Origin of the sequence: Fictibacillus sp. 7GRE50 (assembly GCF_015903875.1) — a bacterium.
GTDB classification, from domain to species: Bacteria; Bacillota; Bacilli; order Bacillales; family Fictibacillaceae; genus Fictibacillus; species Fictibacillus phosphorivorans.
Genome location: NZ_JACZDW010000003.1, coordinates 576,469 through 633,254 on the forward strand (window position 1 = coordinate 576,469; position 56,786 = coordinate 633,254).

66 protein-coding genes and 1 tRNA gene (2 of these 67 only partly in view) are annotated in these 56,786 nt (G+C 37.3%); 22 read left to right on the forward strand and 45 right to left on the reverse strand.

Features of this window, described 5'->3' with window-relative positions; translation table 11 throughout:
* The 14 genes from IHV12_RS14120 to IHV12_RS14185 form a co-directional block, all read right to left on the reverse strand.
* Positions 1–57, reverse strand: partial view of an SDR family NAD(P)-dependent oxidoreductase gene (locus IHV12_RS14120; protein WP_197191227.1) — the beginning only. The gene continues 690 nt to the left of window position 1, outside the view; the window shows 57 of its 747 coding nt (coding positions 1–57); it begins with the start codon at positions 55–57; its stop codon lies off the left edge, out of view.
* Between the two features lie 136 nt (positions 58–193).
* Positions 194–1,405, reverse strand: coding sequence for an L-2-hydroxyglutarate oxidase (gene lhgO, locus IHV12_RS14125; protein WP_197191228.1), 1,212 nt, complete (start codon positions 1,403–1,405; stop codon positions 194–196).
* Positions 1,406–1,432: 27 nt separating this feature from the next.
* On the reverse strand, positions 1,433–2,368 hold the full coding sequence (gene glaH, locus IHV12_RS14130; RefSeq protein ID WP_197191229.1) for a glutarate dioxygenase GlaH: 936 nt from the start codon (positions 2,366–2,368) through the stop codon (positions 1,433–1,435).
* Positions 2,369–2,628: 260 nt separating this feature from the next.
* Entirely contained in the window at positions 2,629–2,955 is a 327-nt protein-coding gene (locus IHV12_RS14135; protein WP_197191230.1) for a DUF3870 domain-containing protein, read from the reverse strand.
* Positions 2,956–3,005: 50 nt separating this feature from the next.
* Positions 3,006–3,407, reverse strand: a complete 402-nt coding sequence (locus IHV12_RS14140) for a PaaI family thioesterase (protein WP_197127584.1) — start codon at positions 3,405–3,407, stop codon at positions 3,006–3,008.
* A 26-nt stretch (positions 3,408–3,433) separates the two neighbouring features.
* Positions 3,434–4,216 (reverse strand): enoyl-CoA hydratase/isomerase family protein, encoded by a 783-nt coding sequence (locus tag IHV12_RS14145; protein ID WP_197127583.1) that lies wholly within the window; start codon positions 4,214–4,216, stop codon positions 3,434–3,436.
* 2 nt (positions 4,217–4,218) lie between these two features.
* The gene (locus IHV12_RS14150) at positions 4,219–5,394 is read right to left on the reverse strand and encodes a thiolase family protein (protein WP_197191231.1); all 1,176 of its coding nucleotides are present in this window, start codon (positions 5,392–5,394) and stop codon (positions 4,219–4,221) included.
* A gap of 1 nt (position 5,395) precedes the next feature.
* On the reverse strand, positions 5,396–5,803 hold the full coding sequence (locus IHV12_RS14155) for a PaaI family thioesterase (RefSeq protein WP_197191232.1): 408 nt from the start codon (positions 5,801–5,803) through the stop codon (positions 5,396–5,398).
* Positions 5,804–5,887: 84 nt separating this feature from the next.
* Positions 5,888–6,781, reverse strand: coding sequence for a 3-hydroxyacyl-CoA dehydrogenase family protein (locus tag IHV12_RS14160; RefSeq protein ID WP_197191233.1), 894 nt, complete (start codon positions 6,779–6,781; stop codon positions 5,888–5,890).
* On the reverse strand, positions 6,774–8,396 hold the full coding sequence (locus IHV12_RS14165) for a long-chain-fatty-acid--CoA ligase (RefSeq protein WP_197191234.1): 1,623 nt from the start codon (positions 8,394–8,396) through the stop codon (positions 6,774–6,776). Before IHV12_RS14165 ends, IHV12_RS14160 begins: the two co-directional genes overlap by 8 nt.
* A gap of 40 nt (positions 8,397–8,436) precedes the next feature.
* Positions 8,437–9,714: an MFS transporter gene (locus IHV12_RS14170; protein WP_197191235.1), complete on the reverse strand. Its 1,278-nt coding sequence runs from the start codon at positions 9,712–9,714 to the stop codon at positions 8,437–8,439.
* A gap of 34 nt (positions 9,715–9,748) precedes the next feature.
* A complete protein-coding gene (locus IHV12_RS14175) occupies positions 9,749–10,897 on the reverse strand; it encodes an acyl-CoA dehydrogenase family protein (RefSeq protein ID WP_197191236.1) in 1,149 nt (382 codons plus the stop codon).
* 382 nt (positions 10,898–11,279) lie between these two features.
* Positions 11,280–12,956: a sigma-54 interaction domain-containing protein gene (locus IHV12_RS14180; RefSeq protein ID WP_197191237.1), complete on the reverse strand. Its 1,677-nt coding sequence runs from the start codon at positions 12,954–12,956 to the stop codon at positions 11,280–11,282.
* Between the two features lie 193 nt (positions 12,957–13,149).
* The gene (locus tag IHV12_RS14185) at positions 13,150–13,599 is read right to left on the reverse strand and encodes a CotD family spore coat protein (protein WP_231618128.1); all 450 of its coding nucleotides are present in this window, start codon (positions 13,597–13,599) and stop codon (positions 13,150–13,152) included.
* A 175-nt stretch (positions 13,600–13,774) separates the two neighbouring features.
* Between IHV12_RS14185 and IHV12_RS14190 the strand changes: the two genes are divergently transcribed.
* Complete coding sequence (locus IHV12_RS14190; RefSeq protein ID WP_197191238.1) at positions 13,775–15,100, forward strand: short-chain fatty acid transporter; 1,326 nt, start codon at positions 13,775–13,777, stop codon at positions 15,098–15,100.
* 70 nt (positions 15,101–15,170) lie between these two features.
* On the opposite strand, the gene IHV12_RS14195 is transcribed toward IHV12_RS14190, so the two are convergent.
* A tRNA-Val gene (locus IHV12_RS14195) sits at positions 15,171–15,246 on the reverse strand.
* A 138-nt stretch (positions 15,247–15,384) separates the two neighbouring features.
* On the reverse strand, positions 15,385–15,750 hold the full coding sequence (locus IHV12_RS14200; RefSeq protein ID WP_197127574.1) for a hypothetical protein: 366 nt from the start codon (positions 15,748–15,750) through the stop codon (positions 15,385–15,387).
* Positions 15,751–15,995: 245 nt separating this feature from the next.
* On the opposite strand from IHV12_RS14200, the gene IHV12_RS14205 reads away from it, so the two are divergent.
* Positions 15,996–16,652 carry a hypothetical protein gene (locus IHV12_RS14205; protein WP_197191239.1) on the forward strand — a complete coding sequence of 219 codons (657 nt, stop codon included), beginning with the start codon at positions 15,996–15,998 and terminating at the stop codon, positions 16,650–16,652.
* 52 nt (positions 16,653–16,704) lie between these two features.
* Here the strand turns inward: IHV12_RS14205 and IHV12_RS14210 are convergent, their stop codons facing one another.
* A complete protein-coding gene (locus IHV12_RS14210; protein ID WP_066393218.1) occupies positions 16,705–17,262 on the reverse strand; it encodes a phosphatidylglycerophosphatase A family protein in 558 nt (185 codons plus the stop codon).
* Positions 17,263–17,403: 141 nt separating this feature from the next.
* Here IHV12_RS14210 and IHV12_RS14215 point away from each other — a divergent pair, with 141 nt between their 5' ends.
* The 4 genes from IHV12_RS14215 to IHV12_RS14230 all read left to right on the forward strand — a co-directional run bounded on the left by IHV12_RS14215 (position 17,404) and on the right by IHV12_RS14230 (position 19,928).
* Positions 17,404–18,135: an alpha/beta hydrolase gene (locus tag IHV12_RS14215; RefSeq protein WP_197191240.1), complete on the forward strand. Its 732-nt coding sequence runs from the start codon at positions 17,404–17,406 to the stop codon at positions 18,133–18,135.
* A gap of 59 nt (positions 18,136–18,194) precedes the next feature.
* A complete protein-coding gene (locus IHV12_RS14220) occupies positions 18,195–18,710 on the forward strand; it encodes a YjcG family protein (protein ID WP_197127570.1) in 516 nt (171 codons plus the stop codon).
* A 5-nt stretch (positions 18,711–18,715) separates the two neighbouring features.
* Positions 18,716–19,150, forward strand: a complete 435-nt coding sequence (locus tag IHV12_RS14225) for a GNAT family N-acetyltransferase (protein ID WP_197191241.1) — start codon at positions 18,716–18,718, stop codon at positions 19,148–19,150.
* 82 nt (positions 19,151–19,232) lie between these two features.
* Complete coding sequence (locus IHV12_RS14230) at positions 19,233–19,928, forward strand: YetF domain-containing protein (protein WP_197127568.1); 696 nt, start codon at positions 19,233–19,235, stop codon at positions 19,926–19,928.
* Here the strand turns inward: IHV12_RS14230 and IHV12_RS14235 are convergent.
* The 5 genes from IHV12_RS14235 to IHV12_RS14255 all read right to left on the reverse strand — a co-directional run bounded on the left by IHV12_RS14235 (position 19,900) and on the right by IHV12_RS14255 (position 23,764).
* On the reverse strand, positions 19,900–20,814 hold the full coding sequence (locus IHV12_RS14235) for an MBL fold metallo-hydrolase (protein WP_197191242.1): 915 nt from the start codon (positions 20,812–20,814) through the stop codon (positions 19,900–19,902). The genes IHV12_RS14230 and IHV12_RS14235 overlap by 29 nt on opposite strands.
* Positions 20,815–20,858: 44 nt before the next feature.
* Positions 20,859–21,086: a hypothetical protein gene (locus IHV12_RS14240; protein WP_197127566.1), complete on the reverse strand. Its 228-nt coding sequence runs from the start codon at positions 21,084–21,086 to the stop codon at positions 20,859–20,861.
* A 128-nt stretch (positions 21,087–21,214) separates the two neighbouring features.
* Complete coding sequence (locus IHV12_RS14245) at positions 21,215–21,556, reverse strand: hypothetical protein (RefSeq protein WP_197191243.1); 342 nt, start codon at positions 21,554–21,556, stop codon at positions 21,215–21,217.
* Between the two features lie 63 nt (positions 21,557–21,619).
* Positions 21,620–22,510, reverse strand: a complete 891-nt coding sequence (locus IHV12_RS14250; protein WP_197191244.1) for a hypothetical protein — start codon at positions 22,508–22,510, stop codon at positions 21,620–21,622.
* Between the two features lie 135 nt (positions 22,511–22,645).
* A complete protein-coding gene (locus tag IHV12_RS14255; RefSeq protein WP_197191245.1) occupies positions 22,646–23,764 on the reverse strand; it encodes a hypothetical protein in 1,119 nt (372 codons plus the stop codon).
* Positions 23,765–23,884: 120 nt separating this feature from the next.
* Here IHV12_RS14255 and IHV12_RS14260 point away from each other — a divergent pair, with 120 nt between their 5' ends.
* Together IHV12_RS14260 and IHV12_RS14265 are read left to right on the forward strand one after the other, a co-directional pair.
* Positions 23,885–24,859 (forward strand): hypothetical protein, encoded by a 975-nt coding sequence (locus IHV12_RS14260; RefSeq protein ID WP_197191246.1) that lies wholly within the window; start codon positions 23,885–23,887, stop codon positions 24,857–24,859.
* Between the two features lie 50 nt (positions 24,860–24,909).
* The gene (locus IHV12_RS14265; protein ID WP_153238649.1) at positions 24,910–25,062 is read left to right on the forward strand and encodes a hypothetical protein; all 153 of its coding nucleotides are present in this window, start codon (positions 24,910–24,912) and stop codon (positions 25,060–25,062) included.
* A gap of 32 nt (positions 25,063–25,094) precedes the next feature.
* Here the strand turns inward: IHV12_RS14265 and cysC are convergent, their stop codons facing one another.
* Both cysC and sat read right to left on the reverse strand, forming a co-directional pair.
* Entirely contained in the window at positions 25,095–25,700 is a 606-nt protein-coding gene (cysC, locus tag IHV12_RS14270) for an adenylyl-sulfate kinase (protein WP_255552601.1), read from the reverse strand.
* 21 nt (positions 25,701–25,721) lie between these two features.
* Positions 25,722–26,852 carry a sulfate adenylyltransferase gene (sat, locus tag IHV12_RS14275; RefSeq protein ID WP_197191355.1) on the reverse strand — a complete coding sequence of 377 codons (1,131 nt, stop codon included), beginning with the start codon at positions 26,850–26,852 and terminating at the stop codon, positions 25,722–25,724.
* 311 nt (positions 26,853–27,163) lie between these two features.
* Here sat and IHV12_RS14280 point away from each other — a divergent pair, with 311 nt between their 5' ends.
* On the forward strand, positions 27,164–28,537 hold the full coding sequence (locus IHV12_RS14280; protein ID WP_255552602.1) for a glycosyltransferase family 2 protein: 1,374 nt from the start codon (positions 27,164–27,166) through the stop codon (positions 28,535–28,537).
* A gap of 54 nt (positions 28,538–28,591) precedes the next feature.
* Here the strand turns inward: IHV12_RS14280 and IHV12_RS14285 are convergent, their stop codons facing one another.
* From IHV12_RS14285 to wecB, 4 genes are read right to left on the reverse strand one after another with little or no spacing between them, the layout of a single operon-like run.
* On the reverse strand, positions 28,592–29,461 hold the full coding sequence (locus IHV12_RS14285; RefSeq protein WP_197191249.1) for an NAD-dependent epimerase/dehydratase family protein: 870 nt from the start codon (positions 29,459–29,461) through the stop codon (positions 28,592–28,594).
* Positions 29,458–30,264, reverse strand: a complete 807-nt coding sequence (locus IHV12_RS14290) for a dTDP-4-dehydrorhamnose reductase family protein (protein ID WP_370568818.1) — start codon at positions 30,262–30,264, stop codon at positions 29,458–29,460. Before IHV12_RS14290 ends, IHV12_RS14285 begins: the two co-directional genes overlap by 4 nt.
* 5 nt (positions 30,265–30,269) lie before the next feature.
* Positions 30,270–31,256, reverse strand: coding sequence for a polysaccharide biosynthesis protein (locus IHV12_RS14295; RefSeq protein ID WP_197191251.1), 987 nt, complete (start codon positions 31,254–31,256; stop codon positions 30,270–30,272).
* Complete coding sequence (gene wecB, locus IHV12_RS14300) at positions 31,249–32,340, reverse strand: non-hydrolyzing UDP-N-acetylglucosamine 2-epimerase (RefSeq protein ID WP_197191252.1); 1,092 nt, start codon at positions 32,338–32,340, stop codon at positions 31,249–31,251. The genes IHV12_RS14295 and wecB overlap by 8 nt, the downstream gene beginning before the upstream one ends.
* A gap of 179 nt (positions 32,341–32,519) precedes the next feature.
* Here wecB and IHV12_RS14305 point away from each other — a divergent pair, with 179 nt between their 5' ends.
* Positions 32,520–33,578, forward strand: coding sequence for a glycosyltransferase family 4 protein (locus tag IHV12_RS14305; RefSeq protein WP_197191253.1), 1,059 nt, complete (start codon positions 32,520–32,522; stop codon positions 33,576–33,578).
* Between the two features lie 54 nt (positions 33,579–33,632).
* On the opposite strand, the gene IHV12_RS14310 is transcribed toward IHV12_RS14305, so the two are convergent.
* Genes IHV12_RS14310 through IHV12_RS14325 form a run of 4 tightly spaced genes read right to left on the reverse strand, consistent with a single transcriptional unit; the run spans position 33,633 to position 35,817 of the window.
* Complete coding sequence (locus IHV12_RS14310; RefSeq protein ID WP_197191254.1) at positions 33,633–34,352, reverse strand: glycosyltransferase; 720 nt, start codon at positions 34,350–34,352, stop codon at positions 33,633–33,635.
* Complete coding sequence (locus IHV12_RS14315) at positions 34,353–35,285, reverse strand: glycosyltransferase (RefSeq protein WP_197191255.1); 933 nt, start codon at positions 35,283–35,285, stop codon at positions 34,353–34,355.
* 60 nt (positions 35,286–35,345) lie between these two features.
* A complete protein-coding gene (locus tag IHV12_RS14320) occupies positions 35,346–35,555 on the reverse strand; it encodes a hypothetical protein (protein ID WP_197191256.1) in 210 nt (69 codons plus the stop codon).
* A 31-nt stretch (positions 35,556–35,586) separates the two neighbouring features.
* Positions 35,587–35,817 carry a hypothetical protein gene (locus tag IHV12_RS14325; RefSeq protein WP_197191257.1) on the reverse strand — a complete coding sequence of 77 codons (231 nt, stop codon included), beginning with the start codon at positions 35,815–35,817 and terminating at the stop codon, positions 35,587–35,589.
* Positions 35,818–36,092: 275 nt separating this feature from the next.
* On the opposite strand from IHV12_RS14325, the gene IHV12_RS14330 reads away from it, so the two are divergent.
* A complete protein-coding gene (locus tag IHV12_RS14330; protein WP_197127549.1) occupies positions 36,093–36,470 on the forward strand; it encodes a hypothetical protein in 378 nt (125 codons plus the stop codon).
* Positions 36,471–36,583: 113 nt separating this feature from the next.
* Here the strand turns inward: IHV12_RS14330 and fabI are convergent, their stop codons facing one another.
* From fabI to IHV12_RS14345, 3 genes are all read right to left on the reverse strand, one after another.
* Positions 36,584–37,363: an enoyl-ACP reductase FabI gene (gene fabI, locus IHV12_RS14335; protein WP_197191258.1), complete on the reverse strand. Its 780-nt coding sequence runs from the start codon at positions 37,361–37,363 to the stop codon at positions 36,584–36,586.
* A 101-nt stretch (positions 37,364–37,464) separates the two neighbouring features.
* On the reverse strand, positions 37,465–37,611 hold the full coding sequence (locus IHV12_RS14340; RefSeq protein WP_197191259.1) for a hypothetical protein: 147 nt from the start codon (positions 37,609–37,611) through the stop codon (positions 37,465–37,467).
* A 119-nt stretch (positions 37,612–37,730) separates the two neighbouring features.
* Positions 37,731–39,575, reverse strand: a complete 1,845-nt coding sequence (locus IHV12_RS14345) for a monovalent cation:proton antiporter family protein (RefSeq protein WP_197191260.1) — start codon at positions 39,573–39,575, stop codon at positions 37,731–37,733.
* 149 nt (positions 39,576–39,724) lie between these two features.
* Here IHV12_RS14345 and IHV12_RS14350 point away from each other — a divergent pair, with 149 nt between their 5' ends.
* Together IHV12_RS14350 and prpE are read left to right on the forward strand one after the other, a co-directional pair.
* Positions 39,725–40,882, forward strand: a complete 1,158-nt coding sequence (locus tag IHV12_RS14350) for an FtsW/RodA/SpoVE family cell cycle protein (protein WP_197127546.1) — start codon at positions 39,725–39,727, stop codon at positions 40,880–40,882.
* 67 nt (positions 40,883–40,949) lie between these two features.
* On the forward strand, positions 40,950–41,690 hold the full coding sequence (prpE, locus tag IHV12_RS14355; protein WP_197191261.1) for a bis(5'-nucleosyl)-tetraphosphatase PrpE: 741 nt from the start codon (positions 40,950–40,952) through the stop codon (positions 41,688–41,690).
* Positions 41,691–41,750: 60 nt separating this feature from the next.
* Here prpE and IHV12_RS14360 read toward each other — a convergent pair whose 3' ends face one another.
* From IHV12_RS14360 to IHV12_RS14375, 4 genes are read right to left on the reverse strand one after another with little or no spacing between them, the layout of a single operon-like run.
* Positions 41,751–42,647 carry an RluA family pseudouridine synthase gene (locus IHV12_RS14360; protein WP_197191262.1) on the reverse strand — a complete coding sequence of 299 codons (897 nt, stop codon included), beginning with the start codon at positions 42,645–42,647 and terminating at the stop codon, positions 41,751–41,753.
* A 1-nt stretch (position 42,648) separates the two neighbouring features.
* A complete protein-coding gene (locus IHV12_RS14365; RefSeq protein ID WP_197191263.1) occupies positions 42,649–43,443 on the reverse strand; it encodes an NAD kinase in 795 nt (264 codons plus the stop codon).
* Between the two features lie 14 nt (positions 43,444–43,457).
* Entirely contained in the window at positions 43,458–44,099 is a 642-nt protein-coding gene (locus IHV12_RS14370) for a GTP pyrophosphokinase (protein WP_197128202.1), read from the reverse strand.
* A 2-nt stretch (positions 44,100–44,101) separates the two neighbouring features.
* The gene (locus tag IHV12_RS14375) at positions 44,102–44,500 is read right to left on the reverse strand and encodes a hypothetical protein (protein WP_197127542.1); all 399 of its coding nucleotides are present in this window, start codon (positions 44,498–44,500) and stop codon (positions 44,102–44,104) included.
* Between the two features lie 126 nt (positions 44,501–44,626).
* On the opposite strand from IHV12_RS14375, the gene IHV12_RS14380 reads away from it, so the two are divergent.
* From IHV12_RS14380 to IHV12_RS14400, 5 genes are all read left to right on the forward strand, one after another.
* On the forward strand, positions 44,627–45,208 hold the full coding sequence (locus tag IHV12_RS14380; RefSeq protein ID WP_197191264.1) for a CYTH domain-containing protein: 582 nt from the start codon (positions 44,627–44,629) through the stop codon (positions 45,206–45,208).
* 28 nt (positions 45,209–45,236) lie between these two features.
* Positions 45,237–45,908: a lytic transglycosylase domain-containing protein gene (locus tag IHV12_RS14385; RefSeq protein WP_231620742.1), complete on the forward strand. Its 672-nt coding sequence runs from the start codon at positions 45,237–45,239 to the stop codon at positions 45,906–45,908.
* Positions 45,909–46,074: 166 nt separating this feature from the next.
* Positions 46,075–46,488, forward strand: coding sequence for a globin (locus IHV12_RS14390; RefSeq protein ID WP_137789850.1), 414 nt, complete (start codon positions 46,075–46,077; stop codon positions 46,486–46,488).
* Positions 46,472–47,374 (forward strand): ClpXP adapter SpxH family protein, encoded by a 903-nt coding sequence (locus tag IHV12_RS14395; RefSeq protein WP_197191265.1) that lies wholly within the window; start codon positions 46,472–46,474, stop codon positions 47,372–47,374. The genes IHV12_RS14390 and IHV12_RS14395 overlap by 17 nt, the downstream gene beginning before the upstream one ends.
* A gap of 254 nt (positions 47,375–47,628) precedes the next feature.
* On the forward strand, positions 47,629–47,805 hold the full coding sequence (locus tag IHV12_RS14400; protein WP_197127538.1) for a hypothetical protein: 177 nt from the start codon (positions 47,629–47,631) through the stop codon (positions 47,803–47,805).
* A gap of 50 nt (positions 47,806–47,855) precedes the next feature.
* Here IHV12_RS14400 and pepF read toward each other — a convergent pair whose 3' ends face one another.
* From pepF to mecA, 3 genes are all read right to left on the reverse strand, one after another.
* Positions 47,856–49,673: an oligoendopeptidase F gene (pepF, locus tag IHV12_RS14405; protein ID WP_197191266.1), complete on the reverse strand. Its 1,818-nt coding sequence runs from the start codon at positions 49,671–49,673 to the stop codon at positions 47,856–47,858.
* Between the two features lie 96 nt (positions 49,674–49,769).
* Positions 49,770–50,942, reverse strand: coding sequence for a competence protein CoiA (locus IHV12_RS14410; RefSeq protein ID WP_197191267.1), 1,173 nt, complete (start codon positions 50,940–50,942; stop codon positions 49,770–49,772).
* 156 nt (positions 50,943–51,098) lie between these two features.
* The gene (mecA, locus tag IHV12_RS14415) at positions 51,099–51,767 is read right to left on the reverse strand and encodes an adaptor protein MecA (protein WP_197127535.1); all 669 of its coding nucleotides are present in this window, start codon (positions 51,765–51,767) and stop codon (positions 51,099–51,101) included.
* 322 nt (positions 51,768–52,089) lie between these two features.
* On the opposite strand from mecA, the gene IHV12_RS14420 reads away from it, so the two are divergent.
* The gene (locus tag IHV12_RS14420; protein ID WP_197191268.1) at positions 52,090–52,758 is read left to right on the forward strand and encodes a TerC family protein; all 669 of its coding nucleotides are present in this window, start codon (positions 52,090–52,092) and stop codon (positions 52,756–52,758) included.
* Positions 52,759–52,851: 93 nt separating this feature from the next.
* Here IHV12_RS14420 and spxA read toward each other — a convergent pair whose 3' ends face one another.
* From spxA to IHV12_RS14430, 3 genes are all read right to left on the reverse strand, one after another.
* Positions 52,852–53,250 (reverse strand): transcriptional regulator SpxA, encoded by a 399-nt coding sequence (gene spxA, locus IHV12_RS14425; protein ID WP_066245987.1) that lies wholly within the window; start codon positions 53,248–53,250, stop codon positions 52,852–52,854.
* Between the two features lie 381 nt (positions 53,251–53,631).
* A complete protein-coding gene (locus tag IHV12_RS22915; protein WP_255520066.1) occupies positions 53,632–53,766 on the reverse strand; it encodes a hypothetical protein in 135 nt (44 codons plus the stop codon).
* Between the two features lie 34 nt (positions 53,767–53,800).
* A complete protein-coding gene (locus tag IHV12_RS14430) occupies positions 53,801–54,415 on the reverse strand; it encodes a GNAT family N-acetyltransferase (protein WP_197191269.1) in 615 nt (204 codons plus the stop codon).
* Positions 54,416–54,546: 131 nt separating this feature from the next.
* Here IHV12_RS14430 and IHV12_RS14435 point away from each other — a divergent pair, with 131 nt between their 5' ends.
* The 3 genes from IHV12_RS14435 to IHV12_RS14445 all read left to right on the forward strand — a co-directional run.
* Positions 54,547–54,726 (forward strand): hypothetical protein, encoded by a 180-nt coding sequence (locus tag IHV12_RS14435; protein WP_144701128.1) that lies wholly within the window; start codon positions 54,547–54,549, stop codon positions 54,724–54,726.
* Positions 54,727–54,821: 95 nt separating this feature from the next.
* Complete coding sequence (locus IHV12_RS14440) at positions 54,822–56,582, forward strand: UbiD family decarboxylase (protein ID WP_197191270.1); 1,761 nt, start codon at positions 54,822–54,824, stop codon at positions 56,580–56,582.
* A 129-nt stretch (positions 56,583–56,711) separates the two neighbouring features.
* On the forward strand, positions 56,712–56,786 hold the start of the coding sequence (locus IHV12_RS14445; protein ID WP_197191271.1) for an HD domain-containing protein. Its footprint extends 465 nt past the window's final position; only the first 75 of its 540 coding nucleotides appear in the window; it begins with the start codon at positions 56,712–56,714; its stop codon lies off the right edge, out of view.

Sequence of the window (56,786 nt, forward strand, 5' to 3'; positions counted from 1 at the left end):
TTTTCCAATTCCCTCGGCTGCACCTGTAACCAATACTATACCTCTAGTCTTAACCATAATAAGTTCCTCCTAAAATAAAAAATCCATATATACTATTCTTTCCCCTCTTTCTATTATTTTCATCAACGACTTACACATAAAAAAAGAGCATAAAAACAATTGTTTTTACACTCTCTTCTCTTTACATTCCAAACTATCTTGCAGCAAAAAGTTTATACTCTAATTCAGGCACTCTTTTAGCAATTTCTCTTCCGATTGGAAAACATGCAGTAGCTGCTGGAGAAGGTGCATTACACACATTAATACTTCGTTTACTCTGTTCAATGAAGAAATCATCGACTAATGAGCCGTCAGATCGCAAAGCTTGTGCTCTAACACCAGATGGTGAAGGTATAATATCACTTTCTTGAATGTCTGGTACGAGCTCTTGAAGGCTCTTTACAAAGGCTTTCTTGCTTAAAGATCGCCAAATTTCTACCGTTCCTTCTTTCCAATATTTACGTGCCATCTTCCAAAAACCTGAATATAGCATGATTTCCGTTGCATCTTTAAAGTTAATATCACGTTTTAAATAGCCTTCCCTTTTTAATCCTAAAACGGCATTCGGACCAGCCTCAACGCCACCATTTATCATTCTAGTAAAATGCACACCTAAAAAAGGAAACTCTGGATTCGGAACAGGATATATTAAATTTTTCACTAAATACTGTTTATCTGGTTTAAGTTCGAAATACTCTCCTCTAAAAGGGATTATTTTTAGATCTGGTGATAAACCCGTCATTTTAGCAAGCCGATCACTGTGTAGTCCGCCACAGTTCACAATATATTTAGCAGTGAAATCCTTTTGATTTGTGACAATATCTACTTGCTCGTTTTTTTCAATAATCTTTTTTACTTCAGTATTTAAAAGCAGTTCAACTCCATGCTTTTCTAAAATGGAAACAAGAGTCAAACATACCTGTTTATAGTCTACAATGCCAGCTGAAGGTACCTTAACTGCCTGTATCCCATGAACAAATGGTTCCTCTTCTTTTATTTGTTCTGGACCAATCATTGATAGCTCAAGCTCGTTTGCAATGCCTCTTTGATACAAATTTTTAATATGCGGCAATTCATCTTGTTTCGTTGCCACTATAACTTTGCCGCATTGTTCATAGTTCACATTGTACTTTTGACAAAAGTCTATCATTTCTTTATTTCCTTCTTTTGCAAACTTAGCTTTTAAACTTCCTGGTTTATAGTAAATGCCTGAGTGGATTACACCGCTGTTATTTCCTGTCTGATGTTTTGACCATGAATCTTCCTTTTCTAATACGCTAAGACGAGCGTGTGGAAATCTCTTGCTTAATGAGTACGCAGTGGATAATCCAACAATTCCTCCCCCTATAATTACGATATCTTCCATATTTCCCTCCGGATATGTTCGTAGTTGTTACACTCTAGCAAAATAACCTCTTTGTCTTAATAATTCACGATGAAGCTCAGGATTCTTTGCGAATGCAGCTCTGCCATGCAGCCAGAAAGTATTGTTCACCATAACAAGGTCTCCAACAGGGAGAGGGAGGTCGATGGTGTACTTGCTGTTCTCCATAGACTCAGAAAGATTTTTTAAGTAAACGGCTTGATCCATCGTTGTTGGATGAGCAAATTGGTCAATAAAACAGATACATGGTTTGCCGTTATGTTCAAAAAATGTTTCATTATAAACATTTTTTGCAACATTTTTACTAGCCGGTGCCTTATATTCAATACGACAAGTTGCTAATGGGTGGCGGGAAAAGTGGTCTAATTCTTCCCAATCATCTAAATGTAAAACCCGAGACTCTCCACCTTTCGCATTTTCTTCCGCAAACTTCATCATTAGAAGCCAATCTGTAGGTTCATCTACGAACGTTCCATCTGTATGAAGAGTAAAACGTCGATATGCTTGCCTTAAGTAGGAATCACTTTCGTCTGTATCTTTAACTGTAAATCTAGCGTAGTAGGTTCCTGACATCGCATCAAAGTTTACCCCTCCGATCAAGTGAGATAAAGCAGTTGAAAATTTAATATACTCATCATAATTTTGAGTTAACCCTTGCATTCCGACTGTAAAACCACCTGTATTCCGATCGTGTAATATGGAACGAACGGTATCAGAAAATGAACTACCTAAGTGTCTTTCCAATGATTGCGATAATACGAGTCTCATATAAGGAACGTACTCTAATTGTTGTGCATTCACTAGTTGATTTTCAGTCAAAAAAGCTAATAATGATTCTTTTTCAATGACAAGATGATATAGTCGTTGATGATCCGGATGACTATTTACCTTAAAAGTACCGTATGTTCCTACAAATGTTTTCTCACTTTCTTTAGTTACGCTCATTTTTCTTCCTCCTTTTTTTTCCACAAAAATAGCCAGTTGTACCATTTCATTAGGAAATGATAAAACTGGCTTGTAGTCTACTTTTGGCTTTTGGTAAAAGTCCGATAGACTTAACAGTTATTATTAATTATAAGTTGCATACTAACTATTACTAGCCGTGGTAGGGGACACCAACCTACGGGTAATATTTATATCATTTTAAATCAGTTTTTATCTTGTGTCAATAAATAAATTGAATAATCAGAAATTTAACAAGTCCATCAGACCTCTGTTTTTGCTCTTATTGCACTATATTGTTTATAGGCATCTTTTACCGCCGTTATTAATGCCGTTTTTGCCTTTCCGTGATAATTTCTTTCGATCGTATTCACAATGGGATCACACCCATCCATGAGACTAAACCCTTTTAATAAACTACTAAAAAAATTTTGAGCATGTTGCGTTGATAAAGTACATGAAGCATTTAGAATCACCCAGTATTGATGATCCGTTTCAATAGTAACTGTTAATGTTTGATGAATTTCACTCGCCGACATACCTTGAGGAAGCTTCGCATGACCTGCAATCATTCTAGTTCGTTCCAACATCACCACCTCCTAGATTTGAAGTGTTATCTCTCATCCTCATGCAACTATTCCTACACATGAATCAACTTAAAAGTCCCTGTTCCTTTTGAAACAACATTTCCGTACTCATCCTTAATTACCCCATCCACAAAAGCGGTCTTATGACCTTTAGAAATAATATGAGCCTCTGCATATATGTAGCCTGTTTTGACTGGTGCTGTAAAATGAACGGTTAAACTCATCGTCACACACCTCGTCTTTGTAACAGAGCGAAGATGCATACTTTGAACGAAGTCAATGATGGAGGCATATACACCCCCATGAAGGGTACCATTCGTATTCAACAATTCATTCTTTATTTTTAATTTTATCCTCACATTTTCTTCTTCAAAAGATACGATCTCTATACCTAAGTGGTGAAGGTATGGACAATGCGCAAATTCTTTGTGGATTTCATCGATTGTTAATGGCATATCGTTTGTCCCTTCTTCCTTCGTTTCTATCTAGACATGAATTCAGGAGCTCTTTTCTCAAGAAAAGCCCTTGTTCCTTCCTTTTTATCTTCGGTTGAAAATAAAACAGCTTGAGCCAGCTTTTCTATTAATAATCCAGCTTTCATATCAGAATCATAACCGGCATGAATGGCTAATTTAGCAAACTTAACTGCCAGCGGTCCTTTAGATATGATTTGATGTGCCGTTCTCTCTACGGATTCTTTCAATTGTCTAGCTGGTGCAACTTCTGATACGAGGCCAATTCTTTCCGCTTCATCTGCCGATATTATTTTTCCAGTCAATATAAGTTCCATCGCTTTTCCTTTTCCGATTAAACGCGCTAATCGTTGTGTTCCCCCTGCACTTGGAATAATACCTAAATTCAATTCAGGAAGACCAAGTTTGGCATCTTGAGAAGCTATTCTAATATCACATGCCATTGCAAGCTCGCATCCTCCGCCTAAAGCATATCCATTTATCATAGCAATAGTCGGCTTCTCAAAACCTTCAATATAATCATACGTTTCTTGCATTCCATCTGGATTGAAAACATCTAAAGGCTCACGGTCTTTCAACTGACTAATATCTGCTCCTGCTGCAAATGATTTGTCTCCTTTCCCTGTAAATACGATACAGTAAATTTGATCATCGTTCTTTAACTCATCCAACGCTTTCTTTATCTCTAAGAGTGTTTCTTTACCCAACGCATTTCGCTGTTCAGGTAAGTTTATAATTAGATAGGCGAGCTGATTAGATTTTTCAACAATAATATTTTGAAAGGTTTGCATGATTACTTCACCTCGTTTGTATTTTCTAATAAAATCGCTATCCCTTGCCCACCACCGATACATGCCGTAACAATCGCACGTTTGGCACGTGTCTTATTCATATGATAGACCGCTTTCGTTATTAAAATCCCTCCGGTCGCTGCAATTGGATGGCCATGCGCGATAGCACCACCGTTAACATTTAATTTTTCTTTTGGAATCTCCAACTCACGGTTACATGCTAGGACTTGGGATGCAAATGCTTCGTTCAATTCCACAAAATCTATATCCTTGATCGACAATTGGTTTCGTTTTAGTAGTTTTCTAACTGCAGGAACCGGCCCCATACCCATCATATTTGGATCTACTCCTGCAACTTGTGAATCTACAACTGCAGCAAGTACTGTTAAATGGCGCTTCTGGGCTTCATCATGAGACATCATCACTAATGCAGACGCACCGTCATTCACACCTGATGCATTTCCAGCTGTAACCGTTCCACCCTCTTTAAATACAGGTGAAAGAGGGGATAAACTTTCTATAGTTGTTGAATGGCGAGGATGTTCATCTTGTTTAAAAACATATGTTTCTTTCTTACCTCTTATCTCAATAGGTACGATTTGCTTATCAAACAATCCCTCTTTCATCGCCCTTGCCATACGTCTTTGACTTTCAGCTGCATATTCGTCTTGTTCTTCTCTTGTAATCTTATATTTTTCAGCAACATTTTCAGCTGTGATGCCCATTGGTGGGTCGCCAATGTCGTCAGGAGAGAGTTTTCTCTTAATAAATTGTGGAGGATTTCGGTCATACGGTCTAGTTGCTGGTGATAATAGATAGGGAGAACGGGACATGCTTTCTACTCCTCCAGTTAAATACACACTTCCTCTTCCAGCCTTGATAAGATCTGCTGCAAGGGCAACTGCATTAATGCCTGTACCACATTGACGGTCAATCGTCATACCAGGTACTTCAAATGGTATTCCAGCTTGTAATAACGTCATTCGTGCTGGATTTCCTCCTCCACTTAAACAATTCCCAAAAATTACATCATCGATCTCGTGATGCTGAATTTCTGCTCTTCTCACTGCCTCTCTCATTACTTCTGCTCCGAACATATAATAAGGAAGTGTCGCCAAAGCCCCTCCTTGTTTGCCGATTGCTGTTCTAACAGCTGACACAATAACAGGTGTAGTCATTTTAGTATTTACGCTCCCCTCCTGCCGGAATGATTTTGAAAGTAGCCGAACCTGAAGCACAATGATTTCCATTCTCATCAAATATGTCTCCTACTCCACTTCCAATATTTCCGGTTATATTAATAGAACGTCCTTTGCATGTAAGTTGCTCTACATACCTGTTTTCATATACTTGAACATGCATGTTAATCGTTATCGTAAAGCAATTTTTCATTTCTGTAATCGAAGTCCCAAGTGCTATATCAAGCAGGGTATAATAGATTCCATTTGATAACACTCCTGACTCATTACAATGCTCTTCTTTCATATTGAGTGATATGATGACATTCTTATTGTCATTTGGTTCCCTCTTTATTCCTAGATGATTAAAGAATGCTGAATGTGAATTATAATTTCTTTTGTTTATCATGATTTCATTCTCCCGTAACCATTTTTAAGAACTGAAGAAGAACAGGGTGCTTCACGCCCGTTAGACTGATGGGAGAGATAAATACTATAAAACTACTTCTACTTTTCTTCCTTTTTCATCGTATTCATAAAATCCTTTACCTGTTTTTTTACCTAATTCTCCTTTTCTTACTTTTTCAGCTACAACTTTTGAAGGCTTTTCGTTTTCATCTCCACTTTCCTCAAACCTCTGCATTCGAACATAATAATTAACGTCTAAACCTGTTAAATCCATTAAAGCAAACGGACCGATTGGATGATTAAGCGCTTTTTTGCAAACTAAGTCAATTTCGTCATGTGTTGCATAACCATTCTCATATAGAAAAAGTGCTTCATCCATTAGTTTTCCTAAGATACGGTTCGCAATAAATCCTGAAATTTCTTTTTTTAGCAATACAGGGGCTTTATTGATGCTTCGAACAAAATCCATACATCTTTCAGAAGTTTGATTCGACGTATGTGGTCCTTTTACTACTTCAACAAGTTCCATAACAAGTGCAGGGTTGAAAAAATGAATATTACATACATTCTCTGGTCGACTTACAGCTTCTGCAATTTTTGAGCTTACAATCGTTGAACTATTTGTTGCCAGTATCGTCTGTTCTGAAACTATTTTTTCTACGTTTTGAAACAATTCTTTCTTCGCGTCTAACTTTTCAATGATTGCTTCTATAACAAGATCCGCTTCTGATAACTCATCTAAAGAAGTAGTAAAGGTAATGAGATTAAACGCCTGCTTCACCTCGTTTGATGTTAACTTCCCTTTTGTGACTCTTTTTTCCATCTGCTTCTTTAATTGCTCTTTTCCTTTAACAAGACTTTCTTCACGAATATCTTGCAGTACGACAGGATACCCAGCTAGAGCACATACCATTGCAATCTGTGATCCCATCGCACCTGAACCTACGACTGCTACTCTTTGAATAGACATATTATTCATTCACTCTCACTCCTTTTTCCATCTCTTCTTTAACTAATAGTCTTTTTAATAACTTGCCTACTCCATTCCTAGGGAGACTTTCTCTCACTTCAATACTCTTTGGCACTTTATATGGAGTAAGATTGGAGTAACAATGACTTTTCAGTGCATCGGTGTCTATAGTTCGTCCTTCTTTAGGGACAACATACGCTTTTACGATCTCATCATGTATTTCATCTGGAATGCCTACTACAGCTGCTTCCTTCACATCTTCATGATCATATAAAACGCTTTCAATTTCTTGCGGATAAATATTAAATCCACCAAAAATAATCATTTCTTTTTTTCTTCCGACGATATAAAAGTACCCATCATGATCCATCGTTGCTAAATCACCCGTGCGGAGCCAACCATTCACAAGCGCATGTTTCGTTTCAGATTCATTGTTCCAATACCCTTTCATAACTTGAGGACCTCTGATCAACAGCTCACCTACGTAGTTTGGTTCGAGAAGGTTATGCTCATTATCCGTTATACAGCAATCGGTTTCTGGAACTGGAATACCGATGCTTCCTACCTTCCGTTTTCCATTGATCGGAGTTCGATGGGTGGTAGGAGATGTTTCAGACATTCCGAATCCTTCTAGAATTGTCGCGCCAGAAACCTCTTCAAATCTTCTAATTACTTCTACAGGAAGAGGAGCTGATCCTGAAGAACATATTTTCAAACTGTTTAATCCAAACTGCTCTGCATTTGGGTAATTAGCGATTGAAATATACATTTTAGGAACGCCTGGAAAAACAGTAGGTCTGTATTTTTTTATCGCCTTCATCATTTTATCGATATCAAACTTGTCCAATAATAACAGGTTAGCTCCTAAGAAAATGCCCACATTCATTGCACTCGTCATCGCATAAACATGATAAAGCGGTGTTACGGTTAAGACCGTTTCTTTACCTGGAATATATTTTTGTCTATACATCGTAAAACTCTGATACGCATTCGTTGTTAAATTATGATGAGTTAACATGGCACCTTTTATTTTACCTGTCGTCCCACCTGTGTATTGAATGACAGCTATATCATCTTTAGCCTTGATCTCGACTGGGCAGTATAATGGTGAACCTTGTTCAATGAGCTCGTCCAAGGTAAGAAAGTAATCTGTTTTTTGTTTTTTTACCTGGGATGTCATAACGTATTTAAAAGGGTAGAATTCTTCAATCTCATAGATGGTTTGCAATGACCGATTATCTGCAACAATATAAGAAACTTTTGCATCGTCCAAAATTTGCAGAAATTCTCTTGGTGTATAAGAAGGGTTAATTTGAACAATGATCAACCCTAACGACATGGCCGCATAGTAAGAAACGATATAATCAGGGTGATTGCCTAACATCAAACCGATACGTTCACCTTTTTCAAAACCTCGGTCTCTCCAACTGTTTGCTAATCGATCTGTCTTGTTCTTTAATTCCGAATACGTGATAACTTGATCATTAAAGGTTATAGCGGGTTGGTCTCCATATTTGTTTTCTGAGTCTGCTAAAAATGAGTAGAGTGATACTTCTGGAAACACTATTGCTTCGTTCACATCTCGGTAGTATTTGTCCCATGGACGGTTCTGGATCTCGTTCATTCGTATTCCCTCCCAACAAAATTACGAGATTCATATCAGACTAATTGACCTTCTTTTCTAACACTTCCATCTGACCCTGTGATCTTTCCTTGTACGTGGAATCAGGTTTAACAAATAATAGAAACAGCAGTGCAAAAGTCAATACGAGAAAAGCCATAAACAGCACAGAATAGTTATATCCGGTAATCTTACTAGAATCGGAGATCGCAATAATATATCCAGTAATGATTGGCGCGATTATACCTGCAAGATTGCCAGATGAAGTGAGGATACTGGTCATTAAACCTCCTCGTTCTGGCATCTCGTTGATCATAATGGTTGGGCCAATTGGTAAAATTGCATAAGTTAACCCCTTAGACAAACACATGGCTATAATTACCCATACCGGATTTTGATAAAAGGTAATAGAAGCCATTAATAACGCTCCAATCACCATAGAGATTCCTACAACATAAACTCTGGAAATCCGCCAATTCTCATTCTTCTTGTATAGATGATCAGAAATAAAAGACACTCCGATATAGATAAACGTGGACACTATACCGATAATCATCACGGCTAAACCCATTTGCTTAGATGTCATTTCCACAACTTCCACTAAGTAGATCGGCAGCCAAACAGCGATCCAAACGACCAGGAAATAGGTTGAAAAGTAAGCGAGTGTTGTAAATAATGCAGAAGGAGATAGCAGTAATCTGCCAAAATCTTTTAGATTGATTTTTTCTAGTTTCTCCTTTCGCTTCTTCTCCTTTTCTTCAAATACTTTCAATGGATTTTCTTTCGTAAAAAAATGAAAAGCAACCGCCCAAACGATACTTGCAGCACCTAAACAAGCAAAAGCCGGTTTCCATCCCAACGTGCTAATCAATGCCACAAGAATAGGGGCAACCACCATGGCACCTACTGTTGCACCTGATACGACTACTGAATTAGCAAGACCTCGCAGTTTAGGAGGAAACCACTTATTCGCATGACTATATGCCACTGGGCTGAATGGTCCCTCAAATGCTCCAAGTAGGATACGATAAGCAATTAAAAACGGTAAGGCAGTGATCGCTAACACTCCAAATTGCAGAACTGCCCATGTTAACATCAGTAATCCTAATACTTTCTTAGCTCCTATTCTGTCAGCCCAGGCTGCTCCAAATATACCTGTTACCGGATACAACCAGTAATAGCTGCTTCCTACAAGACCCCATTCCGTATAGGAAAGATTAAAGTCCTCCATAATTGGAGCTGCAGCAAGTCCAATAATAGACTTGTCTGCAAAATTAATGATCATTCCAAAGAATAATAAAACGAGGACGATCCAACGCATATAATCCCTCATTTCTGTAATTTAGATAAGGATTTTAATTTTCTTCAAGAATTCTTCTCGAGATAATTAACCGTTGAATCTCATTGGTCCCTTCATAAATCTTTGTGATCCTTGCATCTCTGTAGAACCGCTCAACAGGATAATCGGAAACGTAACCCATTCCGCCATGAATTTGAACAGCTTTATCGGCCACTCTATTGAACACATCACTTGCAAATAATTTAGCCATAGAAGCTTCTTTAATCACTTTCTTTCCTTCATCGACCATTTGCGCTGCTTTCAACGTTAACAAGCGAGCGGCTTCCGTTTCGGTTGCCATATCTGCTAACATCCATTGAATAGCTTGATTATCAGCAATCGGTTTTCCAAACTGTTTCCGTTCCTTTGCATAAGATGCAGAGAGCTCGATCAGTTTGTCACATGAACCTACTGCTCTTGCAGCTAATCCTATTCGTCCCTCTCCCAATATCTTTAAAGCAGACATATAGCCCATACCAACTTCACCAATCACGTTCTCTTCAGGTACTTCACAATCTTCAAATATGAGTTGCGCTGTATAAGATCCACGTAAACCCATTTTTTTATCTTTTTTCCCTATACTAAATCCAGGTGAATTCCTCTCAATCAAAAAGGCAGTTATTCCGCCTTTAGCCCCTTTTTCTTTATCTGTTAAAGCAAAGACTGTGAAAAAATCGGCGATCGGAGCATTGGTAATAAAGTGTTTCGTTCCATTCAAGATCCATTTATCACCATTTTTTACAGCTCGAGTTGATAAGTTGGTCGCATCAGATCCAGCACCAGGTTCAGATAGAGCAAACGCAGCGATCCTATCACCTGTCGCCATCGCTGGTAAGTATTTCTGCTTGAGCTCTTCCGATGCAAGTTTTACAAGTCCCGTACTTCCGATGCCGGTATGAGCACCTATTAAACTCACAAATCCATTGTGAGTGCGTCCAAGCTGTTCCAGCACCGTTGCTTTTCCAACTGTATTTAAACCGATTCCCCCATATTCCTCTGGTATACTCATCCCGAATAAACCAAGTTCTTTTGCTTGTTCTACCAAATGTTGCGGTATCTTATCATCCTCTTCAATTTGTTGAGCATAAGGCTCTACCTCGTTTTCAACAAAGTTTTTCACCATTTGTTTCATCTGTTCAATTTCTGGGGCTAATGTCGTAATCATTTTCTTCCTCCTTTTGAATACAAAAATTTTGAAAAAGTTCTTAGTTAACAGATATGCAATTTCCATGCCAACTCTAGAGAATGTTCATTTTTCTGCAAATCAGATACATGAATTCACTATAAAGTGCTGATCTCCGTATCACATGATCGCTATCCGCGTGTTGTCCGGCGAACCCCCGCAGAAGTTTCGGGAATCTTTCCCGCACTCATCTGTCAATAACATGAATAACAATATGAGTAAAAAGAGCGGAATTCATAAATGAATCAAAATCGTAACAAATTGGATATTCCTTCTATGATTTAAAAAAGAATCAATGATTCAAAAATGAATCATTGATAACTATTAAAAGCAAAAAGCCCCTTCTTAAAAGAAGTGGCTTGATTTACTCATTTAAACGGATATTATATTTTTTTAGTTTTCTTACGATTGTTGGCTGACTTGTATCAAGAGCTTTAGCAAGTTCATAGGTGGTTGTGTATTTGATTGCTGCTTGACTTAAATATTTTCTTTCTGCATGTTCAACAACTTCTTTTAATGTTTGAATTTCTGTTTCATTCATTGAAGCTTTACTTGACTGATATTCCTCTGGTAAATGTCTCAGTCCCAATAAATCCTCACTGTTAAGAAGGACAAGCTGCTCTAATACATTTGAAAGCTCTCTTATATTACCCGGAAAAGAATACTTGTAAAAAAATGCATTGAGCTCTGAATCTATTACTTTTGCTGTGTTGTACTTTTGGTTGATTTGTTCCAAAAATAATGAAATTAAACTAGGAATCTCTTTCCTTCTTTCACGAAGGGCTGGTATGAATAAAGGAACAACATTTAGTCGATAAAATAAATCCTCTCTAAACGTTCCCTTTTGCACCATCTCTTTTAAGTTACGGTTCGTAGCAGCAATAATACGTACATCCACTTTCTTAGTTACTGTTCCGCCAACACGTTGAATCTCTTTTTCTTGAATAACTTTTAACAGTTTCACCTGAAGGGTCGACGGCATCTCTCCAACTTCATCTAAAAATAATACGCCTTTATCAGCTAATTCAAACAAACCTGGTTTTCCCTGTTTGTTTGCACCTGTAAAGGCTCCCGGTGCATACCCAAACAATTCAGATTCTAATAGATCAGCAGGAATAGCACCACAATTTACTTTAACAAACGTGCCACTTCTTTTTCTCTCGCTTTTATTATAGATGTACTTTGCCAGTACATCCTTACCTACCCCAGTTTCTCCTAAAATAAGTACAGTTGCCGATACATCCGCAATTCGACTCGCTGTATCGTAGATAAGTTTCATTTGATCCGCCTCAACAACTGTTTTTCCACCAAATAAAGATGCGCTCCCTTTTAAGCGTTCTATTTCTTTTTGGTAACTTTCGTTTAACTTATTCGCCTGACTAAGTGCTTTTTGTAAACTGTTTAATTCAGATAGATCACGTATATTGGTAACGACACTTTCAACTTCACCGTTTTCATTAAAAACAGGATTTCCTGTAAGCAGAGTTTCGCGTCCAGAATAGCTTAATTGAATGTGTGTGACACTTTTCTTCTTTTGGATGACTTTATCTGTGATCGAGTTTTCAAGAATTCCTCTTTTCACTAGATCATCCACTTTTTTATTTATGTAATATTCCTTTGGTATTCCTGTTATTCGTTCAATGGCAGAGTTTGTCCGTAACGTAATTCCGTCTTTATCTGTTATATAAATGCCATCGTATGAACTTTCAATGATAGCATCAAGGTGAAGATTCAATCTCTGAAGTTCTTTCACTTCTTCAGACTTCTTTTCCAATTCAGCAGAAACGATTCCTACGTAAACAAACCTATTACCTGATATTTTATCTTTAATAAAAATAAAGTTCTTATCCTTCAAACGAGCTTGAATTAAATTGCCTCCTGATGTTGGTTTCCACTCATCGAATACTGTTTCAATTGATTCATTTATAACAGTGTTGTTTATTTCTTCTTTCAATCGATCATTCATTATTAAGATTACATTGTTTAGAGTTGCTTCTATATAGAAAAAAGAAATCGTGTCCTTCTCCAATATTGCTGGCATGTATGTCCCTCCTTAGAAGTCGTCTGGTAAACTCTTTAAAAGTAAACTAATGGTTTTTCTATTAGCCGATTGTTTAATCATACTATTTTTTATTCATTATAGTTAGAAAAGTTTAATTATTCAAAAATCTATAACGTGTGGAGTGTACTAGTCGAAATAATGAAAGCTGCCGACCGTGTCGACAGCTTCACTATTACTTCTTTCTCCAAGGACCACATGGACCACATGGAGGAGGGCATGGCGGGGGACAAGGTGCCATGATGGGTTGGACCGTTCCACAAAGGTTTTGCTGCGTTGCTTGGTTTACGACGTTCGTGTTCTGAGGGAAATAATGTACATATTTATAGTTCATCTGGTTGACTTGAGTCGTTTGAGTTGGATGAACCATCGGAACATATACATCTTGCTGGTTATATTGAACTTGTTGGTTCGTAGGGCTAAACTGTGCAGGCATAACTTGTGGAGGATAATATTGAGATGGTGATACTGCTGGGTATCCACATCCACCCATCTGGGGCATCTGTTGCATAGCTCCCATCGTAGGCGCCATCTGACCCATTGCTCCCATCGTAGGTCCCATTGCACCCATATTAGGAACCATTCCCTTTTTGGCAAAAATGCCAGGGCGTTTAAATAAAGCCAAAAAAATGTTCTCCTTTCAAAAACCTTATATCCTATTTCTCTATATTTTATGTAGGACGACTTAAAAAGTTCGTCCATTTATCAATAAGTATTAAAAGGATTTTGTAGAAATTAATCGAACTGTACTTGAAATACATACTATTCAAATATCATTTATGAGGAGAGGAAGAAGAAATTTGAGACTTTTAATTTCATTTTCAAACAGATTGATGCAAAGGTATATGCCCGATCCTTTTCTGTTGGTCATCTTACTGACATTCTTCGTATGTGGTTTAGCACTATTTGCGACAGATAGCACTCCTGTGCAAATCGTTAATTATTGGGGTACAGGTTTTTGGAGTTTATTAACGTTTTCCATGCAGATGGTGTTAATATTAGTGACCGGCCACGTTATGGCAAGCTCCCCGCTATTTAAGAAACTATTAGGTTACTTAGCAAAAATCCCAAAAACACCTGGGCAAGCTATCATACTCGTAACGTTAGTCGCGCTCGTCGCATGCTGGATCAATTGGGGGTTCGGACTTATAATAGGTGCTCTATTCGCAAAAGAAATTGCGATGAAAGTAAAAGGTGTCGACTACCGGTTATTAATCGCAAGTGCTTATAGTGGTTTTATCATATGGTGTGGAGGTCTATCAGGATCGGTTGTCTTAACAATCGCTACACCGGGACACTTTACCGAAAACATTATGGGAGTTGTTCCGACTAGTGAGACAATCTTTTCATCGTTCAACTTCATTATTCTAGCTGGCTTATTCATAATGGTACCGCTCATTAACAGATTAATGGTTCCTCCGGGTGAAAAAGCGTTTGTAATCGATCCCGCTTTGTTAGAGGACAAGCAATCACATGAGGCAGCAAGTAAAGAAGAAACCCTTCAAACACCTGCTGATCGACTTGAAAATAGTCAGTTATTATCTATTCTCATAGGGCTATTAGGAATCTCATACCTAGTCTATTATTTCACGAAAAATGGATTTAGCTTAAATCTAGATATCGTAAACTTTTTATTCCTTTTTATCGGTATCATCTTACATAAAACACCGCTGTTATTTTTGAAAGCGGTTACGGATGCTGTGAAAAATGCGAGCGGAATTATTATTCAGTTTCCTTTTTATGCAGGACTAATGGGAATCGTAACTTCATCGGGACTTGTGGCGGTCCTATCCAATATGCTTATTTCCTTTTCAAACGAACATACTTTTCATTTATTTACTTTATGGAGTGCTGGCCTCGTTAACTTTTTTGTTCCGTCTGGCGGTGGACAATGGGCGGTTCAAGGACCTGTTATGTTAGAAGCAGCACAAAACTTAGGCGTTTCGTTATCAAGAACGGCTATGGCTGTAGCTTGGGGTGATGCATGGACAAACATGATCCAACCATTCTATGCGCTTCCTGCTTTAGCTATTGCTGGATTAAAAGCAAAAGACATTATGGGATACGGTCTTGTTATGATGATCATTACAGGGGTCTTTATCTCTAGCGTGTTTTTGTTGCTATAACACATTAAAATCCAACAAAGAAAGCATCAAAAAAACCTCCTTATCACTAAGGAGGTTTGCTTATTATGTATGGTGACTCGAGAGGGGTTCGAACCCCCGACCTCTACCCTGTCAAGGTAGCGCTCTCCCAGCTGAGCTATCGAATCAATGCCTTTGTCTAACAAAAATTATTATATATGCTTTTTACGAGTTTTGACAACACTTTTCTTTATTGTTCAACAAAAAAATGTGTCTTCGCCTGTTTATATGTAAACACCGGGAGAAGATCCCGGCTGAATCAACGATTAGTTGAACGTACCTGCAGCAAGATCTCCGTCTTGTACACAAGTTACAGCTATGATGTCTTTACAGTTAACTAGTAGATTACGAGTAGCTGTTCCCGTTGCCGTCGTTACTTCATAAGAGAGCACAACACAGCACTTTGTGTGTTCCCAACGTACAAATCTGAACAACGTAGGATCTGTTGTTCCATTCAAGCTTAACGGTCCAATTCCTTTTAAGACGATTACAAGGAAGCTGTTTAAGTTTTGGCTACAAAAATCAATGTCGTCGGATAGATCACGAAAGAAATCACATACACAGCTATCACAACCGCGTGTGTTATCATGCTTTGTACATTTCTCTTTTCCGTGGAATAAAGAGTCACCCATCGTTACTGACCTCCCATCCATTTTTAGTATTAATCAATCTGTATACCAGATACTAAATAGCATATTAATTTATTTCGAAAATGATAGGATACATGCCTATTAATCGATAAATATGTGTTTACCTATGTTAAACGCAAGATAGAACACTACACACTTTCTTACTTTATTAATAGATTATAGTATGGAATCTTTATAATGAGCATCGTCTTGCTATAAAAGTTTGTTCCGGCAAGGAGGTGAATCATATGGCGATCATCCAAAGCCGCACGCTAAGAAGTAGAATCATTCCTCTAGCTAGTGAAAATCTAGTAGATGTATATATCACGGGTAATGCAGTAACGCCCTTTAATAGTGTTTCAATTCGAGAAGTTGGAGGTAACTTTTTACGTGTATTTAACTTAGTAAATGGTATTAATGCGTTAATCAATCTGTTTGAAATAGGAAGCATTGATAATACATTAGGAGCTGGGGTAACTCCTGAAGTAAACAGTACTGATTTTAGATCTCGTGTAATTGATTTTTCTAGAGTATTTACAGTGGATATTTATGTTCCGGGTCTAGCAGCAGCATTTCTTACGAATGTGACAATAAGAGAGGTTGGATCGGATTATATTCGAGTAATTAGTGCAACTGTAGATCGATATGTTTTATTCACATCTATTGCTGCAGTAGATCAAAATTCTATTTTAGTTACAACTAATACACCAACAATTACTAGTCGAACTCTTCGCTCAGTGCTCATTTCGTTAGCTAACGGAGATGTAGTTGTAGATTTAATTGTAGCTGGAAGGGTATTTCTTAATGTGCAAATTGATGAAGTACAATCAGACTATGCACGCATAAATAATACTGCGCAAACCAAATTCCCATTACTAGATATTGTCTCTATTGATATATTGTAATTGTTAACAATAAAAAAACACGCCAAATTTAAGGCGTGTTTTTGCTCGTTATTTATCCAATCTTCTCTTCTTCATCACGAATCTTAATCTCTTCAAGATCAAGACGCTCCTGCTTATCTCGGAGTCTGTGTGCGAGTCGGCTTGAAGCATTAGCAGCAATGCTTGCAACAAGGTCATCCAAGAATGTATGCACTTTCCCATTTGCTATCTTCGTATCTAATTTTTGAATAATACCCATTTTAAATTTGTCTAGGTGACCAAAGGTTGTAACAGCTATGGATCCATATCCGAAAACGGCACCAAGAGCGATGGTTTCATCTACTCCAAACAATCCTTCATCTTGTTCAACGATACTTTGAAGTGGTTCAGATAACTTTCTTTGTTCCGCAAGTATATCAAGTTCTACTCCGACTAGAATAGCATGCTGAATCTCGCGCTTCATAAGAACAGCATCGACGCTTTCTATACACTCTTCTTTCGTTAAGCCAGGTGAAAATGGGATCTGCATTTCATATACGATCTCAGCGATTTCAGGAATTGTGACGCCTCTTTCATTCAACAGCCTTCTAGCCGCTGCTTCAACTTCTCGACTGTGCACTCTATTATTCAACAGACTTCACCTCTTCTTAATGTTCGATCTCTTATGGCAAAACGATTTGATTCTTTCATTATATCATTATGTGATACAATAAAACGAGTTGAATGAAAACGCTTATAATTTAAAGATCAGTCAGCACAGGAGGTACTTTTTATGGCCATACTTAAAGGTTCTATTACAGATGATAAAATATACAGCAACTACTTGGATGAGGAGATTGACTTGCTCATCTACCTGCCTTCTAAGTTTACTCCACTCGTTAAATACCCTATTCTAATCGCACAAGATGGCAGAGACTACTTTCAGTTAGGAAAGCTGGCGAAAACCGCCGATCGACTAATGGAAGAAGAAAATTTACAGAGCTGTATCATTGTTGGTGTAAATCATAAAGGAATTGAAGATCGAAAAGCAAAATATGACCCCACAGGAGAGAAGCACGAGAATTACATTCGATTCATGGCTTTTGAACTTACCTCTTATCTTAATGAGAAGTTTAACACGCTCCAACTTGGTGCAGGCATGGGCTTAATCGGAGATTCTCTAGGTGGTTACATAGCATTTAAGCTGAGTATTCTGTATCCGAATACGTTCGGAAAAGTGATTGTACAATCTCCTTATGTTCCTGAAAGCCTTATTGATACCGTTGAATCCATAGAACATATGCAAACGTTGACCATCTATCACTCTATAGGTGATGAAGAAGAACAGTTTACGAATCCTGAAGGAATTACCAAAGATTTCTTAACTCCAAACAGACAGCTGAGTAAGCTTTTAAACAATTTAGCTCTCGATTATGAATACGCTGAGTTTCAAGGAAATCATCTCTGGGTAAATTGGCAGAAAGACTTAATTCCCGCTTTAAGGTTTCTTTACAGCGACCTGTAACTGTGGGAAATAAAAAGAATATTTGGTATACTAGTTTAAAATATGAGGGAGGAAGAAATATGAAATACGGCATTGCAATTTTTCCATCAAAAAATCTACAAGATAAAGTGAATTCCTACCGAAAGCGTTATGATCCGCATTATGCCCTTATCGCACCTCATATCACACTTAAGGAGCCTTATGAAGCAACCGAGGAAGAAATTCAAGAACATATCTCTTATATTTCTTCTGTTGCAAAGAACATAGACCCGTTTTCAATCATGATTAATAAAGTAGGATCTTTCCATCCTGTTAATAATGTTATCTTTTTAAAGGTGAATGAAGCTGAAGAGATAAAATCGCTGCATGAGCAGTTATATTCCGGTCCACTTGAACATCAGCAGCCATACAACTTTGTACCGCACTTAACACTCGGACAAAAGCTGTCGGATGAAGAGCATTCAGACGTTTTAGAACGTTTGCGTATGATTGATATTGAACATGAAGAACGTATCGATCGTTTTCAACTGCTCTATCAACTTGATAATGGCTCATGGACAGTCTATGAAACATTTCGACTTGGAAAAGGAGTTTAATTAGATTGATTAAGACGTATACAACGAGCGAACAAGGATTTCAAGATGCATTAGCTGTAAGAAAAGATGTTTTTGTTCGCGAGCAGCAGATTGATGAAAAAGAAGAAATCGACAACAACGAAGATGTCTCCCTGCATTTCGTTCTTTACGACGGAGATAAACCAATAGGTGCAGCAAGGCTTCGTGAAGTGAACGGAGAGGGAAAAGTAGAACGAGTCTGTATATTATCTTCACATCGTAAAAAAGGATTAGGTGAAGAACTCATGAACGCTATGGAAACAGCAGCCATCGAACGTTCTTTACCGAGCCTTATATTATATGCACAAACACAAGCAGAAGACTTTTACAAAAAACTAGGGTACCTTACAACATCAAAGGAACCCTTCCTGGATGCTAATATCCCGCATGTCGCTATGAAAAAAGCATTGAAATCGTCATGACGATTTCAATGCTTTTTTGTTTATTACGATCTAATCTCGTCAAAACTGTACAATAAAACGTACGTTGAGGAGACTAAGGTTGATGAACATTCATGTTGGACAATTGACAACTGAATTAATCATAGGGTTTATCGCCCTCTTTTTGTTAACAAAAGTATTAGGAAAAACGCAAATTTCACAGATAACACCTTTTGATTTTATCTCGTCTATTTTCTTGGGTGAATTAGTTGGTAATGCTATGTATGATGATGAGACTTCTATATTCGTTATTTTGTATGCCATTGTAATCTGGGGTTCTATGGTCTATGTAGTTGAAATTATATCTCAGAAGTTTAAAGGAACGCGAAAATTTCTGGAAGGCGCACCCACTATCGTCATTCGTAACGGACTAATCGATCGAGACATGCTAAAAAAGAGCAAGCTCGATATCAACCAACTTCAAAACTTAGTTAGACAAAAAGGATTTTTCGGTTTAAGAGAAGTTGAATATGCCATATTAGAATCTAATGGATCTTTAAGCATATTGCCTAAGTATCAATATGGGCCACCAAACAGACAGGATTTGAACCTGCGATCTGAAGAACAGCCTGAACTCCCTGTAACTCTCATACTAGACGGTGAGCTTAACCATGATAACCTTTCAACAGCGGGACTTTCAAAAAGCGAACTTTATGAGCTGCTACAGCAACAAGGCTACTCCAATGTGAAAGGTATTGTTTATGCAGAATTCTCAGAAGGTGAACTGTTAGTCATGCCATGTACGAAGCCGAAAAAATAACAGGCCGTCCGTTTGTAATCTTATATGCTACACTTCCCTCCTCTAGCAATTGAATAATATGTGCAGAGATGGCCGTTCGAAACAATGAATAAGCGCCTAAGTTAGGGGGGGCTACTTCATAATTTGTTAGCATGACAGCAACTAAATTCTCTAATGATATTCCAGATCTGCTTGATTTTTTGATCTCCTCATGTACTTTCACAGTGATGGTTTCGTGTATAAGTAAGTTGTCTTTAATAACTTCCTGGTATCTGGTAACAAAACTTCCATGTCCAGGGACCATACCTTCCACTTCAATTTCTTTAAGTTTTTGTAATGTTTCTATATTCTGACGTGCGTCAACTATAAAAGGAATCTTATGCTTTGCAAGTACATCTATACCTAAAAAAGCATCTGCAGCATATAAAATACCGCGGAATAAGATGCCATGTTGATTATAACTATGACCTGGAAGATGAATAAAGTGAACTTCTGGAAATTGTTCTATATTTCCTTCTGAGCATATTTCATCAACACGTATAGCTGGTGCTTCTAAAAATTTATTTCGCATTTCCTTTAACGGGTAATTTCCATGAGATAAGTAGATCGGTTCTAGTACAGGATTCCTCATAATTGCTTCTTCTAGAGCAGGGGCAATTGTATGTACATCATAGTTTTGTTGTATGTACAAAGCTCCTCCAAAATGATCTGCATGTGCATGACTAATAAATAGATGAGTTAACGGAAGCTTTTCATTTTGAAGTTGCTTTATCACTTTTTTGGCTGCTGATGTTTCCAGACCAGCATCTATTAACATTCCTTTGCTTTTATCATTATTTACAATATACCCTATGTTAACAGCACCCTTGAAGTAATAACAGTCAGTCGAAAGTTCAATAAATTCCACTATAAAACCTCCAATTCATATGTTATGAACAAAAAAAGAAACCATCAGATGGTTTCGTTAATTATATTCCCTTTGCCTTCCATTTCACTTAAAATCTGATCAAAAGAACGCTTTTCTTCAAATGTCAATCTCTTCTTGTGCTGAAATGAACGTACATCATCATTTTGAATTGGAGGAACACTAGCAACAACAGGCAATCCTCTCTCAGCTTTTTCCATCCGACTAGCATATTGCAGCTGCTGAATTGGTAGGTACGGCAAGATATACCCCATCGATATCCTCTCCTTTATCATTACTTCTATATTTCTTACCCTATTCCTTCTAATTCTATGTTTTCTAAGTGTAATACTAAAAAAAAGAGCACTCTGTTGAGAGTACTCTAAAGAAACATTTGGATTGCTTACACCCAAGGATCATAGTGGCAGCCATTGCTTGAGCTTGAGCTGGAACTTGAGCTTGAGCTAGAAGAAGATTCATGTTTTGAAGAAGATTCATGCTTTGAGCTAGATTCATGTTTATGGCTAGATTCATGTTTATGACTAGATTCATGTTTAGAAGATGACTCATGTTTGTGGCTAGACTCATGTTTATGACTAGACTCCCATTTGCTAGAGCTTGATTCGCACTCTACCTTCTTTTCATGAATAATAACTTTATCTGCTTTAATGATTACTTTATCAGCATAAACCTTCTTATGTTTTTTATGCTTCTTCTTCCTTTTACAATAATAACAATCTTCCATGTTACAACCTCCTCGTATAGTACATCATATGCAAGTCTGACGAGTTGGTTATAGGCTGTCTCACTAAAAATTAATAGCTATATGATTAACTGCTTTTGTTCGATAGTTTTGTTTATGAAAATAAACGAACGCTTCTACCGTAATGTTTTCATCAATACCACTCTTAAATGGAATCTGGAAATCATCCAAAGAGAGTTTGTCACCACTTTTAAATGTGGTTTCACGTAGTGGACAGATCCACATCTCTCCCCGTTCTTTTGCTTTTTCCGCCCACTCATTATCCATATACATCCAAATAGACTGCGTCATCTCTTCCTGTGAGGGTGACGCGATCAACGATATAATTTTTCCTTTTAATGCACAAGCTTCAGCAGGTTGGAATCTGAAACAAATATAAGGATTCTCCAACGTTTCTGTTCCAGTGTTTTCGATAAAAAAAGAACCTCTAATAAAGCCCTTCTTATCTTTTGTGAAAATTACCGAATAGTCGAAATAACAAGCACTATTCAAGCCTTCTTTTTTCTGTGGTTCTGATTTACTATTATCTGAATCAAGCTCTTCAAAAACCGGTTCAGAAGTGCGATTAATGTTGATTCGCTTTTCCATACTTTTTATGCGCTGTTGATACAGATCGATCTGTTGGTCTTTATCATTCATTTCATCTTGTATGCTCTTCAACAATTCTTCGTAACTCTGCATCCTTTTTTCCATCTCATGTTCTTCTAGCCGTTTTAATTTCCTTGTGAGTTCTTCGACTTGTTTTCTTAGTCCTTGAAGTTCTTTTTCATTCTCTTCAATTATTTTAAGTGATCGATCATTGTTCGTCTCATTTTCGAGTCGTTCAATGGTTTCTTCAGCAAAGACGAGCTTTTTCTCAAGATCAAGTGCTTTGTCCTTGTAATAGTCCACCCTAGAAACGAGCCGCTCATAACTTAATTTATCCTTCGTCCCCATGCATCTTCCCCCTTGCATAATTAGGCTCTTTCCCTATTGTATGTAAGCTACAATTATTCGTTCACCTTTTTTTCATAAACAGGAAAGACCTGCAGGCAAATCGCCTCAGGTCTTTCTGTTCTTCAGATCCATTAATTATTGGTGTTGAAGGCAGTTTTCTATAGCAATTTCTCCAGAATCTGCTTTTACAACACCTGTAGTAAATACTTTAGTTCCTGCTCTGTCAATAAGTTCTACCTCAAATTGATTTCCATGCTCTGTCTCAACAATAGCCAGGTTAAACTGATACTGTTCTCCTGAAGCGTCCATTATTCCTCTTCCTGAAACAGTCAATCTTAGTCCACCAGCATACTCATCACAGCTAAGTGTTTCTTGTGTGAATTCTGTAGCTGTATATCCTGTATCGTTTAGAGATAATTGGAATCTGCTTCCTGACAGGTTGTAATTCGGACAGATTTCAACGGATATCGTTGCCCTGCCAGTTTCTGTTGCTCCATCCTCTTCACACGTTAATCCGCTAGCAGTTCCTCGTGATCTACACAGGCAGCCTGGCCTGGGATATATGTCCGGGCATTGTTGTGGGAACACTACCTCTGGACACATTTCTCCCTCGCTTTCCTCTGCATTTAGGTCATTTTCACGAGGCGAGCAGAACTTCGCCAATACCTCTAGTTTAACTTCTGCTTCAACTTGGATATCAACGCAGAATGTAATGTCTACAACGAATGAAGTTGGTGATGGACTATTCAACAACACAGTCCCTGTTGGGATGCGAGCAAAGATTTTAGTGATTCGGCAGTATAAGTCTGTTCCATCTGGATAACACAAGACGAAAGATTCAAATACTGATGCATTAACCAACTGTTCTACAACGATTACTCCGTTACGGTCTACAACTTGAACTTTGATATCTGTTGTAAAGAGTAGCTCTACAAGCTGTGCTTCAGCAAAACCTCCGTTAAGCGCTACTGTAACATCTCTCTTATCTCCAACTTGCTCGCATAGATATAGTTCAGGGCATGCTGCCGCTTCAGTTGTTTCACCTGTTAGCGGGAATGCTGGAGGAGTTTTAGGTACTTTCGTAACCAATCTTAACGGTCGGCGTGAAGGATCATCCAATGCTTCTTCTATAGCTGCGATTTGTTCAGGAGTAAAAGAAACGGTCTTTCTTACGTTTAGTGTATCAGTCACCCAGTCGTAAACTTTCTGAACGCGGATACACTCATCCTGCAAGTGTTTATGATTATTTCCCATTGTTTCCCTTCCTTTCCTCATCATGATCTGAAGATTCCATACATACTATGGAAATAGAGTGGGTTATGACACAAGAACGAAAGCCTATTTTTATAGATAAGCGTTAAGGAGGAAGCTATCATGAGACCAATCTGGTATCAAGATCAGAAAGTGTGTGAGTTATCATCCATAGAATATGAGGCTTTATGTCTTTTATTGCCTTATTGGGGATTGCAGATCTCTGATGACGGAGAAACAATTTCAGGAGCTCTTTCTACATTTATGTTTGGTATCCAAGGGCTATCACAAAAGAAAGTTAAAGAACTAGATCAGCTTTTAAGCCATACAGGAATCAGAGTGACAACAGATGATCATGTGAAATGTGACCATCGTTTTTATGTAGATTTCCATAGTGGTCATCCAATGCCACTTGCTCTGAATACACCTGAGAAACAATTATATTACTTGAACCCTTCTCCCACTTTCAGGTTACCCGTTCAAGCTGGCATTCATAAAGGTATCACATTAAAAAGAAAAGACGGACCTCTCTTCTTAGCCGTGCAGCCTTCTTATGAAGGTAAAGTTGTAGAGTGGATCAGTTATTTAGTCATTCAAACCTTTCTGCGTGTTTCTTTTGAATCTCTTTCTTCCGTTTCAGAATCAACTTTCTTTTCTTGCGCGAATAAAATCTTAAAGCCTATTAATCCTTATTTTGCAGCCGCTCAAATCCCGTTAGTAGACGAAATTGAAGAAAGACCAAATGTAGAAGTTAAGCTAAAGTCCTCCCCTTCTTCTCCTGTACAAAACAAGAGGGAAGATCTTTTTTATGAGGCAAATGAACAGAAGCCTGTTAATAGAAGATTAGATGCACCTAAAGCGACTGTTCCCCAAATTCGACCCTTTTCATCTGCTGGTTCGCTCATCACCAACCAGATTCCAAAACCCTATGAGCAAAGTAAGGTTTTATCAAGAAATGCAAGTCCAATCAGTCCTTTTAAATCAAACAGCCCTACTGAAAAAACGATCCAACCTTTTAATAAGAATACTGCTGAATCAAAGAGAACTTCAGTCATTCGTCCATTTCAACCAAATAAGAACACCCCGTCCTCAGATTGAGAATATAATGGCATTGCGCCAAGATATTCAATTAAGAGGAGAGATTAGAAGTGAATAAAGAGGATTTACAAAAGCTTTATGCTGAGATCAAAACAAAGAAACTGAACAATGCAGGGAAGAACCAATCTCTAATTAACCCCCCTGTAAAAAAAGGCTGCAGTTCTTGCGGCAAAGTAACATGGAAACCTAATAAATCTAACTAAAAAGCTGTCACCTTAGGGTGCAGCTTTTGCCTTTAAGAAATATATTGATTTTCCTCCAAATATTTTATGATTTGTTCGGCACATTCTTTTACTTCCAGGTGATCTGTTTTTACAGTAATTTCAGGAGAAACTGGTGCTTCATACGGATCAGAGATACCCGTAAAATTAGTAATCAATCCTTCTCTTACCTTCTTATATAGCCCTTTTGGATCTCGTTTCTCACATTCTATAAGACTGCAATCTATATAGACTTCAACAAATTCTTCTCTTGACAACAAACTTCTAACAGCATCTCGATCTGCAGCAATAGGAGAAATAGCTGCAACTAAAACAATCGATCCGCCTTCTACAAATAACTTTGTAACTTCTCCGACTCTTCTGATGTTTTCTGTTCTTGCTTCTTTTGAGAAAGTTAGATCTCGATTTAATCCGTGTCTTACATTATCTCCATCAAGCAACATGGTACTGTACTGTCTTTGGTATAACATTTTCTCAACTTCGGAAGCTATCGTTGATTTTCCAGAACCCGATAGACCTGTAAACCAAAGCACAAAGCTCTTATGACCATGAAGTTTCTGTCTCATTTCCTTGGTCACATTATGCTGTTGCCATGTTATATTCTTATCTTCTTGACTCAAATCTTTAGCCTCCATACCTTTTTATTTAGCATAATAATCGCGTAATATTGAAATGACTTCACTCCTGCTAAAATTAGTTGGAATCGGCTCGTTATTTTTTAGCATTTCTCTTACTTTCGTTCCTGATAAAGTAAGTCTGTCCATTTCGTCATGTGGACACGTTTTAATCGTGGCCATAGCTCCACATTTCGTGCAATAAAAACTATTCTCGAAGAAGATAGGTGTAATTCCTATCTCCTCCAGATCAAACTCTGCAAAAATATGCTGCGCATCATAAGGACCATAAAAATTTCCGACACCAGCATGATCTCTTCCTATTATAATGTGGCTGCATCCATAATTCTTTCTTATGATGGAATGAAAGATCGCCTCACGTGGACCCGCATATCTCATCGATCCAGGAAACGCACTCAACAGGACACGATTTTTCGGGTAATAATGTTGGAGAAGCGTTTCATAAGACTCCATCCTAACTTCTGCAGGTATGTCATCCTGTTTTGTCTCCCCTACTAAAGGATGTAATAAGAGCCCGTCCATCTGTTCAAGTGCTGTTTTTTGTAAATATTCGTGTGCACGATGAATGGGATTTCTCGTTTGGAAACCAACGATCTTTTCCCAACCATTCTTATTAAATTGTTCCCTTGTCTCTTTAGGATCTAAATAATAAGATGAACCAACTTTTCGAGGAGGTTTGTTCACCAAAGTAACTCTTCCCCCTACGTACCAGCTTCCTCTATTCATCACATGGCGTACCCCTGGATGCGTTTGATCCTCTGTACGATAGACATGCCTCACTTCTAGAAGTTTGTCAGGTTTGAAGATATCTGTGATTTCTATTTTTCCATATATCGTATTTTCATATTTCAGTAAAGCTTCATGTTGTTTTTTTAATTGTTTAGCATTGTCTTCAGTAACAGGTAACGTTATTGGAACACTCCAAGGAAGTCCGTTAGTTAGCCTCATATGACGTACTACAGCTTCGTATTCCGCTTTGTTCATAAAAGAATCAAGAGGACTAAATGCACCGTTAGCAAGACATTCTAAATCAGATAAACTGATTGGATCTAATTCAATTTTAATTAGGTTTTGATTGTAATCGACGTTAGTAAACTGTCGATTGACTAAACTTCCACCATGAGGAAGAAGGAGCATCGATTTCACCTCAACTATTCATTCATTAGCCATTGCTAATCATTACTAGTGTATGAAGGTTAGACAAGTTCTGTGAGTAAAATCATTTACACTGCAAATGAAATTTCTCAATACCGCCTTAATTTTTGTACTTTCCTGATAAGTTGATTGACGTGTAAGGTGCGAGACTCCTGAAACGGAAAACAACTACATTTAAGAGCACTTCAGCATGTAGACAGCATTTATTTTAGAAGCAGTCTAAACAGAAAATTTTTTTACCAAAAAAACCAGTCCCATTCTTATATAAATGAATAGAATGCTTGTATCGCACTATGACATTATCAATCATAGAGAAATTGAACTTAGGAGGAACTTTAGTGAAAGTAGGCGTAGTACTCCCCGTATATCACCAGGAAAGGGAGTATATTTTTGAATGTATACAATCGATGGAAAGACAAACTTTTCGTGATTATAAACTTGTAATCGTTCTTGATGGACCTAATGATGAAACGGTCACTGCAATAAAAGAAGCTAGTAAACTTTTAACCATTCCATATGAGATCGTTGATCGAAAGGTGAATCTTGGAATTTCTCCTACTTTAAATGAGGGCTTTGAACTTGTTAAAGATTGTCCTTATCTGACATGGATCTCGAGTGATAACAGACATGATCCAAACTTTTTAGAGCGGTTAGTCGATACGATGGATCAAGCCTCAAAGGAAACCGTGTTGGTGTATTCATTTTATAGGCGGATTGATCAACATGGTACACCGATCACTTATACAAAAGCATGGTACGAATATGTTGAGCATTTTATGACGAGGAAACGAGAAGAGATATTCCAGAATTGTTTTATTGGAGCATCTTTCATGTTTACGAGTGAAGCTTTTGCAAAAGCTGGAGGCTATCGGGTAGATTTCCCTAACGTACAAGACCATGATTTTTGGATTCGCTTGCTTCAGCATGGCGATTTTGTACTGCTCCGGGAATATATTATGGAATATCGTTTTAATGGACGATTTGCACTTACAACAAACATCCCACCCGAACAGCTGACGATGGAAAGTATGGCTAGCAGTATCGATATACAAAAAAGTATCGGAAAGCTACCAAAAGTAAGTGTTGTTCTCTATTCACACAATCATGTGAAAACAATCGATCTTGCATTGAACAGCATTCTTCAACAAACGTTGAGCGATTTTCAGATTGTAATTGTGGATGATGGTTCGACCGATTTTACTCCTGATTCAATTCATCGAACACACGACTTTAGAATGATTCCATTGTTGCTAAATCATCGTGGAAAAGCGGAATCCATTGAAATTGCTCTTGATTATTGTATCGGAGAGTATGTTCTTTTTATGACAGGTGAAGACTGGCTTGATCCACAAGCGCTTGAGCAGATGGTGTTAAAAATGGAATCCTTACCGTCTGAAACCGATCTGTTGGTAACGAATCATAAAATTTGGTACGACCGTCGAGGACGTTTGACTTCAGGACCAATTATAAGAGGTACTCGGTATGTTAAATCCTCGTTAAACGAAACCATTCAACCATACGCCGTTTTGTATCGATTAAGATCTCTTCATAAAAGTTTGAGTGGCGTCTCAAACAATCAAGTTGAGACTCACTTTTATAGCCAGCATATTAAGCCTAGAAATACACATTGGATGAATATGGCCCTATACCATAAACGAATGAAATAAATAGAGCGTCCCCATGAATGAGGGACGCTTTTTCTAGTGTATTAACTTGTTATATTAACTGATTGATCTGTAAAATGTAAGAGTTTGCTGTATCGAAATTTCTAATGGGTATTTTTTCTGCCAATGGAGTTCTTGTAAGAGTTTTGAATCCATGACATTGGGACTTTTTTCTGGAGAAGCGGCTGTCTCTAACAAAGTCAGTTTTTCTTTCGTAAACGTTTGAAAGATATCAGCTATCTCTAACAGTGTTGTCATCTTTCCTGATCCTATTTCGTAGGTCTTATTATGATGGCCTTTCTTCAACAGAACTTCATAAGCAGATATCGCATCTCTTACATCTAAGAACTCTCGCTTGTTTCCAAGATGACTGATATTAATAGCACTTTTATTACCAGTATTCTCCATGTTGATAATACGCTTTGCTAAAAAAGAAACGAAACCAGGTGATGTGCCTGGTCCGATTAAATTACATGGTTTTGCTACCATAACTTGAAGATCAAACAGATGCGTCCAGTCCATCACTAGGTTTTGTTGAAGCTGTTTACTCACTCCATACGGATGATCCTTTCCCGAAAGTGCTGAGGTAACAATTACTGTTCGGCACGATGGGACTGATGAACGAATAGCTTCAAGTAAATAAAGTGTTCCTAGAACATTTGCTTCAATCGTCGAGATAGGGTCTTCCCATGAATGAAGTACAGAATTCACACCTGCCAAATGAAGGCAGAAGTTAGGTTTATGCTTGTTTAGGATTTCCGAAATACTTGCTTTGTTTAAAAGATCACATGTTTCTGCATGCACCTTCGAAATAGAAAAGGAACTTCTTGAAATGCCTATTACTTCATATCCTTTATCCACAAAGTACTGACAGGCATGAAGCCCTGTAAATCCAGTTGCACCTGTTATTACGATCTTTTTTTTCATTTCAACCAATCTTTTAAATCTTGTACCTGTTTTTCATAAGATGCGACCTTAAATGTAGAATCTGTCCTTGTGTTAAAGAGTGTTCGATCTAATCGTGGCTCAGTATGCGGGATAATATCAACGTCATCCTTCTGATAGATATCCTTGATAATCTTTAAAAGTTCATACTTCGAAAGAACTTCTGGAGCGGTTAAATGGTAAAGACCTGTTATTGGATTAGTGATGGTATGATCAATAAATTTAGCAAGTTCTAAGGTTGTAACACCGTTCCATTTCACATGAGTAAAACCTCTGATGGTTCCCTTTTGTTGAATAAACCAGTGAAATAAACCGATGCCATTCTTCAACTCAGGACCGATAATGGAAGTTCGAATCGTTAGATGAGGTTGTGTTTTTATTTCTCCAAGCTGTTTTGTTTTAGCATACATCGATAAGCCATCTGGTACCGATTCTTCATTGTAATTACCTTGATGTCCACTAAACACGCAATCTGTACTAATGTGGATCAACTTGCCTCCATACCCATTGAGTTGTTTAGCTAATTCGTGTGGAAGTAAGCTGTTTACAAGGATTGCGTCTCTTTGATGGATGGCAGCATATTCGTTTAATAGACCGATGCCATTAATAATAAGATCTGGTTTATGATGCTGAACAACTTCAGCAATCTGAGTTAGATTCGTTGCATCCAGCTGGATATGGCCCTCCGTTCCATCTCTAGAAGTCAGAAGGAGCTCATGTGTTGTCTTTGTTTTGAAATAGGAGGCGATCATATGACCAGCCATCCCATTCGCCCCTAAAATCATGATCTTCAAGACAGAAATCCACCTTCAACGAGCATCTGATGAATCTCTTTTTTCGTCATTAAATCCGTCTCAGAACTATAGCTTTCAAGCTCTACTTTATCGAAAGATGCATAGTGTTCATTCAATCCGTCTATATCAATAGTAGGTAGAATTACAAAGTATTCATTATCAAAAAGGACTGTCGTTGTACTTTCATATTCAGATAATAGGATTTCATGAAGCTTCTCTCCTGGACGTTTTCCAAGTTCGATCATCTTTACCCCTTTTTCTCCTGAAGCATCAATAAGAACTTGTGCTAGATCTGTAATCTTACACGTAGGCATCTTCATAACAAAGATCTCCCCGCCTACACTTTCATAAGTGGCTTTAAATAATAGACTGATCGCTTCTTCTAAAGTTAAGAAGAACCGCGTCATCTCAAAATCAGTTATACCTACTTGACCTTTATTCTTAATCTGACTTTTAAACACGTGAATAACACTACCATTTGTGCCTAAAACATTACCCCCTCTTACGCAGACAAATCGTGTATGCTTACTTAATAGGTTTGCATGGATGATTAACTTTTCACCGATCGCTTTCGTCATTCCGTAAAGATTAGAAGGATTCGCCGCTTTGTCAGTTGAAATATAGATTACTTTTGTTACCTTATGATGAATGGCTGTTTCGATTACGTTTTGTGTTCCTTGAATATTACTTTTCAGTGCTTCATAAGGTTGAAGCTCACAGATCGGCACATGCTTTAATGCTGCAAGATGATAGATATAATCGATGCCTTCGCTCGCTCTCATCAAGGAATCTTTATCTCTGATATCACCGATCATAAAGGTAAGCCTGGGATTATAATCAAACTGTCTTTGCATAGCTACTTGACTTGCTTCATTACGCGAGAGAACGATTATTTCTTTCGGTTCTTTTGGCAGAAGCTGTTTGACTAGCTCATGACCCCAAGATCCCGTGCCCCCCGTAATTAAAATTCTTTTATTAAACAATACTATTTCCTCCTAAAATAAACTTTACGACTCGATCTGAAACATCTAAATCTCCATAGCCTTCGGGAATGGACCATTGCTTCTTCTGATTTGTCATTACTTTTACTGAAGCTAAAATTTGTGTGGCTGAAACACCTGATACACAATTGCTGCCACACTCAACGGTTTCTGGCCGCTCGGTACTATTTCTCATCGTTACAGTCGGCACTTGGAATAAACAACATTCCTCTTGAACGGTCCCACTATCTGTTAGTGCACAAAATGCGTGCTTTTCTAACTTTACAAAGTCAAAGAATCCAAATGGTTCATGAAATTGTACGAATGGGTTCATCTGTACCGTGCTGCTTTCTAGAATCCTTGATTTTGTGCGTGGGTGGATAGAGCAGATGATTGGCATTTTAAAATGTTCTACAACTAAATTTAAACCTGTTAATATCTCTTTTAAATGACCGTGATTGTCCACGTTCTCAGCACGATGGGCTGTGACTAACATATACTTTCCTTTGGAAACATTTAATTTTTCTAGAATTCTGCTATTATCAATCTGTTCTGCAAATTGAGTTAATACTTCATAGATCGGGTTACCTGAAACCATGATTCGGTTAACAGGAACACCTTCTCTTATTAAGTTCTCTCTGCTGTATTTGGTATATGGCAGATTAAAGGTAGAGATGGCGTCAATTACTTTTCTGTTTTTCTCTTCTGGTACATTTAGGTCAAAACATCTGTTACCCGCTTCCATATGCACAACTGGTATGTTTAACCTTTCTGTAACAATAGAAGAAAGAGCACTGTTCGTATCACCTAGGACCAAAACTTTATCCGGCTTCTCGTGTAGCAATATTTTCTCTAGCTCTGAAAACAGATGTGCAATTTGATTTCCGAAAGAAAATTGTTGTCTCATTAAAATATAGTCTGGCTTTCTAAGTTGAAACTCTTGGAAAAACACGTCATTTAATGAAGGTGTGAAGTTTTGACCTGTGTGAATCAAAACATGTTGATCTGCTAATTGATCTAGTTTTTTGATGATCAAACTTAGCCGTATGATCTCAGGACGTGTTCCAAGAATAGTTACTATTTTCAATGAAACTCTCCTTCCATAATTAAAATTAAAACTTTATATTAAACTATGATTGTATTCCCAATGTGGACTAGACCCCTACCCTGTACAAACAAAAAAAGGCACCCCTTCAGAGTGAGTGTTTAGAACATCTTTTCTATGAATTCATACAATGGCTTATAGAAATTAAAAGGAGCTACCGTATGATCACAGCTAAAATTTTGTTTGTTTTTTATTTACCTAGCGGCGGCATGGAAACATTGAACCGTCAACGCTGTAAAGCCCTTAAGAACCACGGCATCGACTGTCATCTTCTCTACCTTCAGAATGGTACAGGCATGCAAAACATTTCTGAGATTACTACTTATATCACAAATAATGATGAAGAGATTAAAAGAATAATAATGGATGATTTTGATGCCATCTTCGTTTGCTCAGACATTAACTTACTTCATCGTATAAGAAAGCTTGGGTTTACAGGTAAACTTATATATGAGGTGCAAGGGTTAGGTAGTTACCAAAACGCTGAAAAAATTCTGCTTCAGGCAAAGCCGAACGTGGAAACATATTCTAACGGAATCCTTTTTCCTAATACACCTCATCTAATCAACTTGATTCATGCCTACTATCCTTCCACACCTAAATATTGCTTTCATAATTGTTTTGATAAAGATGAATTTTGTTATGTTTCAATGGAAAAACCGAGCTTTCCGATCGTTGGCTGGGTTGGGAGAATTGAAGAGAATAAAAATTGGAAAGATTATTTAGAGTTTTCCTTTCGCTTCTTAAAGCATAGACCTGACACTCAATTTTGGATGTTCATAGACGATACACTAGGCGATCAAAAGGAGCGGATGAAGTTTAATAGACTGGTGACTCAGATGGGGTTAAGCACTTCACTAAAGCTGCATGCGAACATCCCTCATAAACAGATGGCCAACTACTTCTCCATGATCGGGGATTCTGGAGGATTCTTATTATCGACTTCTAAAGTGGAAGGATTCGGGTACGCAGTCATTGAGGCGATGAGCTGCAGATGCCCTGTTCTCTCTTCTGATTCAGATGGTGTAAAAGCATTCATCGCTCATAATCAAACTGGTAAATTTTACACGAATGCTAGAATTGAAACGGCTGTTCCGGAAGCATTAGAACTAGTTAACAATGTGGTGTTACGTTCTAGTATTATAGATCAAGCATACAATCACTTAGATGTATTTAACCTGGATACGTATGCCCAAGAATTTATTAATATTTTAAAATAAAATACAGATATCCTAAGTTTGTTCACAAAAAAAAAGCTCCTAAAGAGGGCTTTTTTATGTGCCTTTAATTCGTTTAACGATCTGTTGAGTCATCATTCTTTTATATCTTTTAGAGACAAGCTTAACTTCTTTTCCTATCGACGGTTTACGTACCTGTGAACCCATTTCACTGTGCACGCGATAATGGGTTAACGGCTGATTGTAGTGAAAAAATAGGATGTCCGAACAGATTACTCGTAACCAATAATCATAATCTTGCGTACTCGGAAGCTCTTCATCAAAGTATCCTATTTGCTGAATGAGTTTTTTATCCATCATAACTGTACATCCATTGATCACACAGCTTCTTCTCATAACTTTTAGAAATGCCAAATAATCAGTGTTATCGAAACCGAGTGTTGAACTTGTAAGAACATTATCCTCATTCATAAGTCTGAAGTTCGTACTGCTTATCAGCGCGCCTACTTCATTCATAAAAGCAACCTGACGTTCTACTTTGTTTGGAAGAAACATGTCATCAGAACTTAGCCAGCAAATAAAGTCACCACTTGCAGCTTTAATGCCTGTATTCAATGCACTTGCCGTTCCACCGTTTGGTTTTGAGAGAATCGTTACCTGATCTCTAAAAGCGTCTAATTTCTCGTTATGTTGAAACGATCCATCATTTACGACAATAATTTCAATATGTTTGTACGTTTGATTCAACGCACTTTGTATGGCGTGTGTGACATAAGTACAGTTGTAAAATGGGATAATAATAGATACTTTATCCATTCAAAGTTTCCTTTCAATAATTGTTTGTATTTTGTGTATCATTTCAAGAGCTCTTTTGCTTGAGGTATGTCTCTCGTGAACCATCTCATATCCTTGTCTAGCGATAACATTCCGTTCTATTTCGTTAGCAAGGTAATAAGTGATCTTTTCTTTATAATTATTGAGATCAATTTGTACGAATGTTTGACCATCAATAAATCCAAGTTCATTTAATTCTGGTGAACCTGGAGCTAGCAACAATGTATTTGAGGCTAATACTTCGAAATACTTCAAAAGTGGATATTGATAGATCGAATCACATGTAATAAATAACTTGGCAGCATTCATTTCTTTTGCATATTCTGCGCCTGAGATAATTTCTTTCTCATGCGCTTTTATATCACGATATCCTGGATGCTTAAAGGTTTTAAAACCACTAAAAGTTTTCATCTCTTGCATGATCTTGGCTCTAAGAGGATAAAGATGCGGATAGTTTGCACCTACCATTAAAACGTCTGTTTCTTTTGTAATCTGGTAATCTTTGAAAACATTTTCGTTCACATGATGAGGGAACCAATGTACCTTATCTGATAGTGAAGGAAAAGTTTGGATAAAAGCTTCTTTATAATGAGGAAATAAAACTTTAATACAACTTAATTTCATAATCCTCTCACGTAATTTTGGGTTGTAATGCAGATCGTGAACGATCATCCCAGATGGTACGTTCAATGTCTCCAGTCCATTTATAAACGGACTATAGTTTTTGTGAATATCATTAAATAATATGAAATCAGGTTTCCTTTGAACACGTGAAAGAATATATTGTATAGAAGCATGTTCGCTCCACACTTCAACATTCACATGTTTTTGAAGTTCTTGGTATAAATAATGACTTGATTTATCAATAAATTGGCTAGTGTTTTTTGATATAAAGAGTATATTTAACTTGCTCATCTATTAACCCTTTCTAAATAAATTGAAAAGACTTCATGTAAACATGAAGTCTTCGTTGAATTAAATTTCGATACCAAGAATATGGTCTATGCGGATATAATACGTTGATCCTGCACCAGAACCTGCACCAGAGAATACCACAAAATTTTCTTCAACACTAACAACAGTGACACCAAAAAGATTTGTTTCCTCACAGCTAGTGTATACTTGCGTGATAACTGTATTTTGTCCAAGTAATCCATTGAACAATCTTCTAAAAATCAATCCCATTATTACAACTCCTTTCTTAACAAAATTACAATTAGATGCTAATATCTTGGATTGTGATGATCTTATCGATAGGTACTAAATAGTTAACAGTTCCATCGTTTACAATGATGAAGTCTGCTTGTACCTCAGTAATAGTCACTGCAGTTAGATCTGGAGCTGCTGCTACTTGAGTTGTTGGTACATAAATAACATCAATGTTCGTAGCTAGTCGTGCAGCTTGAATTAATCTCGCTCTTAAGTTTTGTGTTCCAAAAATCGCCATATAAATCTTTCTCCCTTCAGGAATAAAACAAGCTAGCTAAAATTTGTACTAGCTTTATATATAGATATGAAAAATTACAACTTGTGCATAGATGAATCGACTAGTATATGAGCGGAAATTTAAGAAGTTTAGAAGAAAGGGCTAAAACCTATTTATAGAAGATTGGGCATTAACTAGGTACATGTCTCATGCAAATAATAGCCTGCTTTAATATAGTATATTAACCCTGATGAAACGTTCAGGTACATGTATCTAATCTATAAGGAGGCAATTTAATGTCTAGCCTATTTAAAGGATCTTGCTGTGGCGGAAATGGAGAAGCTGCAGGTGGATCACGGTCAAGAAACAAGTCTTGTGTATGTGAGTTGTTAAACAACATCGCAAACACAAACGGTAATTTCTGCAGCATGGCTGCTCAGCAAAGACTTCTAATCGTATTGAAAGGTGCTTCTACACCTCTTTCTCTTGGTGGAGAAACTACACCTACTATCTTTACATTAGTTCGTTTTGACGACGACAGCAGCTGTGCAGTATTCTCTTACTTGGATGCAACGACTGCGTTAAACCAAACGTTTGTAATCGACTGTCGCTGCATTTGTGGTATCGTATGCGTACCACAAACTACAGGAAACGGCGCAGGAGCTCTAGGTTAATAGAGACTGCAATTACCAAACGGTTTACCTTCCCATTGAGAGCAAGGTAAAACGTCAAAAAACCCCTTCGGAGCCCATTGTGAGCCTTCGAAGGGGTTTTTATTATCATTTAATTATCTAGCGATTGTGTTATAACCACTATCCACGTGAAGAATTTCTCCCGTGATTCCACGAGCCAAGTCACTCATCAAGAACAGTGCAGCATCGCCTACTTCTTCTTGTGTATTTGCTTTACGAAGTGGTGATTTTTCTTCGATCTCTTTTAGTACAGAGTTAAAGTCGCCGATTCCTTTAGCAGCAAGGGTACGAATCGGTCCAGCTGAAATGGCGTTCACGCGAATTCCGTCTTTACCTACGTCACTTGCAATATACTTCACACTTGCGTCTAATGATGCTTTCGCCACACCCATAACGTTGTAGTTAGAAACTACTCTTTCTCCTCCAAGATACGTTAGCGTCACGATGCTACCGCCTTCTGTCATTAGTGGACGAGCTTCTTTAACTACAGCAGTCAAGGAATACGATGAAATATTATGAGCAAGAAGGAACCCTTCGCGAGTTGTGTTTAAATACTCGCCTTTTAATTCTTCTGTGTTCGCAAAAGCGATACAATGAGCAAGTCCATGAATTACGCCAACTTCTTCTTTTAATGTAGCAAAAGTCTTTTTAATTTCTTCATCATTCGTAATATCACATGGAAGTACGATTGAATCGTTTCTTCCTAGTGATTCTGCTAGATCTCGAACATTCTTCTCTAATCTTTCGCCTGCATATGTAAATACTAGGCGGGCACCTGCGTTTGAAAGAGATTGTGCAATTCCCCAAGCAATACTTCTCTTATTTGCAACACCCATTACTACAAACGTTTTGTTTTCTAATGATAGCTGATACATATAAAGCTTCCTCCCCATCAATCTGTTCATTTTATTTATTAGTAATTGTTATTAGTACCAAGTCCTAATTAGTATAACAGAAGTAGAGAGGATTTTCACTATTAACCTTTACTAGTCTGAATATCTTTCACTTCAAAACCGCATGAATCACAGCGATAAATCACATTTTGATTCGATTGAGCGATTAAGACCTCTCCATTAAGATCATGTTCTTTTCCGCATTTTGGACAATGAACAACTGGCATCATATCATTTCAACTCCCTATATTTTATCTTTACGCTTAGCATGCTCATTTTTATAGTAATTTAGGACTTATCTTTTTTAGGCAAACAAAAAGCACTGACTTAAAAGCCAGTGCTTTTTGAATTAACCTAATATTTGTCTCATCTGCAGCACTTGTTGCTTACTGCCCGTCACAACCATTTTATCTCCTAATAAAATCTCGGTATCACCGTGCGGAACGATTGACTCTTTTCCTCGGTAGATACGAACGATAATGCTATCCCCAAGAAAAGGAAAGTTTCTTAAAGCTGTTCTGTGGTAAGCACTGTTTTCGACAAGAATTTCATTCAGACTATTATCTGACGTTGTAAGGATATCCACTACCGCAGGATTTTCGATTAACGCTTTTAGTAACACTTGAGAAGAAAAGTAAACAGAATATACTTCAATCCCTTTGTCTTTAAGTGCATCCCTCTTTAGTGGATCCTCAATACGAGCAACAACTCGTTCCACCCCTTCCTCTTTTGCAATCAGAGCAAGGTTTTCATTTGTTTCATCGCTTCCTGTTGCTAATACAATAATATCTGTATCAAAAACATTTGCCTGCATTAATGTTGTTGTTTCGTAATCATCAAGCTCTTGTATTTTAAAGCTATCCAGTTGTTTTTGGTCTTTTTCTTCTTGTTTCGTGTGATATAGTCGATATTCAAAACGAGTTTGATCAAGCTCTGTCGTTAACGGCAGTGTAAATTGATTGGCACCAACAAATACAAGTTGTTCTTTACCCGCTTCCGCTTCCTCTTTTTTCGGAAACAGTTTTTTAAAGAATATAGGTGTAATGATTGCGCTAATAACAGCCGTTAAGATTAATGCTGATGATGTTCGGGCATCAATTACATTGATTCGTTCTCCAATTTTAGCAGCAGCGATCACCAACGACAGTGTAGAAGTTAATAAGAACCCTGCAGCCGTTACCGTTTTCCAGTCATACCACTTTCGAAGGTACAAAATAGGCAAAAACTTAGAAATAAGCAACGCGATCAATAATAACGGTATCAGTGCTAATGCTTTAGGATCAGCAAATATCGAACGAATATCCAGTTCAACCCCTACCATTACAAAAAAGATAGGTATTAGAAATCCATATCCAAAAGAATCGAGTTTATGAACCAGTTGTTTATTGGGTGAAAGGAGAGAAACGAGAACCCCAGCTAAGAAAGCGCCTAATATGTTCTCTGCCCCAACCGATTCAGAAAGTCCGACCAAAACGATGATTAATGTAAAGACAGCCCGTGTATCTAGCTGTATCGTTCCTTTTGACATCGTGTCGAGAAATGATCTATGTCTCATTTGTTTCCCGACAAAATATAATAGAACTCCTGCGGCAAAAAGGATAAGTAACAGCCACATTCTGCTTGGATCTCCTGATTCCATTGAAACAAACAGAGCAAGTAAAATCATGGTTACAAGATCAGCAATTACCGCAACTAATAAGATGATTTGACCAATGGTTGTCTTTGATAACTTTTCTTCTTTTAATGTTGGGACAACTACGCCTAGTGAGATGGTTGAGATAACAAGCGTCATAAAGAACGCACTTTCTGTAAAGCCACCCCAAACAAAAAGTAGAGATAATCCGTATGACAGGATCAGTATGAAAAGAAAAATGATGCTTGAAACGAATAAACGATTCGGTTCTTTCTTCTCTGCTTTCTTTTTCTTAGAATTGGACTCGCCTGCAAAGATACTAAAATCAATTTCTAGACCACTTAAAAACATTAAGAAAATAAAGCCGAGTACGGATAAGATCTCAAGCCATGCGTCAGAATGGACGACATCAAAGCCGCTCTTTCCTAGAATAATACCTACAATGATTTCCGCTACAACAACAGGTATTACTCGCAGCCTAAATTTGTTTAGCAGAATAGGAACGAAAAATGCTGTAAGAATGACTAATACTAATGAAGTAAACGATGCATGTTCTTCCATAAAACCTCCGTCGTTTCTTTATATTATTGGTTTACTATAGTAAAGCAGAAAAAGAAATGTCAAACGATTATACTCAAAATGATTTGCAAACACTTTATTTTTAGGTAAGATAATACATGTTATTGTTTTACTTTAAGGAGTCGATCCACATGCAGAATAACCACAAGTCACCATGGCAGCAACTCGATTACAATCTTTTGTTTCTTTTGTTCTTAATGGTCATCACGAGCTGTGTTGCCATCTATAGCGCGCAGATGATGGATCAATACGGCAGCAACTTCGTCATAAAGCAGCTCGTTTGGTACGTTATCGGTGGAATTGCTGTAGTCGGTGTTATGGTATTAGATTTTGATCAGTTTAGAAAATTATCTTGGTACGTATATGGGTTCGGTATCCTGTTACTGCTTGGTATTCTAGTCGCTCCTGAGAGCATCGTTCCAAATATCAATGGTGCGCAGAGCTGGTACAGATTTGGTCCTTTCGCCTTGCAGCCTTCAGAACTTGTAAAAGTGGCTCTAGTCATAGCCATCGCCAATACAATTGCTACTCACAATGAAAAGTATATTGTTCGCACATTGCATGAAGACCTGTTATTGCTTGGTAAAATTGCGTTAATTGCTGGTTTCCCTACACTGCTTGTCCTTATGCAGCCTGACCTAGGTACGAGTCTTGTATTTATGGCGATCACAGGAAGTCTTTTATTAGTATCCGGAATTAGATGGAGAATTATTGTTATCCTTATTCTTTCCTTTATCTTGTTCATATCAATCCTAGTTTGGATATATTTTACCTTTCCACAATTTTTTGTGGATCATATTCTCGATCAGTATCAGCTTAATCGATTCTACGCTTGGCTTGAACCGTATGAACATAAAGATGCGGGATATCATACAAGAAACGCACTACTCGCGATCGGCAGCGGAATGCTTTTTGGTAAAGGTTTCACAGAAGGTTCTGTTTATCTGCCAGAAGCACAAACTGATTTTATTTTCTCGATCATCGGTGAAGAATTTGGTTTCTTCGGAACAAGTATCGTTATTTCTCTATTCTTCTTGATGGTTTACAGAATGATCAATACCGCTCTTGAGAGTAATGAAGCTTTTGGAAGTTACTTATGTGCAGGAGTAATTGGTATGCTTACTTTCCAAGTGTTCCAGAACATCGGAATGAACATTCAAGTTATGCCGATTACAGGTATTCCCCTACCGTTCATCAGTTATGGAGGAAGTTCGATACTCGCATACATGATTGCCTTTGGGCTCGTATTAAACGTTCGATCGAGAACGACTAAATATATGTTTGAATAGCACCTGATATTTATCAGGTGTTTTTCTTTTGACTTTGAAGTATCCTAATGTTTATGAGGTGATGGACATGAAATATGATATTATCGGTGACATTCATGGATGTTTTAAGGAATACGAAGAACTTGTAACGAAGCTGGGATATCAATGGAATAACAACCTTCCTGTACATAAAGACAACCGAAAACTCGTATTTTTAGGTGACTTGATGGATCGTGGCCCAGAATCAATAAAAGTAATGGAACATGTATATGAACTTGTACAAAATGATCTAGCCCTATACTCACCAGGCAATCATTGTAACAAGCTGTATCGATACTTTTTAGGACGCAACGTTCAGATTAAACATGGACTCGAAACAACTGTTGCGGAACTTAACGCGCTCAATCCTGTTGAAAGACAAAAAGTCAGAGATCATTTTTGTACCCTTTACGAAAGTGCTCCTCTTTATCTGCATCTTGATCACGGTAAGTTAGTCGTTGCTCATGCAGGAATACGAGAAGATTATGTTGGCCAAACTCATGATAAAGTAAAAACATTCGTTCTATATGGAGATATAACAGGGAAGTCAAACCCTGATGGAACCCCCGTAAGAAGAGATTGGGCAAGAAATCACTCTGGAAAAATCACCATCGTTTATGGACATACACCTGTTGAAGAAGTGCGTCATATTCAAAATACGTGGAATATTGATACAGGATGCGTCTTCGGTGGTAAGCTTAGCGCCCTTCGTTATCCTGAAATGGAGACAATTAGCGTACCGTCAGCCATGCCATATGTTCCTGAAAAGTTTCGGTCTTTTCACGATTAAAAAAGAGGAGTGCTGAGCCTATGGGCAACACTCCTCTTTTACCGTTTTAGCGCGTATTTATCATTGATTCCAAAGATTTTTCATGTCTAAAGGTAAATCAGCTTTTAACGTAATGAGCTTCTCTGAAAATGGATGGATAAATGAGGTTTTCTCACTATGTAAAGCCTGGCGTTGAATCAGTTCTAATGAACCACCATATAAGTCATCTCCAAGTAGAGGGTGACCGATTGAAGACATATGTACTCTGATTTGGTGTGTTCTGCCTGTTTCTAATCGTAATGAGACAACGGTAAAGTTTGTTTCTTCCACATAATCTATTGTTTCATAATGAGTGATTGATCGCTGGCCTTCTCCACTTACCATTCTTTCAATAATACTCTCTGGATTTCTTGCGATCGGACGATCCACCGTTCCTCTTTCATCCTTTAACTCTCCGTGAACAAATGCAATATATTCCCTCTTTATCACTTTATCTTTTTGCTGTTTAGACATGAGCGAATGGGCGAATCGGTGTTTAGCTATTAATACAATACCTGATGTATCTTTGTCTAAGCGGTTTACCGCATGAAATGTACCCGGGATATCATGTTGCTGATAATAGTATAAAACGGCTGAAGCTAGAGACCCGTTTGGCTGATAAAGCGAAGGAATCGTTGGCATTCCAGCTGGTTTATGAACAGCAATAAAATGTTGATCTTCAAAAATAATGTCTAATGGTATATCTTCCGCTTCCATTGAAGAGCTTTTTGTTTCTGGAGGAAACCATACTGTGACCTCATCACCACCATTAAGAGCGGTTCTGACTGTTACTTCTTTTTTGTTAACAAAAAGAGCTCCGCCGTGAAACTTAATATCGGTCAGCGCTGCTTTGGAAATCTGTTTGTTTTTTAAATACTCCCGTAAAAGAATGGGAGCTTCTTCATTTTGCACATACCATGTAATTGTAAATTTATTCATATTATTCTCCGACGAATGATTCTTTAACTCTTTTCCAGAATGGAAAAGGACGAAAACGAGCAAAACGAATTTTCTCTTCAGCTACTCGATATTGTATCGACTTCACTTTTTTCTGAACTAAGAATCGATGGTCAATCGTTATATGAAAATCTACATCGTTTACTGGTTTCAATATACAAGTATGATGCTGTGGAAGAACAAGCGGCGAGCCTATCGTTCGGAATACACGATTGTTGATAGAAGCCATTTCTGATAATTGAATAGATGCAAGAGACGGGTGGATGATCGCTCCACCTAATGCTTTATTGTAAGCCGTACTTCCTGAAGGAGTTGAAATACAAAGACCATCGCCTCTGAACGTTTCAAATTTTTCTCCTTTGATCTCAACATCCATAACGAGGGATCCTTCAACACTTTTCACCGTACATTCGTTAACAGCTAGATATCTTTTTTCATCTAAACCATCAATATATCTTACTGTAACCTCAAGTAATGGATATTCAACAATTTGAAAAGGTGTTTTTGCGATATGTATAACGAGCTTTTCCACCTCTTCAGGCAGCCAGTCTGCAAAAAAGCCAAGGTGACCGGTATGAACACCAACAAAAGCAGTCTTGTCAATGCGATGCACATAATGATGGAATGCATGAAGCAAAGTACCGTCTCCACCAACTGTTATTACAATCTCTGGTTCTTTTTCTTCATAAACCAATTCAAACTCTTCCAAATATGCCCGGATTTTTCCTGTTAAAATATTTGATTTGTTATCTCCTTTTGATACGATGGCAAATTTCATTCTCTCTCCATCCTTTATGATCCTAAATTAGTTTCATTGGATTTATCATTGCGTTCCAAAAACACAAGCTGAGCTTCTTGAATTTCCCCTTTGATCTGAGACATCTCTTCATCTAGTCTATTTGCAGCTTCTGCAGCCCTTTGCAACCTTTGACGGATATCTTCAGGAATTTGTCCCTGATACTTATAGTTCATAGAGTGTTCGATTGTAGCCCAAAAATTCATAGCCAGTGTGCGGACTTGAACTTCTACAAGAATCTTTTTTTCCCCATCTAGTACTTGAACAGGGTATTCGATAACGATATGATACGACCGATATCCACTTGGCTTCTTATGTGTGATATAGTCTCGTTCTTCAACAATAGTAAAATCATTGCGTTGACGTAACAAGTTAATCACTGTGGTAATATCGTCGGTGAACTGACACATGATCCTAAGTCCCGCTAAATCTTGAATTTCCGTTTCTAGATGTTGATCGGGAATGTTTTTTTGATAAGCTTTGTTCACGATTGACTTAATGGGTTTCACTCTTCCCGTAACGAACTCAATCGGACAATGCTGATTTGACTTTTCAAATTGCTCCCGCATACCTCTAAATTTTATTTTAAGCTCATCAACTGCTTGCTTGTACGGAATTAATAGCGCTTCCCAGTCCATGTTCATTGGGCTTTTTCCTCAGTTCCAAAAATCTTGATCACTTCGTCTTCCATCTGTTGACCATAGTTAGCATTTCCTTGTATATTGTCTGTCAAAAAGTCCATTTCTCTAGAGAAAGCAGTAAGTTCAAGCTCTTCTCTCTTTTCATTTTGAACAACGAAAACCGCATCTTTTTGGAGTGCACTCTTCACTTCGTTCCAATGATTATTATCAATTGAGATATAAATGAATCCTTCTTCATCCTCAAGAACATAGATGAATGCTAACCCATCAGAATCTACTAGCATTCTTTCACTGTCTTTCCAGTCAGAAATTCCTTTGTTTGATTCATTTTGAATAAGCAAAATCAGCTTATTTTCATTCCATGCAGTTGACTGCACATTCAATCGTCGTGGCATCATGTTAACAACCTCCTGTTTCTTCTTGTTTAGTGTAACACAAAATAGGAGTTTAATAAGAAATTGAGATGCAGTAATCGCTATGAGATAATAAGTTAACTTAAGTATAGCTATAGGGGGATAAACCAAGTGTCTCAAGAAATTGAAATTGAGTTTAAGAATTTGCTAACACAGCTTGAATTCTTAAAACTTATCGATGAGTTTGATGTTCAGCAAGAAGATTTTCATAAACAGACCAACTATTATTTTGATACCCAATACTTTGAACTTAAACACCAGAAAAGTGCTTTACGAGTTCGAACAAAAAATAATGAAAACACGCTAACGCTTAAACAAAAATTAGACAAACATATTCTTGAAACCCACCAAAATGTTTCTAAGCATATTTTTGAAGAATTATTAAAAGGAGAACCGCTGCCCTCAGGAGAAGTCTCTGATCAAATTAGTAAAATGAATATCGATGCAAAGAAAATTACATATTTAGGAAATCTCACTACATTTCGTGTTGAGTTTCCTTATAAAGATGGCCTTCTTGTTTTAGATGAAAATCATTATTTAGGTAAAATCGACTATGAAATAGAATACGAATCTGCCGATTATACTAGTGGACTAAATACTTTTAATGAATTGCTTTCTATTAAACAGATTCCTGTTAGAGATACAGAAAGCAAAATTGCTCGATTCTTTAATGAGAGCCGTAGAAATAAGTAAAACGTTAATCCATTTAGGAGGATATCTCTTGAATATTCAGTCATATAAGGCACTTATGGAAATTCAAGCACTTCAGCAGTTGAATGTAAATGCTTCGTCTTCTTCTTTCTCTAGTATGCAAAATACATCAGCAAGTCCTTTTGCAGCATTGTTGCAAGAAGCCTATTCACATGTTGGAGGCACAAGTGATCTGGAAACTAATGTTAAGCCCAACTTTGGACAAACGCTTCAACCTTTCACTGCGTATACAAGTACACCTTACTCATTACCAGTAACACCAGCATTACCGACTTCAAGTGAAAAGTTAAGCATACCTTCTAAAAACCTAGATGAGCTGATTGAAAACACAGCTAGGAAATTTGAAGTGGATCCTAACCTTATTCGTTCAGTCATTAAACACGAATCTAATTTTAAAACAACTGCAGAAAGCCATGCAGGTGCTCAAGGACTGATGCAACTGATGCCTGCAACGGCAAGGTCGTTAGGAGTTACTAACCCATTCGACCCTATACAAAACGTGGAAGCCGGAACAAAATATTTAAAGATGATGCTTGATAAATATGATGGCAATCAGAAACTTGCACTTGCCGCTTATAATGCTGGTCCTGGAAACGTAGCAAAATATAAAGGTATTCCCCCTTTTAAAGAAACGATTTCCTACGTTAATAAAATTATGAATACGTATCAATCATTCGTATAACCCTCAAATTCTGAGGGTTTTTTTATTGGGTTCGATACTCCATTTTATAGCGGCATTACGGAAATTTACAAACTTACGAACATCCTTCTCTATTCATATTGTTTGCTTACTATTCATGAACCTTGCTACAATAAAGTTACAAATTGACGCAAGGAGCTTTTGGACCATGTTTGACGAATCAAAAACACCATATGATCTGTTAGGAGAAAAGGAAGGTATTGAAAAACTTGTTACTACTTTTTACAATCTAGTCAGTCAAGATTCATTGCTTTCTCCACTTTTTCCTGATGACTTAACTGAGACTGCCTATAAACAAACTCAATTTTTAAGTCAGTTTTTTGGCGGACCGCCACTATATACTGAGGAACATGGACATCCTATGCTCAGAGCGCGTCACATGCCTTTTCCGATTACAAATTCTCATGCAAAAGCTTGGATAGCTTGCATGGAAAAGGCGATGACGATTCAAAAAATAGATCCTGATTTGCAAAACATACTGTTAAGCCGATTAAAAATGACTGCTTTTCATATGGTTAATACAGAGGATTCAGAAAGGGGCGAGAATGCTGACACTGTATAATTCCAATTCCTTTTATGACGAACAAGAGAACAATAAAAACTATGCCTGTCAAAAGCCATTGGAAATCTATTCTGTCATCGATCCGCTATGCCCAGAGTGCTGGTCATTAGAGCCTGTTCTAAAAAAGTTGCAAGTTCAATACGGCCATTATTTTACATTACGCCATTTTGTAAGTGGCAGCCTTGAATCACTCAATACGTACGTTCCTCGAAAAAAGGGGATAAATACAGCTGAACAGATTGCTGAGAAGTGGGAAAAAACAGCTTCCATTTCTGGTATGAGCTGTGATGGAGATGTATGGTTGGAAAATCCTATTTCTGCCCCTCATAAAGCAACACTCGCCATAAAAGCTGCTGAGCTTCAAGGCAAACAACAAGGCATGAAGTTTCTAAGAAAACTTAGAGAGAACTTGTTTTTGAATAAACAAAACATCGGAAACGATGACATCTTATTAGATATCGCCCGCTCGGTAAACTTGGACGAAGATGAATTTTTAAGCGATCTTTCATCAGAAGCAACGATCAAAGCTCTTCGCTGTGATTTAAAATTTTCACAAGAAATGGATGTTACTCAAATCCCAACACTCATTGTTTTTAATGACAAAACAGATGATGATGGAATTAAAATATCTGGCTGTTATTCCTATGATGTTTATGTGCAGATCCTTAAAGAAATGACTGAGGTTCCATTGGAGCCTTCACCGCTTCCTGAATTAGAAGACTTTCTTTCTTCTTACTCATTTGTAGCTACAAAAGAGGTTTCAGTTGTATATCAGATTAGTTGTGAAGAAGCAGAAAAGAGATTAAAACGTCTCGTACTGCAGCAAAAAGTTGAACGAGTCCCTGTAAAGTACGGAACATTTTGGAGATACCTCCCCAACCGCTGATCATGTTCAGCGGTTTTTTTATTTGAGTTACTCTTGCTTGTCGAGACTGAACGAGCCACTTCCTCATTTCAGACTGATCGCTCGATCCATATAGGAGTCGGCAACCTTGCGCTTTAATCAACTTGCATAGGAAGAGAATTGAAAAATACCTAGAGGAAAGCAACAGTTTGTGGAGAAGAGCCTTTAATATTCGGACACGCTTTGCATATACTTCCCCTACATGAATAAACATGTACAAAGGGAGGGAGAATTTTATGTATTTGATTATGATTTTGGTGAGTTTACTTTCACTTGCAGGGAGTTTTTATTTCTTTGTGCTCTCTCTGTTAAACATGGCACCAAAAATTTTAGCGATTCCGGGACTCTTTATCGCCGTACTTTTAACAACACTGTGTTATAACTACCGATCAAAACTAAGAAGAATAGGCTAGAACAAACATAACAAAATCCTGCCCAGAGTTCTGGACAGGATTTTTTGTGTTTACTTCTCAAAAAGCAGTTCTTCCATCTCATCAAGAATGGATTCAAAAACTTTAAGAGCATTTTCAATTGGTTCTGGTGTAGTCATATCCACACCAGCTTTTTTCAATACTTCGATCGGATAATCAGAGCTTCCTGCTTTTAAGAAATCTAGGTAACGATCAACAGCTGGTTTTCCTTCATCAAGTATCTGTTTAGACAAGGAAGCTGCCGCGCTAAATCCAGTTGCGTATTGATAAACATAGAAATTGTAATAGAAATGAGGAATTCTAGCCCACTCTAGACCAATCTCTTTATCAATCACTAGATCATCACCGAAATATTTAACATTTAGATCGTAATAGATTTTCGTTAATAGTTCTGGCGTTAGCGGCTCACCATTCGCTGCACGAACATGAATCTCTTGTTCGAATTCTGCAAACATCGTCTGACGGAAAACAGTACCTCTAAAGCCTTCTAAATGGTGGTTCAACAAGTACAACTTTTCTTTTTTATCAGATGTTTTCTCTAACATATAATGATTCAACAAAGCTTCATTACAAGTAGACGCAACCTCTGCAACAAAGATTGAGTAATCCGCATAAGGATAAGGTTGATTCTCACGTGTGTAGTAACTATGAACAGAATGTCCGATCTCATGCGTGAGTGTGAACAAGTTGTTTACGTTATCTTGCCAGTTCATTAGGATATAAGGCATTGTTCCATAAGCACCAGATGAATAGGCACCACTTCGTTTACCTGCGTTCTCATGTACATCGATCCAACGCTTCTCATAGCCCTCTTTTACGATCTCTTTATACTCATCACCCATCGGATCTAAACTGTCTAATACAAGCTGCTGAGCCTCTTTAAAGCTCACTTCCATCTTTGCATCTTTTACAAGTGGCGTATAAAGATCATACATATGAAGTTCATCAAGTCCAAGCGCTTTTTTACGCAAACGAACATAACGATGCAATAATCCAAGGTTATCATTTACTGTCTTTACTAAATTATCATAAACTGCTTCAGGGATGTTATTGTTGTTCAATGCTGCTTCACGAGCTGAACTAAACTTTCTAGTTTTTGCAAAGAAATTATCTCGCTTTACCGTTCCTGCAAGAGTGCTTGCAAATGTATTTTTGTAAGAATCATATGTGCCATATACAGCTTTGAAAGCATCTTCTCTTACTCTACGATCTGAGCTTTCTAAAAAGCGGATATAACGTCCATGTGTTACTTCGATTTCTTCCCCGTTCTCGTCTTGAATGACCGGGAATTTAAGGTCAGCGTTATTCAGCATACCGAATGTATTGCTTGAAGTATTAGCTACTTCTCTAACATCTGCTAAGAGTGCTTCTTCTTCTTTCGAAAGTACGTGAGGACGCTGACGATTAATCTCATCTAACGCTTGTTTATATAACTTTAATGGTTCGTGACTTTGTAAGAATTGAACCAACGCGTCCTCAGATAGAGATAGAATTTCTGGTACTGCAAATGAGACTGTACTGCTTACTTGAGTTGCTAAGTTCGAAGCACGGTCATTCAAACCTTGGTACATGGAGTTCGTTGTATCTTGATCGTATCTCATATGAGCATATGTATAAAGTTTACCAAGCTTTTTCGTTACTTCGTCTTGTTTTTGAAGATATGAAAAAAGGGTTTCCGCCGATTCTCCAAGTTTTCCTTGAAAAGATTTTAGTTCAGGCAACAGGTTTTTCGTTTCATTGAATTCTTTTTCCCATACATCATCTGACGCATATATTGCTTCTAAATCCCACGTATCTGAAACAGGGACTTCATTACGTTTTGGCAATGATTTCGTTTTAGTTTGAGACATACATACACCTCCAAGTAAATTAAAGAGAATAGTAGGAATACTTTCTCCTTATGTATATCTACATATTACCAGAAAATGCTTAAGCAAAGTCAAAAATTACGACTTTTCACTGAAAATTTCGTCTAGTTTAAACGCCTCATCCAAAGTTTTAGGATAATGAACACGCTGCAGCTTTCTAAATGTTCCTTCTGACACTTTTTCTATGAGTAGGTGGTCGACTAAAAAATCTAGGTAGCCATGGATTGCATCTTTCCAAGATTCATTAAGATAAGGAAAATCTCTATTTTGAAGAATTCGTTTATGCAGCAATCTTTGAAATTCCAAGTGTATAAAGTTTAAGGAGAATAGTGAAGTCGGCAACTGTTCAATCAAGAACAGCATATACGTTTGCCACAAGTAAGATGATGTTTCGATGTGATAGTAATCTTTTGAAGGGATACCCGCAATAGAGGGAAACAAAGTTAAGGAACGGTGATTAAAATATAAAACTTTTTTAAAATACATAACACCAGGAGAATTATTCTTAAAAGCCGTCATTCTCCATGTCGTTTTTTGTTTATTCCATAAAGCGTTATAATTTAAGTTATATTGTTTTAAATTCGTAAATGTTTTTGATAAACATTGTATATCCGTGAAATTTTTCGTTGAGAACGCATGTGCATGAGCAGCAGTTTTTGTTTGTGAAAGAGGAAATATATTTCTAAGCAGCAGAAATTGTTCTTTAAGGGGACAATAGTAATTGAGATATAAGTGGCCATTGTCATCCTTTTTTGCTGCGGATAGATCAGAGCTTTGAATATAGAATAAATTTGGTCCTTTTTGCTTTATACGTTTCATACCAAAAATCCAGTCGGATTCCATGTTTAGAGACTCAAATCCTGTTATTCTTTTTCTCAGATCATTGCCTGTGACTGTTGCACATTGAAACTCAATAGCATGCTGATATTTTTCGAGAAACAAATCTGGACGCTGATGAATATCCCGTAAATAATATTCAAGAATTGGTTCTTCATCTACATTAATAAGCCATTTATATAATCCTTTTTTTCCTAGCAGATGATAATCGGTTTCTCCTTCATGATATCCGTTACATTCTCTAAAAGAATGATGAGCAAAATGCCATGTCTTTTTGGTTCCACATTTCGGTATGACTTTATTTTGACAGACTGGACAGCGTAAATTTCCAGACTTATTTTTTTGATACCATTCTTCCTTCGTCGTTTCTCCAACCATATCAACATACTGATCATTAAAAAGAGCGACTAACAATCCGTCTCACCTCCACAATCATCATGATGAACGAAGATTGTAGAAACTTCACATCTTCATTTTCTCTAATCGGTTATGAATCTCTATCATTTTTGTTCAAAACTTCCTATTAAAAAAACAAAAACCGATTTCAAAATAGCTGAAATCGGTGATCTCTTATAATTTAAAATATTGTTGTACGTGATCTAATGCCTCTTCTGCAACAATCGTCTTTCCATACTCTTGTATGCGGTAAACAGATAGATCAGAGTCGTTACCGTATTCCAATAGTTGCGCTAATAAATCGTCTTGTTCGCGATCTGAAGTTTCTACATTAAATGTCACATACAAATAATATTTACCCTCGAAATGAAACAGCGAATTCTCAAAAGACGAAGAATCAATCGTATGACTTAAAGAGATAACATCTTCAAAATCTCCAAAAGAAATGAGGAAGGATAAATAGTCTTCTTCTGTTTCTTCTAATTCATCAAAGTCTTCTTCCGCTTGAAACTGTTGATCCAATATTTGTTCAATATTTTGATCAACCGGTAAATCCAATTTATCATCGCCTATAGGAAGCTCAATTTTTTTACCGTCTTTGGACATTTGAGCACGAGTTACAATAATTTCGAGACCTTTATCCAGAGCCTGAACTTGAATCCACAGTGGACCTTCTAATGGAAACTGCTCTTGCTGATGTGCTTCGTCCATCATTTCCCAAAAGAGTTCTTCTCCTCTTTCGCGATCAGACCATATTTCTTCACGATCGAAACCGCGATCTTCAATATCTCTGTACGTAATGAAAAATTTAATGGTGAACTCATTCACTCTTTCAATTTCCATCCTGCTTCTCTCCCTTCTCTCCGGTTTGTTCGTGAAGGGATAAATACCCCTAGAAAAAGCAAATCTTATTTCCAAATGTTCTCCGTCGAAAATCACATCAATCACAATTAAACCTCTTGTACCTTATTCTATGACAAAACGGAAAATATGGAAATAAAAAAGGCCTGTATAAACTGCCCTTTTTTGAACCTGTTCACGCGATGAATCTCAAGCTCTCAACTTGACGGAGCAGGTCAAGCTGGACTATAATTCAAAGGTCTTTAAGGTTAACATATTGTACCATAACACAAGTGAAATTTCATTATTTACGGGGGGTTTACGTTTGGAAACAGAATTTCTGATATCACTGTTGCAGATCATCGCAATTGATATCCTTCTCGGCGGAGACAACGCTATAGTAATTGCCCTTGCCAGTAGAAACTTACCAGAAGCTCAAAGAAATAAAGCTATTTTCTTAGGGACTGGACTTGCTATTGTTGTTCGTGTAGTACTAACCATTGTAGCTGTTTATTTATTAAATATTCCTTTCTTATATTTAGCAGGAGGAATTTTACTTCTAATTATTGCTTATAAGCTAATCCTAGAAGAAGATGATGAGCTTGATGTCAAAGCCGGCAAGAACTTATCTGACGCTGTAAAAACCATCGTTTTTGCTGATATTGCAATGGGTCTTGATAATGTACTAGCCGTTGCAGGTGCTGCACATGGGAATATCGTTTTGGTTGTAATCGGTCTGTTAGTATCTGTTCCTATTATTATATGGGGAAGTAAAATAATATTGCACTTTATGGAAAGATTCCCTGTTTTAATTTACATTGGTGCTGGAGTACTTGCCTTTACATCAGCAGGAATGATCGTAGAAGAGCGGATGATTCATTCTTTATTTGAAGGAAATGATATACTGAAATACGGCTTATACGTATTTTTAGTTGTTGGAGTAATTCTTGCAGGAATTCTGACGAATACGTTTAAAAAGAAACGTACAAGATAGGTAAAAAAGAAGTCCTTGCGATAGCGCACGGACTTCCTTTTTTGGAACGTAACAATAAAAAACTTCCACTATAAGATAGTGGAAGTTTTTCTATTATTCATTAACAAGACGCTGTGCTTCCATAAGCTGAAATGTACGTACACGTCTTGGTAAGAAACGACGAATTTCGTCTTCGTTATATCCAACTTGCAAACGTTTTTCATCCAAGATAATAGGTCTGCGTAATAATCCAGGATGATCTGCAATCAATTGGTATAAGTCTTGCAAAGGCATGGATTCGAGATTGATGTTAAGTTCCTGGAACGTTTTAGAACGAGTAGAAATAATCTCGTCAGTACCGTCCTCTGTCATTCTCAAGATTTGTTTAACTTCTTCTATTGATAAAGGTTCTGAAAAGATATTTCTTTCTTGATAAGGAATGTCATTCTCTTTTAACCATGCTTTTGCTTTACGGCATGATGTACAGCTCGGCGAAGTAAATAGTGTGACCATAGTGGAACTCTCCTTCCCCTCTCTCTGATTTAGGTACTTTAAAAAAGTTATTAAATCATCATTAATAGTATACTACACATTTTACATTTTCGGTAGAGGTTATACAGACTTTTGTACATTTTTACGAATTTGTCATACAAATGTAATACATCTACAAATATTCTACACAACTTTTCCGTTTCAACATATATATAGACGTATTACCCAAGAATAAGTTTCATAAAACATAAAAAAATAATAAGTTTTATGAATTAATATTTTGAATGTTTACTTAAGATAAGTTTAATACTAGTCTCAGTAGAAATAGAAATAACTTAATCATTCATATAAAAAAATGAGGGCTGTTAGAAGAAAGTTTACCTTCCTTCTAACAGCCCTATCTTATGCGATCGTTTTTTTTACTTGTGATGCTGGGCCTTTTCTAGAAATGCTTGGTTTGAATCTCTTAAGATTTTTCTTAAGCATTTCTTTCCATAGTTCTCGTTTTGTTTTTTTCTTTTTGTCCTTTTGTTTCATAACGCCTCATCCTCCTTCAAAAAGGAAAATATTATTACTCGGAAGCAGGTTTTCCTGAAGCATCTGATGATTCATCATCAACGATCTCAGGTTTAGGTACTGAATTCTCTGTATCTAAAGTTAGCACTTCACTTGCAGGCTGATAGGACTTACCGTACAATTCACTATCCTTGTACGTGTGTATTTCATTATACGTCTTTTTCATGTTTTCATAAATAGTTTCTTCAGATTCTTCTGTTGGTGTCCAATAAAGGATCTCCATCTCATTTACTTCATTCGTAGCAAGTGAACGTCTTCTATATCCAATGCTAGAGGCATGTTCAAATCCTTCACGCGTGTAGAATCGCAATCTCTTTTCTGTATCCGTATCTTCATAATCGACTGGCTCAACTTCTAAAATGATTGGTTTTCCCTTTTCTTTTAACTTTTCAATAAGCTTATGACCGAGTCCTTGCCCTCTAGCATCTTTTGACACAAATAAATAATCAATAAATACAAAGTCAGCTAATTCAACATACATCAATACGTGATACTGACCTTCATCTTTGTGATAAATGTCACTCTTTTCGTCTAATAATAATTCCATATGCTCTTTAGATTTCATCTCTTCAATCGGAAAATATTGATTTAACTTCTCATACCAGTTCATTTTTTCCCCATCAGCTCCTTAAATTTTTGGTGATATTATATAGTTTTCCCTCTTTCTTCCTTTGTTATCATGAGATACAATAAAGAAAGAAGTACGTGGTGAACTCGTTGCAAAAAAGGAGGAGTCCTCATTTGATTTCATTCTTTACCGATTTAACGTTGCTGGCACTTTGTGTAGTTGGAATCACAGCACTCATGGGAAGCATCTCCCAATTCATTGCTGTAAAATTGTTCGGCGGTAAAAAAGTTTTTCATTTTGTGGATAAATCGAAGTCTTTTCAAGAAAACTGGAGACCTGTTAAAAGAAGATAAAATGCGAACAACCCGTGAATTTTGGGTTGTTTTTTACATTTCAAGTCCGAACTACTTTATAATATAAGGGTAGCATACATAATAGAGGTGTTCAAATGCATAAAAACCTTAGAACTTTCATCAACCAGTTAAGAGCTGAAAAAGAAATTGTAGAAATTCATACAGAAGTTGATCCTTATTTAGAAATCCCTGAAATCCATAGACGTGTGATCTCAGAAGAAGGACCAGCTCTTCTGTTTACAAATGTTAAAGGTAAGAATATTCCTGTTGTAACAAATCTTTTTGGAACAATAAAACGAGTAGACATGGCTTTTGGTCCAAAACCAGAGCAGTTAGTAAAAGAACTAGTAGGTTCGATCGATGAGTTAATGCCTCCCTCCCCTTCTGTCTTATGGAAGAAAAAAGGCATGATTAAAGATGTATTATCACTTGGCACGAAAGCAGTGAAAAAAAATAAAGCTCCTTTATTTGAAACTTTTACGACAAATGTTAACATGCAAGACTTGCCTGCATTAACTGGCTGGCATTTAGATAGTAATCCGTTCGTAACTCTGCCACTCGTGTATACGGAACATCCCGATAAACATGAGCATAATCTCGGTATGTACAGAATTGAGATCAAAGAGAAAAACAAAACGGGGATTCACTGGCAGATTCATAAAGGTGGAGGCTTCCACCATTATGCCGCTGAACAAAAAAACGAGGCATTACCTGTTACACTGTTTCTAGGCGGACCTCCTTCATTAATGATTTCAGCCATCGCTCCACTTCCTGAAGCAGTTCCTGAACTTATGTTTTCTTCGATGTTAATGGGAGAGAAGTTAAGTCTTGCGCATGTTGATGGCCATCCTCATCCTTTAATTGCAGAGGCTGAGTTTGCGTTTGGAGGAGTTGTTCCACCACATGTTCGAGAACCTGAAGGACCATTCGGAGATCATTATGGCTACTATTCATGGGCACATGATTTTCCAGTATTCAATGTTGATAAGATGTGGAAGCGAAAAGATGCCATCTATCCTGCAACGGTAGTTGGAAAACCAAAACAAGAAGATTATTTTATCGGAGAATATCTGCAAAGATTGATGAGTCCATTATTCCCTGTTGTTATGAACGGTGTACGAGATCTTTGGACGTATGCAGAAACAGGCTTTCATGCACTTGCAGGAGCTGTCGTGCGCGAATCTTATTATAAAGAAGGTTTAGCTCACGCGTTTCGTATTATGGGTGAAGGACAACTAACACTTACAAAATTCTTGATGGTAACAAATAAGCCTGTAAACCTTCAAAATTTTGCAGAACTTGCAGAAGGGGTACTGGAGAGGTTTCTTCCTGAACGCGATCTCTTAATTATCCATGATACTTCTATGGATACTCTTGATTATACCGGCCGTAAGTTCAATACAGGTTCAAAAGCAATTATGACGGGGCTAGGAGAACCTGTGCGGGAACTAAAACGCACCTATGAAGGTGGAACTATTTCAGGCATCGATGACGTAGGCGTATTTTGTGGTGGCTGTTTAACGGTAAGTGGACCATCGTTTGAAGAAGCACCATACTTTGCAGAAAAACTACTTGTTAATAGTCACGATTCTTTCAAAGACTGGCCATTAGTTTTCCTTGTAGATGATGCATCCATTGCTGCAACGCAGGCTGAATTCTTATGGACAACCTTTACACGATTTGATCCAGCTTATGATGTTTATGCAAAAAGCACGATAGACAGAAATCGTATTAAATATAAAGGTACAATTATTATTGATGCGCGAATGAAGCCATTCTATCCTGATGTGGTTGAAACTCGTGGAGATATTGATAAATTAGTGACAGATCGTTGGGATGAGTACTTTAAAAAGTAATCCTCTCTATAGCTTAGCAACAAAAGAAGAAGCGATTTCGCTTCTTTTTTTGGTTGTTTTAGTTGATAAATTGTCCAAATGGTGTTATTGTATATAACAATATACATTTTTAGAGAAAGGAGAAATCATATGCGAAATATTAGCTTACTTGATCTATATAACCATCCTCATGTTCAAAAATATGTAAAGCGGTCAGGAATGGTT

Excerpts from the sequence above, each read along its gene's own strand:
- IHV12_RS14155 (WP_197191232.1), bottom strand. The coding sequence starts at position 5,803 with ATGATAAACAAAAGAAATTATAATTCACATTCAGCATTCTTTAATCAT.
- IHV12_RS14255 (WP_197191245.1), bottom strand. The coding sequence starts at position 23,764 with ATGGGAAATAATCATAAACACTTGCAGGATGAGTGTATCCGCGTTCAG.
- IHV12_RS14290 (WP_370568818.1), bottom strand. The coding sequence starts at position 30,264 with ATGATTTTAGGGGCGAATGGGATGGCTGGTCATATGATCGCCTCCTAT.
- IHV12_RS14315 (WP_197191255.1), bottom strand. The coding sequence starts at position 35,285 with ATGAGCAAGTTAAATATACTCTTTATATCAAAAAACACTAGCCAATTT.
- IHV12_RS14165 (WP_197191234.1), bottom strand. The coding sequence starts at position 8,396 with ATGAACGAGATCCAGAACCGTCCATGGGACAAATACTACCGAGATGTG.
- IHV12_RS14160 (WP_197191233.1), bottom strand. The coding sequence starts at position 6,781 with ATGAATAATATGTCTATTCAAAGAGTAGCAGTCGTAGGTTCAGGTGCG.
- IHV12_RS14215 (WP_197191240.1), top strand. The coding sequence starts at position 17,404 with ATGGCCATACTTAAAGGTTCTATTACAGATGATAAAATATACAGCAAC.
- IHV12_RS14400 (WP_197127538.1), top strand. The coding sequence starts at position 47,629 with ATGTATTTGATTATGATTTTGGTGAGTTTACTTTCACTTGCAGGGAGT.
- IHV12_RS14170 (WP_197191235.1), bottom strand. The coding sequence starts at position 9,714 with ATGCGTTGGATCGTCCTCGTTTTATTATTCTTTGGAATGATCATTAAT.
- IHV12_RS14250 (WP_197191244.1), bottom strand. The coding sequence starts at position 22,510 with ATGGGGACGAAGGATAAATTAAGTTATGAGCGGCTCGTTTCTAGGGTG.
- prpE (WP_197191261.1), top strand. The coding sequence starts at position 40,950 with ATGAAATATGATATTATCGGTGACATTCATGGATGTTTTAAGGAATAC.
- IHV12_RS14305 (WP_197191253.1), top strand. The coding sequence starts at position 32,520 with ATGATCACAGCTAAAATTTTGTTTGTTTTTTATTTACCTAGCGGCGGC.
- IHV12_RS14220 (WP_197127570.1), top strand. The coding sequence starts at position 18,195 with ATGAAATACGGCATTGCAATTTTTCCATCAAAAAATCTACAAGATAAA.
- IHV12_RS14375 (WP_197127542.1), bottom strand. The coding sequence starts at position 44,500 with ATGATGCCACGACGATTGAATGTGCAGTCAACTGCATGGAATGAAAAT.
- glaH (WP_197191229.1), bottom strand. The coding sequence starts at position 2,368 with ATGAGCGTAACTAAAGAAAGTGAGAAAACATTTGTAGGAACATACGGT.
- IHV12_RS14430 (WP_197191269.1), bottom strand. The coding sequence starts at position 54,415 with ATGAACTGGTATGAGAAGTTAAATCAATATTTTCCGATTGAAGAGATG.
- IHV12_RS14260 (WP_197191246.1), top strand. The coding sequence starts at position 23,885 with ATGAGACCAATCTGGTATCAAGATCAGAAAGTGTGTGAGTTATCATCC.
- IHV12_RS14390 (WP_137789850.1), top strand. The coding sequence starts at position 46,075 with ATGTTTGACGAATCAAAAACACCATATGATCTGTTAGGAGAAAAGGAA.
- IHV12_RS14240 (WP_197127566.1), bottom strand. The coding sequence starts at position 21,086 with ATGGGGTATATCTTGCCGTACCTACCAATTCAGCAGCTGCAATATGCT.
- IHV12_RS14285 (WP_197191249.1), bottom strand. The coding sequence starts at position 29,461 with ATGAAAAAAAAGATCGTAATAACAGGTGCAACTGGATTTACAGGGCTT.
- IHV12_RS14345 (WP_197191260.1), bottom strand. The coding sequence starts at position 39,575 with ATGGAAGAACATGCATCGTTTACTTCATTAGTATTAGTCATTCTTACA.
- mecA (WP_197127535.1), bottom strand. The coding sequence starts at position 51,767 with ATGGAAATTGAAAGAGTGAATGAGTTCACCATTAAATTTTTCATTACG.
- IHV12_RS14205 (WP_197191239.1), top strand. The coding sequence starts at position 15,996 with ATGGCGATCATCCAAAGCCGCACGCTAAGAAGTAGAATCATTCCTCTA.
- pepF (WP_197191266.1), bottom strand. The coding sequence starts at position 49,673 with ATGTCTCAAACTAAAACGAAATCATTGCCAAAACGTAATGAAGTCCCT.
- IHV12_RS14140 (WP_197127584.1), bottom strand. The coding sequence starts at position 3,407 with ATGCCATTAACAATCGATGAAATCCACAAAGAATTTGCGCATTGTCCA.
- IHV12_RS14245 (WP_197191243.1), bottom strand. The coding sequence starts at position 21,556 with ATGGAAGATTGTTATTATTGTAAAAGGAAGAAGAAGCATAAAAAACAT.
- spxA (WP_066245987.1), bottom strand. The coding sequence starts at position 53,250 with ATGGTCACACTATTTACTTCGCCGAGCTGTACATCATGCCGTAAAGCA.
- IHV12_RS14350 (WP_197127546.1), top strand. The coding sequence starts at position 39,725 with ATGCAGAATAACCACAAGTCACCATGGCAGCAACTCGATTACAATCTT.
- IHV12_RS14150 (WP_197191231.1), bottom strand. The coding sequence starts at position 5,394 with ATGACTACACCTGTTATTGTGTCAGCTGTTAGAACAGCAATCGGCAAA.
- IHV12_RS14320 (WP_197191256.1), bottom strand. The coding sequence starts at position 35,555 with ATGGGATTGATTTTTAGAAGATTGTTCAATGGATTACTTGGACAAAAT.
- fabI (WP_197191258.1), bottom strand. The coding sequence starts at position 37,363 with ATGTATCAGCTATCATTAGAAAACAAAACGTTTGTAGTAATGGGTGTT.
- lhgO (WP_197191228.1), bottom strand. The coding sequence starts at position 1,405 with ATGGAAGATATCGTAATTATAGGGGGAGGAATTGTTGGATTATCCACT.
- IHV12_RS14395 (WP_197191265.1), top strand. The coding sequence starts at position 46,472 with ATGCTGACACTGTATAATTCCAATTCCTTTTATGACGAACAAGAGAAC.
- sat (WP_197191355.1), bottom strand. The coding sequence starts at position 26,852 with ATGCTCCTTCTTCCTCATGGTGGAAGTTTAGTCAATCGACAGTTTACT.
- IHV12_RS14310 (WP_197191254.1), bottom strand. The coding sequence starts at position 34,352 with ATGGATAAAGTATCTATTATTATCCCATTTTACAACTGTACTTATGTC.
- IHV12_RS14330 (WP_197127549.1), top strand. The coding sequence starts at position 36,093 with ATGTCTAGCCTATTTAAAGGATCTTGCTGTGGCGGAAATGGAGAAGCT.
- IHV12_RS14440 (WP_197191270.1), top strand. The coding sequence starts at position 54,822 with ATGCATAAAAACCTTAGAACTTTCATCAACCAGTTAAGAGCTGAAAAA.
- IHV12_RS14135 (WP_197191230.1), bottom strand. The coding sequence starts at position 2,955 with ATGTTGGAACGAACTAGAATGATTGCAGGTCATGCGAAGCTTCCTCAA.
- IHV12_RS14230 (WP_197127568.1), top strand. The coding sequence starts at position 19,233 with ATGAACATTCATGTTGGACAATTGACAACTGAATTAATCATAGGGTTT.
- IHV12_RS14180 (WP_197191237.1), bottom strand. The coding sequence starts at position 12,956 with ATGCCAGCAATATTGGAGAAGGACACGATTTCTTTTTTCTATATAGAA.
- IHV12_RS22915 (WP_255520066.1), bottom strand. The coding sequence starts at position 53,766 with ATGAAACAAAAGGACAAAAAGAAAAAAACAAAACGAGAACTATGGAAA.
- IHV12_RS14175 (WP_197191236.1), bottom strand. The coding sequence starts at position 10,897 with ATGATTACGACATTAGCCCCAGAAATTGAACAGATGAAACAAATGGTG.
- IHV12_RS14200 (WP_197127574.1), bottom strand. The coding sequence starts at position 15,750 with ATGGGTGACTCTTTATTCCACGGAAAAGAGAAATGTACAAAGCATGAT.
- IHV12_RS14370 (WP_197128202.1), bottom strand. The coding sequence starts at position 44,099 with ATGGACTGGGAAGCGCTATTAATTCCGTACAAGCAAGCAGTTGATGAG.
- IHV12_RS14325 (WP_197191257.1), bottom strand. The coding sequence starts at position 35,817 with ATGGCGATTTTTGGAACACAAAACTTAAGAGCGAGATTAATTCAAGCT.
- IHV12_RS14365 (WP_197191263.1), bottom strand. The coding sequence starts at position 43,443 with ATGAAATTTGCCATCGTATCAAAAGGAGATAACAAATCAAATATTTTA.
- IHV12_RS14340 (WP_197191259.1), bottom strand. The coding sequence starts at position 37,611 with ATGATGCCAGTTGTTCATTGTCCAAAATGCGGAAAAGAACATGATCTT.
- IHV12_RS14145 (WP_197127583.1), bottom strand. The coding sequence starts at position 4,216 with ATGCAAACCTTTCAAAATATTATTGTTGAAAAATCTAATCAGCTCGCC.
- IHV12_RS14360 (WP_197191262.1), bottom strand. The coding sequence starts at position 42,647 with ATGAATAAATTTACAATTACATGGTATGTGCAAAATGAAGAAGCTCCC.
- IHV12_RS14280 (WP_255552602.1), top strand. The coding sequence starts at position 27,164 with ATGACATTATCAATCATAGAGAAATTGAACTTAGGAGGAACTTTAGTG.